The 57,671-nt window shown below is 54.1% G+C and carries 53 protein-coding genes and 1 tRNA gene (1 of these 54 running past the window's edge); 14 read left to right on the forward strand and 40 right to left on the reverse strand.

What is annotated here, in order from left to right:
• The 3 genes from moaC to lexA form a co-directional block, all read left to right on the forward strand.
• Window positions 1–321, forward strand: a 321-nt coding sequence (moaC, locus tag ACK4S7_RS03615) for a cyclic pyranopterin monophosphate synthase MoaC (protein ID WP_409644601.1), incomplete at its 5' end; no start/stop codon positions are given.
• Window positions 318–1,499 (forward strand): molybdopterin molybdotransferase MoeA, encoded by a 1,182-nt coding sequence (locus ACK4S7_RS03620; protein ID WP_409644602.1) that lies wholly within the window; start codon window positions 318–320, stop codon window positions 1,497–1,499. The genes moaC and ACK4S7_RS03620, both read left to right, overlap by 4 nt.
• Window positions 1,500–1,590: 91 nt before the next feature.
• Complete coding sequence (gene lexA / locus ACK4S7_RS03625; RefSeq protein ID WP_409644603.1) at window positions 1,591–2,277, forward strand: transcriptional repressor LexA; 687 nt, start codon at window positions 1,591–1,593, stop codon at window positions 2,275–2,277.
• Here lexA and ACK4S7_RS03630 read toward each other — a convergent pair.
• Window positions 2,274–4,421 (reverse strand): ComEC/Rec2 family competence protein, encoded by a 2,148-nt coding sequence (locus tag ACK4S7_RS03630; protein ID WP_409644604.1) that lies wholly within the window; start codon window positions 4,419–4,421, stop codon window positions 2,274–2,276. The genes lexA and ACK4S7_RS03630 overlap by 4 nt on opposite strands.
• Before the next feature lie 255 nt (window positions 4,422–4,676).
• Between ACK4S7_RS03630 and ACK4S7_RS03635 the strand changes: the two genes are divergently transcribed.
• On the forward strand, window positions 4,677–5,963 hold the full coding sequence (locus tag ACK4S7_RS03635) for a citrate synthase (protein ID WP_409644605.1): 1,287 nt from the start codon (window positions 4,677–4,679) through the stop codon (window positions 5,961–5,963).
• Here ACK4S7_RS03635 and ACK4S7_RS03640 read toward each other — a convergent pair whose 3' ends face one another.
• The 4 genes from ACK4S7_RS03640 to ACK4S7_RS03655 all read right to left on the reverse strand — a co-directional run bounded on the left by ACK4S7_RS03640 (window position 5,964) and on the right by ACK4S7_RS03655 (window position 9,911).
• Complete coding sequence (locus ACK4S7_RS03640) at window positions 5,964–7,352, reverse strand: sensor histidine kinase (RefSeq protein ID WP_409644606.1); 1,389 nt, start codon at window positions 7,350–7,352, stop codon at window positions 5,964–5,966. It abuts the gene before it with no gap.
• Window positions 7,307–8,257 carry a hypothetical protein gene (locus ACK4S7_RS03645; protein WP_409644607.1) on the reverse strand — a complete coding sequence of 317 codons (951 nt, stop codon included), beginning with the start codon at window positions 8,255–8,257 and terminating at the stop codon, window positions 7,307–7,309. Before ACK4S7_RS03645 ends, ACK4S7_RS03640 begins: the two co-directional genes overlap by 46 nt.
• A 56-nt stretch (window positions 8,258–8,313) precedes the next feature.
• Window positions 8,314–9,519: a hypothetical protein gene (locus ACK4S7_RS03650; RefSeq protein WP_409644608.1), complete on the reverse strand. Its 1,206-nt coding sequence runs from the start codon at window positions 9,517–9,519 to the stop codon at window positions 8,314–8,316.
• An 80-nt stretch (window positions 9,520–9,599) separates the two neighbouring features.
• Complete coding sequence (locus ACK4S7_RS03655; protein ID WP_409644609.1) at window positions 9,600–9,911, reverse strand: Hpt domain-containing protein; 312 nt, start codon at window positions 9,909–9,911, stop codon at window positions 9,600–9,602.
• 70 nt (window positions 9,912–9,981) lie between these two features.
• Between ACK4S7_RS03655 and ACK4S7_RS03660 the strand changes: the two genes are divergently transcribed.
• On the forward strand, window positions 9,982–12,267 hold the full coding sequence (locus tag ACK4S7_RS03660) for a hypothetical protein (protein ID WP_409644611.1): 2,286 nt from the start codon (window positions 9,982–9,984) through the stop codon (window positions 12,265–12,267).
• A 3-nt stretch (window positions 12,268–12,270) separates the two neighbouring features.
• On the opposite strand, the gene ACK4S7_RS03665 is transcribed toward ACK4S7_RS03660, so the two are convergent.
• The 27 genes from ACK4S7_RS03665 to tkt all read right to left on the reverse strand — a co-directional run bounded on the left by ACK4S7_RS03665 (window position 12,271) and on the right by tkt (window position 37,962).
• Window positions 12,271–12,543: a DUF1467 family protein gene (locus ACK4S7_RS03665; protein WP_409644612.1), complete on the reverse strand. Its 273-nt coding sequence runs from the start codon at window positions 12,541–12,543 to the stop codon at window positions 12,271–12,273.
• Window positions 12,540–14,183, reverse strand: coding sequence for a ribonuclease J (locus ACK4S7_RS03670; protein WP_409644613.1), 1,644 nt, complete (start codon window positions 14,181–14,183; stop codon window positions 12,540–12,542). Before ACK4S7_RS03670 ends, ACK4S7_RS03665 begins: the two co-directional genes overlap by 4 nt.
• Window positions 14,183–14,965 (reverse strand): type III pantothenate kinase, encoded by a 783-nt coding sequence (locus ACK4S7_RS03675; protein WP_409644615.1) that lies wholly within the window; start codon window positions 14,963–14,965, stop codon window positions 14,183–14,185. The genes ACK4S7_RS03670 and ACK4S7_RS03675 overlap by 1 nt, the downstream gene beginning before the upstream one ends.
• Window positions 14,966–14,977: 12 nt before the next feature.
• On the reverse strand, window positions 14,978–15,724 hold the full coding sequence (locus ACK4S7_RS03680) for a biotin--[acetyl-CoA-carboxylase] ligase (RefSeq protein ID WP_409644617.1): 747 nt from the start codon (window positions 15,722–15,724) through the stop codon (window positions 14,978–14,980).
• Window positions 15,691–17,133 carry an NADH-quinone oxidoreductase subunit NuoN gene (gene nuoN / locus ACK4S7_RS03685; RefSeq protein ID WP_409644618.1) on the reverse strand — a complete coding sequence of 481 codons (1,443 nt, stop codon included), beginning with the start codon at window positions 17,131–17,133 and terminating at the stop codon, window positions 15,691–15,693. The genes ACK4S7_RS03680 and nuoN overlap by 34 nt, the downstream gene beginning before the upstream one ends.
• Window positions 17,134–17,135: 2 nt before the next feature.
• A complete protein-coding gene (locus tag ACK4S7_RS03690) occupies window positions 17,136–18,695 on the reverse strand; it encodes an NADH-quinone oxidoreductase subunit M (RefSeq protein WP_409644619.1) in 1,560 nt (519 codons plus the stop codon).
• A complete protein-coding gene (nuoL, locus tag ACK4S7_RS03695) occupies window positions 18,695–20,755 on the reverse strand; it encodes an NADH-quinone oxidoreductase subunit L (protein WP_409644620.1) in 2,061 nt (686 codons plus the stop codon). Before nuoL ends, ACK4S7_RS03690 begins: the two co-directional genes overlap by 1 nt.
• Window positions 20,756–20,761: 6 nt before the next feature.
• A complete protein-coding gene (gene nuoK / locus ACK4S7_RS03700) occupies window positions 20,762–21,067 on the reverse strand; it encodes an NADH-quinone oxidoreductase subunit NuoK (RefSeq protein ID WP_409644621.1) in 306 nt (101 codons plus the stop codon).
• The gene (locus ACK4S7_RS03705; RefSeq protein WP_409644623.1) at window positions 21,064–21,684 is read right to left on the reverse strand and encodes an NADH-quinone oxidoreductase subunit J; all 621 of its coding nucleotides are present in this window, start codon (window positions 21,682–21,684) and stop codon (window positions 21,064–21,066) included. Before ACK4S7_RS03705 ends, nuoK begins: the two co-directional genes overlap by 4 nt.
• Window positions 21,685–21,696: 12 nt before the next feature.
• A complete protein-coding gene (gene nuoI / locus ACK4S7_RS03710; RefSeq protein WP_409644624.1) occupies window positions 21,697–22,185 on the reverse strand; it encodes an NADH-quinone oxidoreductase subunit NuoI in 489 nt (162 codons plus the stop codon).
• Window positions 22,182–23,228 carry an NADH-quinone oxidoreductase subunit NuoH gene (nuoH, locus tag ACK4S7_RS03715; protein ID WP_409644625.1) on the reverse strand — a complete coding sequence of 349 codons (1,047 nt, stop codon included), beginning with the start codon at window positions 23,226–23,228 and terminating at the stop codon, window positions 22,182–22,184. Before nuoH ends, nuoI begins: the two co-directional genes overlap by 4 nt.
• Window positions 23,225–25,225, reverse strand: coding sequence for an NADH-quinone oxidoreductase subunit NuoG (gene nuoG, locus ACK4S7_RS03720; RefSeq protein WP_409644626.1), 2,001 nt, complete (start codon window positions 25,223–25,225; stop codon window positions 23,225–23,227). The genes nuoH and nuoG overlap by 4 nt, the downstream gene beginning before the upstream one ends.
• 2 nt (window positions 25,226–25,227) lie before the next feature.
• Window positions 25,228–26,523 carry an NADH-quinone oxidoreductase subunit NuoF gene (gene nuoF / locus ACK4S7_RS03725; protein ID WP_409644627.1) on the reverse strand — a complete coding sequence of 432 codons (1,296 nt, stop codon included), beginning with the start codon at window positions 26,521–26,523 and terminating at the stop codon, window positions 25,228–25,230.
• Window positions 26,523–26,660 (reverse strand): hypothetical protein, encoded by a 138-nt coding sequence (locus ACK4S7_RS03730; protein ID WP_409644628.1) that lies wholly within the window; start codon window positions 26,658–26,660, stop codon window positions 26,523–26,525. Before ACK4S7_RS03730 ends, nuoF begins: the two co-directional genes overlap by 1 nt.
• A 136-nt stretch (window positions 26,661–26,796) precedes the next feature.
• Complete coding sequence (locus ACK4S7_RS03735) at window positions 26,797–27,468, reverse strand: complex I 24 kDa subunit family protein (protein WP_409644629.1); 672 nt, start codon at window positions 27,466–27,468, stop codon at window positions 26,797–26,799.
• Complete coding sequence (locus tag ACK4S7_RS03740; RefSeq protein WP_409644630.1) at window positions 27,461–27,640, reverse strand: hypothetical protein; 180 nt, start codon at window positions 27,638–27,640, stop codon at window positions 27,461–27,463. Before ACK4S7_RS03740 ends, ACK4S7_RS03735 begins: the two co-directional genes overlap by 8 nt.
• Entirely contained in the window at window positions 27,640–28,845 is a 1,206-nt protein-coding gene (locus ACK4S7_RS03745; RefSeq protein ID WP_409644655.1) for an NADH-quinone oxidoreductase subunit D, read from the reverse strand. Before ACK4S7_RS03745 ends, ACK4S7_RS03740 begins: the two co-directional genes overlap by 1 nt.
• 2 nt (window positions 28,846–28,847) lie before the next feature.
• The gene (locus ACK4S7_RS03750; RefSeq protein WP_409644631.1) at window positions 28,848–29,654 is read right to left on the reverse strand and encodes an NADH-quinone oxidoreductase subunit C; all 807 of its coding nucleotides are present in this window, start codon (window positions 29,652–29,654) and stop codon (window positions 28,848–28,850) included.
• The gene (locus ACK4S7_RS03755) at window positions 29,651–30,187 is read right to left on the reverse strand and encodes a NuoB/complex I 20 kDa subunit family protein (protein WP_409644632.1); all 537 of its coding nucleotides are present in this window, start codon (window positions 30,185–30,187) and stop codon (window positions 29,651–29,653) included. Before ACK4S7_RS03755 ends, ACK4S7_RS03750 begins: the two co-directional genes overlap by 4 nt.
• Entirely contained in the window at window positions 30,178–30,552 is a 375-nt protein-coding gene (ndhC, locus tag ACK4S7_RS03760) for an NADH-quinone oxidoreductase subunit A (protein WP_409644633.1), read from the reverse strand. The genes ACK4S7_RS03755 and ndhC overlap by 10 nt, the downstream gene beginning before the upstream one ends.
• A 101-nt stretch (window positions 30,553–30,653) precedes the next feature.
• On the reverse strand, window positions 30,654–31,472 hold the full coding sequence (locus ACK4S7_RS03765; RefSeq protein ID WP_409644634.1) for an inositol monophosphatase family protein: 819 nt from the start codon (window positions 31,470–31,472) through the stop codon (window positions 30,654–30,656).
• On the reverse strand, window positions 31,472–32,035 hold the full coding sequence (efp, locus tag ACK4S7_RS03770) for an elongation factor P (RefSeq protein WP_409644635.1): 564 nt from the start codon (window positions 32,033–32,035) through the stop codon (window positions 31,472–31,474). Before efp ends, ACK4S7_RS03765 begins: the two co-directional genes overlap by 1 nt.
• A gap of 81 nt (window positions 32,036–32,116) precedes the next feature.
• Window positions 32,117–32,740, reverse strand: a complete 624-nt coding sequence (gene thiE / locus ACK4S7_RS03775) for a thiamine phosphate synthase (RefSeq protein WP_409644636.1) — start codon at window positions 32,738–32,740, stop codon at window positions 32,117–32,119.
• A 72-nt stretch (window positions 32,741–32,812) separates the two neighbouring features.
• Window positions 32,813–33,700 (reverse strand): fructose bisphosphate aldolase, encoded by an 888-nt coding sequence (locus ACK4S7_RS03780; RefSeq protein ID WP_409644637.1) that lies wholly within the window; start codon window positions 33,698–33,700, stop codon window positions 32,813–32,815.
• Between the two features lie 77 nt (window positions 33,701–33,777).
• On the reverse strand, window positions 33,778–34,977 hold the full coding sequence (locus tag ACK4S7_RS03785; RefSeq protein WP_409644638.1) for a phosphoglycerate kinase: 1,200 nt from the start codon (window positions 34,975–34,977) through the stop codon (window positions 33,778–33,780).
• 7 nt (window positions 34,978–34,984) lie between these two features.
• Window positions 34,985–35,992: a type I glyceraldehyde-3-phosphate dehydrogenase gene (gene gap / locus ACK4S7_RS03790; RefSeq protein ID WP_409644639.1), complete on the reverse strand. Its 1,008-nt coding sequence runs from the start codon at window positions 35,990–35,992 to the stop codon at window positions 34,985–34,987.
• Window positions 35,993–36,003: 11 nt separating this feature from the next.
• Complete coding sequence (tkt, locus tag ACK4S7_RS03795; RefSeq protein ID WP_409644640.1) at window positions 36,004–37,962, reverse strand: transketolase; 1,959 nt, start codon at window positions 37,960–37,962, stop codon at window positions 36,004–36,006.
• 219 nt (window positions 37,963–38,181) lie between these two features.
• Between tkt and ACK4S7_RS03800 the strand changes: the two genes are divergently transcribed.
• The 4 genes from ACK4S7_RS03800 (at window position 38,182) to ACK4S7_RS03815 (ending at window position 39,705) form a co-directional block, all read left to right on the forward strand.
• A complete protein-coding gene (locus ACK4S7_RS03800) occupies window positions 38,182–38,373 on the forward strand; it encodes a hypothetical protein (protein WP_409644641.1) in 192 nt (63 codons plus the stop codon).
• Window positions 38,366–38,686 (forward strand): cell division protein ZapA, encoded by a 321-nt coding sequence (locus tag ACK4S7_RS03805; RefSeq protein ID WP_409644642.1) that lies wholly within the window; start codon window positions 38,366–38,368, stop codon window positions 38,684–38,686. Before ACK4S7_RS03800 ends, ACK4S7_RS03805 begins: the two co-directional genes overlap by 8 nt.
• 216 nt (window positions 38,687–38,902) lie before the next feature.
• On the forward strand, window positions 38,903–39,472 hold the full coding sequence (locus ACK4S7_RS03810) for a 5-formyltetrahydrofolate cyclo-ligase (protein ID WP_409644643.1): 570 nt from the start codon (window positions 38,903–38,905) through the stop codon (window positions 39,470–39,472).
• A complete protein-coding gene (locus ACK4S7_RS03815) occupies window positions 39,469–39,705 on the forward strand; it encodes a DUF2842 domain-containing protein (protein WP_409644644.1) in 237 nt (78 codons plus the stop codon). The genes ACK4S7_RS03810 and ACK4S7_RS03815 overlap by 4 nt, the downstream gene beginning before the upstream one ends.
• Before the next feature lie 10 nt (window positions 39,706–39,715).
• On the opposite strand, the gene ACK4S7_RS03820 is transcribed toward ACK4S7_RS03815, so the two are convergent.
• Window positions 39,716–39,792: transfer RNA gene (locus tag ACK4S7_RS03820), tRNA-Asp, on the reverse strand.
• A 256-nt stretch (window positions 39,793–40,048) separates the two neighbouring features.
• Between ACK4S7_RS03820 and ACK4S7_RS03825 the strand changes: the two genes are divergently transcribed.
• The 4 genes from ACK4S7_RS03825 to ACK4S7_RS03840 all read left to right on the forward strand — a co-directional run bounded on the left by ACK4S7_RS03825 (window position 40,049) and on the right by ACK4S7_RS03840 (window position 48,627).
• Window positions 40,049–41,080 carry a hypothetical protein gene (locus ACK4S7_RS03825; RefSeq protein WP_409644645.1) on the forward strand — a complete coding sequence of 344 codons (1,032 nt, stop codon included), beginning with the start codon at window positions 40,049–40,051 and terminating at the stop codon, window positions 41,078–41,080.
• Window positions 41,081–41,214: 134 nt separating this feature from the next.
• A complete protein-coding gene (locus tag ACK4S7_RS03830; protein ID WP_409644646.1) occupies window positions 41,215–42,318 on the forward strand; it encodes a hypothetical protein in 1,104 nt (367 codons plus the stop codon).
• Between the two features lie 91 nt (window positions 42,319–42,409).
• Window positions 42,410–43,525, forward strand: coding sequence for a hypothetical protein (locus ACK4S7_RS03835; protein ID WP_409644647.1), 1,116 nt, complete (start codon window positions 42,410–42,412; stop codon window positions 43,523–43,525).
• Window positions 43,526–43,593: 68 nt separating this feature from the next.
• A complete protein-coding gene (locus ACK4S7_RS03840; RefSeq protein ID WP_409644648.1) occupies window positions 43,594–48,627 on the forward strand; it encodes a hypothetical protein in 5,034 nt (1,677 codons plus the stop codon).
• Here the strand turns inward: ACK4S7_RS03840 and ACK4S7_RS03845 are convergent.
• From ACK4S7_RS03845 to thyA, 4 genes are all read right to left on the reverse strand, one after another.
• Window positions 48,624–49,913, reverse strand: coding sequence for a dihydrolipoamide acetyltransferase family protein (locus ACK4S7_RS03845; protein ID WP_409644649.1), 1,290 nt, complete (start codon window positions 49,911–49,913; stop codon window positions 48,624–48,626). The genes ACK4S7_RS03840 and ACK4S7_RS03845 overlap by 4 nt on opposite strands.
• Window positions 49,914–49,917: 4 nt before the next feature.
• Entirely contained in the window at window positions 49,918–50,946 is a 1,029-nt protein-coding gene (locus ACK4S7_RS03850) for an alpha-ketoacid dehydrogenase subunit beta (RefSeq protein WP_409644650.1), read from the reverse strand.
• Window positions 50,946–52,238, reverse strand: a complete 1,293-nt coding sequence (locus ACK4S7_RS03855) for a thiamine pyrophosphate-dependent enzyme (protein WP_409644656.1) — start codon at window positions 52,236–52,238, stop codon at window positions 50,946–50,948. The genes ACK4S7_RS03850 and ACK4S7_RS03855 overlap by 1 nt, the downstream gene beginning before the upstream one ends.
• Before the next feature lie 102 nt (window positions 52,239–52,340).
• Entirely contained in the window at window positions 52,341–53,273 is a 933-nt protein-coding gene (gene thyA / locus ACK4S7_RS03860) for a thymidylate synthase (RefSeq protein WP_409644651.1), read from the reverse strand.
• Between the two features lie 263 nt (window positions 53,274–53,536).
• Between thyA and ACK4S7_RS03865 the strand changes: the two genes are divergently transcribed.
• Complete coding sequence (locus ACK4S7_RS03865) at window positions 53,537–54,589, forward strand: transglutaminase-like cysteine peptidase (protein ID WP_409644652.1); 1,053 nt, start codon at window positions 53,537–53,539, stop codon at window positions 54,587–54,589.
• Here the strand turns inward: ACK4S7_RS03865 and ACK4S7_RS03870 are convergent.
• The 3 genes in view from ACK4S7_RS03870 to ACK4S7_RS03880 are tightly spaced (each overlapping or abutting the next) and all read right to left on the reverse strand, a layout consistent with a single transcriptional unit that may run on beyond the window.
• Entirely contained in the window at window positions 54,555–55,814 is a 1,260-nt protein-coding gene (locus ACK4S7_RS03870; protein ID WP_409644653.1) for an HlyD family type I secretion periplasmic adaptor subunit, read from the reverse strand. The two genes, ACK4S7_RS03865 and ACK4S7_RS03870, sit on opposite strands and share 35 nt — an antisense overlap.
• Window positions 55,811–56,881 carry a cell wall hydrolase gene (locus tag ACK4S7_RS03875; protein ID WP_409644654.1) on the reverse strand — a complete coding sequence of 357 codons (1,071 nt, stop codon included), beginning with the start codon at window positions 56,879–56,881 and terminating at the stop codon, window positions 55,811–55,813. The genes ACK4S7_RS03870 and ACK4S7_RS03875 overlap by 4 nt, the downstream gene beginning before the upstream one ends.
• On the reverse strand, window positions 56,878–57,671 hold the final stretch of the coding sequence (locus ACK4S7_RS03880; protein WP_409644657.1) for a type I secretion system permease/ATPase. It continues 1,459 nt past the right edge of the window; the window shows 794 of its 2,253 coding nt (coding positions 1,460–2,253); its start codon lies off the right edge, out of view; its stop codon occupies window positions 56,878–56,880. The genes ACK4S7_RS03875 and ACK4S7_RS03880 overlap by 4 nt, the downstream gene beginning before the upstream one ends.

Consider the following 57,671-nt stretch of genomic DNA (forward strand, 5'->3'; position numbering starts at 1 on the left):
AAAAAGGGCGATGTTCTGGGCACCGCTCGAATTGCCGGTATCATGGCGGCTAAAAAGACGAGCGACCTTATTCCCTTGTGCCATCCGCTTATGTTGTCGAAGATCAGCGTAGAATTCGAATATGAGCCCACCGCTATCCGTGTCGAAGCGCGCGTGCGACTGAACGGGCCCACAGGGGTAGAAATGGAAGCCCTGACTGCTGTCTCCGTCACTTTGCTGACCTTGTACGATATGGCCAAAGCACTCGACAAATCTATGGTTCTTGCGGACATACGCCTGCTGTCCAAGACCGGCGGCAAGACCGGCGACTGGCACGCATGATTTCGGTCGACGAAGCTCAGGCGAGGTTGCTCGCGCTGGCTTCGCCGCTACCAACGGTAGCACTGCCACTTGCGCAAGCCGTGCGCCATTTCTTAGGCACAGCCGTCGTCGCCACCCGCACCCAACCTGCGGCCGACCTGTCTGCGATGGACGGATATGCAATCTTGAGCACTGACTTTCCCGGGCCATGGCGTGTGACAGGCGAAAGCGCGGCGGGACGCCCGTTTTGCGGAACGTTAAATAAGGACGAAGCAGTTCGCATTTTTACGGGCGCACATGTCCCCGACCACGCTGACAGCATCTTAATTCAGGAGGATGCCGAGCGCGAAGGCGACTCATTGAGTGCAACCCATAAGGTGGTTCCGTTGGCTGGCGCTCATATCCGGCGAAAAGGAAGTGATTTCGCGACAGGCGATATCGTCTTGCCAAAAGGAATTGTGTTAGACGCAGGCGCCGTTGCAGTGGCTGCAATGGCTGGATACGGTGAGCTTGTCGTGGGAGGTCGGCCGCAGGTCGCTACCGTTGCAACGGGCGACGAGTTAGTCGCTCCAGGTTCAGTGTGCAATTCGGCGCAAATCCCATCGGCCAACAGCCCGATGTTGGCCGCTATGCTGTCAAACCTTCCTTGTGACGTGGAAGATGCGGGCATCATTCGCGACAATTTGGCAGAGCTGGAAGCAAGTCTGGCCGCACTGGCAAAGCAGGCAAACATCATCGTCACGACAGGCGGTGCCTCTGTTGGCGACCATGATTTGGTCCAAAGGGCGCTACTGAATATTGGGGCTGAAATGGATTTCTGGAAAGTTGCCATGCGTCCCGGAAAACCACTTATGGCAGGAAAAATTGGCGATTGTGTGGTGTTGGGTCTCCCAGGCAACCCTTCATCGGCTTTCGTAACGTCGTTTTTATTCCTGTTGCCTTTGGTAAGGTACATGGCGGGGTGCGATTCACCCTTCCCGTTACTGTATGAAGCAATAACCACGGTCGATTTACCCGCAGGTGGAACAAGGGCGGAATTTCTCCGCGCCAAGGTCAACGGATCGGCCATTACGCCACTTTCCCCTCAGGACAGCGGCTTGACCTCGACTTTGGCGAGAGCAAACGCCTTGTTGCCTCGTTCAACAGGCGCGCCGCCACGACCAAAGGGCTCAATTGTCGAATATCTGCGGTTGCCCTGATATTTTGGACCAAATTCGTTGATTTTACTTGACCTAACCTCTTTTGTTCTCTAATCGTTCCATTCATGTTCAACAGGATGGAACCCTGAATATGCTCACGGCAAAACAGCACGAACTGCTCGTGTTTATCAACCAGCGACTTGATGAAAGCGGCATTTCCCCGTCGTTTGAGGAGATGAAGGAAGCGCTGGACCTTAAAAGCAAATCGGGGGTGCATCGCCTTATTGGAGCATTGGAGGAACGGGGTTTTATTCGCCGTCTTGCTAACCGCGCACGCGCGCTTGAAGTTATGAAATTGCCAGAGGGCGGAAATGTGCGGGGCGATAATGTGACCAAGCTTCCTTCGGCAGCCAGGGAAAGCAAACCACAAATTCAGATTCCGATTGCCGCCAATGACGTCATGGAAATTCCATTTCACGGAAAAATTGCTGCGGGTGTTCCAATTGAGGCGCTTGAGGGCCAGAATTCTTTATCTGTTCCAATGGCATTGTTGGGTGCGGGTGAACATTATGCGCTTGAGGTGTCTGGCGATTCGATGATCGAAGCGGGAATCTTGGATGGTGATTATGCCTTGATCCGTAAGGCAAACACTGCACGCGACGGCGAGATTGTGGTGGCTTTAGTTCGTGGTGAAGAGGCGACTTTGAAATATCTTCGTCGCGAAGGACAGCAGATTCGCCTTGATCCCGCCAACGGCAGTTACGAACCGCAATATTATGCCCCACACGAGGTTGAGGTGCAGGGCAAATTAGCGGGATTATTGCGCAGATATCATTAATCTGCTGTGGTCGCACTCCGCGCTGCAATAGCGGCCTGCATCCAGGGCATATGACGGCTGTTGCCGTTTGCGGTTTCCACGCGTTGATCGGACAGATAAAAGGCCAGGCCGCCGCTTTGATCCAGCAATCGGCGGTCGGCCTTTACCCATTTTGGTTGGCACGTTTTTGGTAGCCATCGGTCACTAACGACAATATCGACCCGCTTGCAGGCGGCAGCCATTTCCATGGAAGGTACATGGTTCGCCGTTCTGGTCGCCAATACAGCCCAAACACGGCCTTCAACCATCAGGCTTATTACGCAGTTGTCCTGCGTGCATCGAGCACCAGGCCATGCTTCAATGGGTGTCGCCTGTGCATTGCTTCCCGCTTTTTCGGAGATCATGCCGCGCACAAAATCGCCAGCCCGTCCGCGCAACAAGGCCACGTTCCCATTCTGGCTGACCAAAGCCAAATGTTTACCATCGCCGGTGACGAGGATATCGGGTCGCGGCGCCATCACCATCGCCATTGTCCCGATAAGGCATAAAGGAATGCCAGCATATCGAGCGGGCGTCGTGAGCAATCCAAATATGAGCGCACCGGATACGAAAGCGCCGAAGGCCCAGACAGGCATAGCGGGCATCATGGTGACCGCGCCGGGTAGGCTACTGACCAAATGCGCCAATCCGAGCATGGAAGCGATGCCCTGCCCTGCAATCCACCAAAAGGGCCATCCAAGACCCAATACATCGAAAATCAGCGCCAATGCTTCCATCGGCATGATGACAAATGTCGTCATGGGAATGGCAACCACATTGGCAATCGCACCATACAGCCCGGCCTTGTGAAAATGGAACAGGGCAATGGGCGTAAGTACAAGTTCAATAGCCAGTCCAGTTAGGATCAGCGAACACAAAGCGCGCAACGTCCGGCGAACGAGGGGTTCGTCGCGCTTTTCAGTCAGGCGTTTCACCGCTGGAATTTCATGTATGACAACGATCGTTGCCACGGCAGCAAAGCTCAACTGGAAACTCGGCCCCGCCATTGCTTCGGGCCAAAATATCAGCACAACCAGTGCTCCGAATGCCACCAGTCGCAGGGTTAACGCATCCCGCCCCATGGCCAGTGCAGCCAGGACAAGGAGCGCAGCAATGCATGAACGCACTGTTGGCACCTCCGCCCCAGCCAACAATGTATATGCAATTGCGCCGAATGCAGCCGCAGTCGCTGCGCAAATTGGAATGGGTATACGTAACGCCAGCCATGGCGACAGAGCCAGCAGGCGGCCTACAGCAATAAAGATAAATCCGACGACAGCAGTAACATGCAATCCACTGATAGACAGTAAGTGGGCCAACCCGCTGTCGCGCATGGCTTGCGCATCTGCTTCGCTGATATGCCCTTGGTCCCCGGTGACAAGGGCGGCGCCGATAGCGCCTGTTCCATCCGGCATTGATTGCAGGATGTGGGTGGTTAACGCCGCGCGCTTTGCCGCGAACAACGGGCCACCGTTCGCCCGTTGGTATAGCTGCACCTGCCCCAATGCAGTTCCCGTTGCGCCGATTTGTTGAAACCATGCACGTCGAGCGAAATCATATCCACCCGGCAAGGCAGGGCCAGCCGGCGGCAACAGGCGGGCTCTTATTCGAATAATCGCACCCGGTTGGAACGTATCTCGATATTGTTCGGGTGAGAGGTTGACCCGAACATAAGGCGGCAATTCTGAATCGCCGCGGGTGGCAAGCCGAAGTCTAAAAACCTTCCGAGCCGAGATATTCTCAACCGCTTCAATTCTTCCATAGAATTCGCCGATCCATATTTTTCCTAAAACCGGCTGGGCAACTGTCGTTGACCGCAATGCAATCAGGGAAAACCCGACCAATATCGTGATGGCAACCATTTTAATGATTTGCCTTAACCGGCTACTGGGCGGAGCCAACATCCCGAACAGAATTAAGGAAGCGCATGACAGTGCAAGTGCATTTATTCCAGATAGGCCAAAAAATTGCCAGATCGCGACCCCGAATCCGATACCAACCGGCAACCAAAGCGGTAATTGGTCACGTTCCCGGTCGAGCCAGTTTTCAACAACCTGCAATTGCGCCTGCAGTGCGTCCGATTGGACCGTCCCGTTCCCGCCTGAGCTTCCACATTCCGCTTTCATAACAGGTGTTTAACATTCACGCAGCAATGCGCAAATTGTTGGTAGGAGCAGAGCTATTGTTTGCCTTGACGCCCGTGGAATTTCCTACCATTGGGCTAGGCAACGACATAGCCATTTTCTCCCCACGAAATATTGGCACTTGAAGGGCCTCAACTTGTCGTCACGGGCGTTTTCCGCGTCCCGTATCTAATAGAAAAAACATGCCTTACTAAAGGGCAGCCCGTTTAACTGACTAGCAGGATATGGAGTTTGAAAATGGCCGATAAGAACGCAACGCTCACAGTGGGCGAAACCAGCTATGATTTGCCCATCATGACGGGTTCGGAAGGCCCCGACGTGATCGACATCCGCAAGCTGTATGCCGCGTCCGACCATTTCACATTTGACCCAGGCTTCACGTCGACGGCTAGCTGCGAGTCCGCACTTACATTCATTGATGGTGACAAAGGTGTTTTATTGCACCGTGGATACTCGATAGAAGAACTGTCAGAACAATCCAGCTTTATGGAAGTATCCTATCTATTGCTGAACGGCGAACTGCCTACCAAGGCACAACTCGACCACTTCAGCCACACAATTTCGCGGCACACGATGCTGCATGAGCAGTTGGCTACTTTTTACCGTGGTTTCCGGCGCGATGCGCATCCAATGGCCATCATGTGCGGGGTCGTAGGGGCACTTTCCGCATTCTACCATGACTCGACCGACATTAGCGATCCAACACACCGGATGATATCAAGCCATCGCTTGATCGCCAAAATGCCAACCATTGCAGCTATGGCGTATAAATATTCGGTCGGACAACCCTTTGTCTATCCAGACAATCGCCTGTCCTACACAGGCAACTTCCTGCGCATGACCTTTGGCGTGCCTGCTGAAGAATATGTTGTAAACCCTGTCATCGAACGTGCCTTGGACCGGATTTTCATCCTGCATGCTGACCACGAACAAAACGCCTCGACGTCGACCGTTCGCTTGGCTGGATCATCTGGGGCAAATCCGTTTGCCTGCATCGCCGCCGGTATTGCATGCCTTTGGGGCCCGGCACATGGCGGTGCCAACGAAGCCGCGCTGAACATGCTGCGCGAAATCGGCACGCCTGACCGCATTCCGCATTATATTGAGCGGGCAAAGGACAAGAATGACCCGTTCCGTTTGATGGGTTTTGGTCACCGAGTTTACAAAAACTACGATCCGCGCGCTTCGGTCATGCAAAAGACCGTTCGGGAAGTTCTCGCTGAGCTAAACATCAGCGATCCGATTTTCGATGTGGCAATGCAGCTTGAAGAAATGGCCCTGAACGATCCGTATTTCATCGAGAAAAAGCTTTTCCCCAATGTCGATTTCTATTCGGGTATTATCCTGTCTGCTATTGGCTTCCCGACCGAAATGTTCACGGTATTGTTCGCTCTGTCGCGCACAGTTGGGTGGGTGGCTCAATGGAATGAAATGATTTCTGATCCAGCGCAGAAGATCGGTCGCCCGCGCCAGCTGTATACTGGTCCAAATTTCCGGTCTTATCCCGGGCTGGACGCTCGCTGATTATCGTGGAAGGCGGAGCGTAAATATTGCGCCTCCGCCTTCGGCGTCTCCAATTGTAAGCTCACCGCCCATAGCTCTGGCCAGACGGCGGGAAATATAGAGACCAAGGCCACTTCCACCGTCACCCGAGCGGCCCAACCGTTCGAATTTCAGGAATATCCGTTCGCGATCTGCCGCACGCACGCCGCCCCCCTGGTCAGATACCGATATGAAGGACCAGTTTTGCTCGGCAGATATATCGATCGTCACCTCTGTTCCGTCGGGTGAATAGCGAATGGCGTTTGTAACCAGGTTCAGCATAATCTGCAGGACCCGCCTGAATTCTGCAGTCGCGTTTACCTTCATGTTTTCGTCTGGAACTTTCAGGTTTATGCTGTGATCAGCGGCTTTCAGCGCCAGAAGTCCAGCCACACGCCGCGCCATGTCACCCAGTTCTATTTTATCAGGGGCCGTAGTAAACCCGGGCCGTTCTACGGCCTCCAAGTCACCTAAATCTTCGACCAAAGCGGTCAGGTGGCGCGCCGCGTTGGCAATGTCGCGAGCATAGGTTGCGTAATTATGCCGGACGGGCCCGAGAAGTTCGCTGCCAATTGTCTCGGCGTTTGCAATAATTCGACTTAAAGGCCGCTGCAGGACCGGAGCAAGATTTTTTCCGAAGACCGAACTTGGATCTAATTCCTGCGTTTTTTTGTATCCGATTGATGATCCCGACGGTGCCTTGGTAAACCTAAGTGTGTACCCGGTAATCGTCCCCGTCTCATCCGCTACTGGTTCGCCCCAAAGCAGGACATCATTCTTGTCAGCCAAACGCGTCCGCAAGCGGCCAGTGGCGGCAAAACTCTCGATCGACTCAAGATAGCTCGCGGCATCGGTACCGAGCAGACGCAACATTAGTTCACGCGCTGTCGTACCGAAATCCTCCTGATGAATCACATCGTCCACTGGACCGGCAGCGCGCACAAGCCTGAGGTATCGATCGAATTGGAGTGTGATCGTTTCGCCAGCGGCGCCCGCCCAATCTACCTTGGCCGTGACCATCACATCGCGTATGGCCTTGTTTCGCCAGCTCAATATAGCGATGCGAACAGTCTCTCCCGCCGGCTCGGCCTCTACCCATAATTCAATGTTATCAGAACCATCCGATACTGTCACAGCGCGGGCAAGGCGCATCTGTAGCCGCGAGACGATTTGGACGAGCCCGAACAAGGCCGGGCAAGCAATAATACCGCCATTCAAGCCACCTGCACGAGAATGAAGGCGTGCCAACGCTTCGTCGGCGCGTAACAGATGGCCTTCTCGCGACAATTCCCCTGTAACGGGGCGCGTCAAAGCTGCCGTTCCCGTCATCTTAAACCGAACGTAAGCAGTGACAAACGGGATGCGGACCATGAGGCAACCGTATCAAGTGCCAATTGACGGGTTATGCCCGCATAGCTTGTCTCAAATACATGTGCCTCGCGCTGGGTTAGCGTGTGACTTCTCAGATCCAATAGGATCCGCAAAGCATCGGCCTTTGATATCCCCATTGCCGCGAGTATGATCATGAACGCAAAAGCAGATTCAAAGTCCATTATCCGCAATATGTGATCGTGTTCCAAATTGAGCGTTGCGCTCAACTGTGCAACGAACAGATGTACGCCGCATCTTTTGGGATCCAGCAATTCACCCCGCATATCGTCGTTCAGGAAGTGAACAATTTTGCGGGCAGCGGCAGGCGCTGTTCTTGCTTCGTCATATAAGGCGATCAGAATGTCGGCAGCTTTTATAATGTCTTCGGACCTTTCGCCTTGAGACACTTCGAGCGCTGCCACAACGCGCCAACAGCTTTTATGAAGTAATTCCGGTGGCAAGTTCAAATAAGTTCGACCTTGGGCGCGCAGGTGTAGACTGTCCGCCGCCAGCAATATCTGTGCGGCGTCAGCGACATTCGATTCAGGGTGATCCAAAAGTCCGGTTACAAAGGCTGGCTGGCCAGTTCCAAGCTGTGCATCCAGCCTGTCCTCCGCAACCCGGGCCATTGCGAAATCGACCAAGGCCGTTTCCCGCAGAAAGCCCGAACGCACCAGAAGCGGCCAAGTTTTCGGCTCGCGCGCCTCACCTGCCAGTCTCACTTCAATGTCACGGACAATTTGGAGCAGCTTGACCGATACCGCACTAATCGTAGCTTCCGATGGCGAGTGCGTAGCGGAAGGAAAGATGATGGCCGCCACATCAAGGCACAAAGCGTCAACGTCGCGCGCATGGGCAGTCGCGACAGAAAGCAGGTCTTCATTATGGCCAAGCGATAGATTCAACGCTAATCCCGTGTGGTTAACAGCCACCCCTATACGGATTTTCGGTTAACGCGGCTTTAAGCTTGCTTTGCCTTTTTGGCGCTGACGTCGTTCCGAAAATGTACGATCAGCAAGACCCCTAGCTGTAACACCGCAATCCACTGTAATGCGGGGATAATCCCGAAAAATGCAGACCCAATCGCCGCAAACGCCGCCAACGCCGCCGGTGAGTGAAGCATTTGTTTGGCCCAACCCGTCAATGACAGTTTCTGAGTTACAAGCGTAAGCGCCGAAACTGCGAATGCTGCGAAAAGGCCGTCGTCGCGGTATGTTGACAGCATGTACGCCGCAACAAACATGGCAAATATGATTAACGCCCATGTTATCAGAGACAGACCCTGAATTTGGTTACCGCCGTCGGCATCATCCGTAACTGCAAGGCGCAGGGAATTGGCTGCTATCGTCATAAACGCCGCCACGCTTGCCGCTGTAGCAAAGCCGCCAAATGCCAACGCAACGGCAATCATAGCCAATACCAAACTGGCGTATCTGGTAACAGTGACGGCCACTGGACTCTGCCAAATGACAGGAACAAGACGCGCCAGTATCGGCCCGAACACCTGTGCCTCGACAAATCCAGACCGGCTCGCAACTCGTCGCCGGAGTATTTGGCGGTTGAGCTCAGAAAAATCATGTGGACCAGTCAGTACAGTGACCGTCCCGTTATGGACATGTTGTTGAGACAAAGGTCGAAAAGGAATTTTGGCCAAAATCGCCTGACGCAATAACGAGGATATAATACTCCAATCGTCAGGCAAATCTTTCAGCAAGGCTATAGTGTCCGCCGCGACGACCGACACGCCAGCCCACCGCGTGTTCAAATCAATACGTTCAAACGCCGCGTTTTCATCACGGCCATCCAGCGTTGCGACAAAGTTATCGTTTGTCCTCAACAGTGTCTCTACCAATCCCAATTGCACATATAGCAGCCCGGACTGAACCCATATGCGGTCTCCCGGTTCCAGATACCTCTGGATATCCGAGCCTGACCGGATGAAGTCGACCGTCAGGCGCTTGACGCGACACCGATCCGCCAAGGCAATTAACGAACCATCGACATTTTCAACCTCAATAAGAAACCTGGCTATTCCGGCACGGGCCAGCGTCGTTATTTGATATTCAATCAATGATCCTCCGGCCAGATCCTGACGCCCAGCGCCTGCTGACAAGTCATGTCCAGCGCCGCCATCCGTCGACACCGAGAGAAGAGCAATATTAGGCATATTCTGATTACGAGCGGACAGCATGTGTCCGATATGAATGATGGACCTATTTTGCCAACAGAAATATTGCGACTGGCACGTTATTGCGTGGCAAAGCTCTCAATAGCTTGAATCGCATTATTGAGTTTCCGAACCACAACCGGGTCACCAGGGGCGCCGTCGCTCGCCTCGTCGGCTAACGCCATCAACTGAGTCGCGCCAAAACTTGCGGCCAATCCACGTAGTCGCCAGCTTGAATATTGCCAATTGGCGTCGCACCGCGACCTTGATAGCAAACTGATTTGCCGCTTTGCGCTATCGATGAAGGAAAGGCGCAGTTCTGCCATTAAAGCCGTGTCGTCGCCGACGGCGGCCTTCAATGCTGTGTCAAATGAGCCATAATCTACGGACATTTCATTACCGTACCCGCGACATCGTTAAGTTTGCGTTTCTCTACACAAATAATGTGTTAAATAGCACTTCATGACCATCCGCTCCAAAATCGTCGGCTTGAACCGCGAAGTGACTGAAACCGAAGATGAAACTGCTGCTCTGGCCGTGGACGAGACCGGGGATTCAGCAGCAGACGATGACTATGTCCCGGAATATCCGGATTATGCGGATGAGAACTCGCCCCGAGTCGGTGCGGTACGATTTGTTGCTCCGGTCCTGCTCCTGATGGCGTTTGTTGGGTGGTCGGCATTTTTTGGCCTGACCTTTTGGCCAGAGGCCCAAGCCGGTATCGCTAATGACCGGATCGTTACTTTATTGGCAACATGGGCTGGCCCCACGTTGCTGATTGCAGTTCTATGGCTATTATTAATGCGGAACAGCAGCCGGGAAGCAACGCGTTTCGGCAAGGTCGCGGTATTACTTCGCACCGAAAGTGATGCACTGGCATCGCGCATGCGTACCGTGAACGAAGAGATTGCGCTCGCACGGGAATTTTTATCTCAAAATGCCCGTGAGCTTGAAACCGTTGGTCGGCAATCCTCGCAAAAGCTCGTCGAGTCTGCACAGTTGCTTTCGGCGGCCCTGGCAGACAGCGACGACAAGGCAAAGACACTTGAGGCAGTAAGCAACGCAGCAAATACAAACCTTGAACAGCTGCGTAAACATTTGCCGGTGGTGACCAGTGCGGCAAAAGACGTCACAAACCAGATAGGTGGCGCAGGCAATAGCGCACAACTTCAGATCAAGGCTTTAATTGCAACGCTTGAACGGGTGAGCGACGCGGGTAAATCGGTTAGCGAGTATATCGATAATGTCGAAACCCGAGCCCATGACCTGTCTGTAAGACTTGAACAGTCTTTGAACAGCAGCGCAAAGCTTCTCGACGATAAGAGTGCCGAGGCTTTGGACCGCAGCGCCGAAATGGCAACGCTCATGGACAGCGCATCTCAGGCTATCGCAAGTGGCATTGCGCAAGCGTCTGGAGATGTCGACAGGCTTTTGGCGGGCAGCAATGCAAATATCCAAGCGAGCCTTGCTGACCTGCGGCAGGCGCTGGCTGACATCGAGGCGCAATCACAACAGGAAGACCAGCGCATTCGGGACATGATTGCTGCAATTAGCGCGCATATCCAGACCAGTGCCGCTCAAATATCCGAGGTTGACCGCGCGGCAACTGATCAGACGTCGAAACTGGCGTTTGCTGTATCGGCCCTTGACGAAAGCACGCGATCGGTCGGTTCGGCACTGTCCGAAAACCAGAACATTACCGCCGACCTTATTGCGCAGTCGGAAAGTTTGATTCATTCGCTTGGCGTTGCAAACCAAGAAATCAGCCAGAATATTCCGGCGGCCATGGACAGCCTCAACGTGCGCATGATTGACGGAATAGAGCAGGTCAAGTTGGCACTATCCAATGCTGAAACGCTTGAGGATATGAGCGACATAATCCTTGAAAAGCTTCAATCCCTTGAACAGCTTATCGCCACACAACATGACGCCGTTGGCACTCTCATGGCTGAAAGCGACGCCCATTTTGCCGCCCGTCATGAGCAGGTTGATGCCCTTGGGGCGTCACTGAAGCAGACGCAGGCATTGCTGGAAGAAATGTCCAACGATGCAAATGACAGGCTAGTCTCTTCGCTTTTGCGCGTTCGTGAAACAACACGCGCCGCTGCCGAAAGCAGCCGAAAAATACTTGATGACGAGCTTGCACATATTGCGGAGCAGTTGACCGAGCAGAACCGGGTGGCCCTCGCGAACGCCCTGGACGCACAGGTTGCGTCAATGAACGATGCTGTTCAAGAGGCTGTGGCCCGCAACATAGAACTTGCTGAAACTGCATCTTCCATGGTGGTGAAACATCTCGGCGAACTCGACGAGATGACAACGAGCCTCGAAAGCCGCATCGCAGATTCGAAGAACAGCTTTGAATCGGTCCACGACGACAGCTTTGCCCGTCGGATGGTCCTGCTGACCGAGTCATTGAACTCAACTGCCATAGATGTAGCGAAGATATTGTCGAACGATGTTACGGATACAGCCTGGGCCGCATATCTTAAGGGAGATCGGGGCATATTTACCCGCCGCGCTGTTCGTTTGCTCGATTCAGGTGAAGCTAAGATTATCGTCAAACATTATGGCGAAGACAATGAATTCCGGGAACATGTAAACCGCTACGTCCACGATTTCGAGGGCATTATGCGCCTGTTGCTCAGCACCAGGGACGGAAATGCTATTGGCGTCACCTTGCTATCATCGGACATCGGCAAGCTGTACGTAGCTCTGGCGCAAGCCATTGAGCGGTTGCGCAAGTGAGATTCAAGCGGGTGGATTGAACAGGCTGTCAAAACTGTCGCGGTTGATCCAGCCATAGGTGTAATTTGCATAGTATAGCGCAAATAATGCCGCAGACAGCATCGTCGTTCTCAGCAATATAGTGCCGGGCTGAAAATTGCCGGGGGCGCTGTCAGCTTGTCCCGGCACTTTGGGCAAACCCAATTCATCATGCGTACGTACGCCAATGGGCAGGACAACGAACGCTGTCATAACCCAAAACAACGCATATATGGCGATAATCGATGTCCAGGTCATGCGGTCTCCACAATTAAAACATCAACGATAGGTTTCTTGCCGGTCCAGCTCACCGCCACACGGCGCACGGCCAAACGCACCGTTTCGCGCAACTTATCATAATCGCCGCGATGATCCTTCACCGCTTTCACCGCAGCGGCGGTAGCTTCCTCGAGAAAATCGTCCAGATCTTCTTCGATTGGCACGCCGTGCAACCGGATTTCAGGGTTGCCAAGCATCCGGTCCTTGCCATCAAGCGCGAAGGCGACTGAAATCAGGCCATACCAGGACAGGCGGCGGCGTTCGTTCAATGTCGCGCCGTCGGCGGCGATGATGGTATCACCATCCAGGATTAAACGACCTGTGCGTTCCTTGCCGATAATCGCAGGTTGGCCCGGCGCCAAGCGGACGACGTCGCCATTTGACTGCACGATAGCTTTAGGTACGCCATGGGCACGCGCAAACCGCGCCTGTTCGGCCATATGACGACGTTCGCCATGGACAGGGATAAGGACGTCGGGACGGACCCAATCATATAGTGCGGCCAACTCGGGCTGGCCGGGGTGGCCAGACACATGCACATGTGCCTGCTTTTCGGTGACCGTCAATATGTTACGTTCGGCAAGCTTGTTCATGATGATGCCGATTGCGATTTCATTCCCGGGGATCTGCTTTGAGGAGAAAATGACTGTGTCGCCTTCCTCCAGCTTCACTGGGTGATTCCCTTCTGCAATACGTGCCAGCGCCGCACGTGCTTCGCCCTGCCCGCCAGTGGCGACCACGATAACCTCATGACGCGGCAGGCTGTCGACGCTCTCCATTTCGACGGTTTTTGGCATATCTTTCAGATAACCGTTGGCCTGCGCCGCTTCAATAATCCGGTGTAGCGAACGACCCGCAAAGCACAAAGTGCGCCCGCTTTCGCGCGCCACTTCACCCAGAGTTTGTAAACGAGCGGCGTTGGATGCGAAGGTGGTGACGACCACCCTACCCTTGGCTGCCTTGACCGACTTTAGCAGGTCATCCTTTACGCTGCCTTCGCTGCCGCTGGTTTCCGGATTAAAGACGTTGGTTGAATCGCATACCATCGCTAGCACTTTGCTGTCACCGATTGCAGTCAGCGCCTCTTGAGTCGATGGTGTGCCCAGTACCGGGCGGGGGTCCAGTTTCCAGTCACCAGTGTGGAATATCTTGCCATACGGCGTGTTGATCAGACACGCGCTCATCTCAAGAATGGAGTGCGCCAGCGTGACTAATTTAAAATCAAACGGCCCCAACGAAAATGCGCCTTCCATCGGGATGACATTCAGCTCGATGATGTCAGCGATGCCTTCTTCTTCCAGCTTGCCTCTGATCAAAGTGGCCGTAAAAGGTGTCGCGTAGAGAGGTACGCCAAGGTCTGCCGCGAAATAAGCGACTGCCCCAATATGATCTTCATGACCGTGGGTTAGCACTATACCAAGCAAGTCATCCTTGCGCTTTTCGATAAATTCCAAATCTGGCAGGACAAGGTCAACACCGGGATATTCGGAATTCGCAAATGTCAGGCCAAGGTCAACCATCACCCATTTACCCTGACACCCATACAAATTGACGTTCATGCCAATTTCATTTGATCCACCAAGGGCAAGGAAAAGAAGTTCATTTTTTGGGGTCGTCATTAGGTAAGTTCTCTATTTCTGTACAAAAGCGCCAGCCCCCGCAGCGTCAAATCGGGTTCTACCCGGTCGAATAAATGGCCATGTTGCTGAAACAGGATGGCCAAACCGCCGGTCGCAATAACCGATACAGGTTCGCCAATTTCAGCCTTCATCCGTGCGAGGATCCCCTCGATCATCGCCACATAGCCCCAATAGATGCCAATCTGCATTTGTCCAACAGTCGTTGTACCAATCACGCTTTCATTTGGCGGCGGTTCGATTGCAATTCGCGGCAACATGGCGGCAGCGGCGTATAAGGCATCAAGCGACAGATTAACCCCCGGAGCAATGCTCCCGCCACGATAGGAGCCATCCGGGCCGATATAGTCAAAGGTCGTTGCCGTTCCAAAACTGATCAGTATCTTGTGGCCTTCGGCAAGCGATTGTGCCGCGATTGCGTTGACGGCGCGATCAGCACCCACGGCATGCGGTTCTGCGACCTGCAACTGAATTCCCCAACCAACAGGTCCCCGCCCTGCGACTAATGCCTCACATCCGAAATAGCGCGTGGCCAGCAACTGCAGATTATGCAAAGCGCGGGGAACAACAGTCGCAATGATAACTGCATTGATGTCTGTACGACGATAACCGGCCATTTGGATCAACTGATCCAGCCAGACGGCATATTCATCTGACGTGCGGCGCGCATCAGTCGCGATACGCCACCGTTGCAATATTGTTCCCGCATCATCCACCAACGCAAATTTTACATTGGTATTACCCGTATCAATCGCGAGCAGCATAGCTCACCCCTGTTAAATGAGAAAAACGTCGGCGGCGTGAATGGCACGAATTGAGCCATCCGCCAAGCGAAGCTGCAAGGCGCCTGAGTCATCCAAGCCGGCATACAAGCCTTGCAGATATTCCCCGTCAGGCAACGCAACAGACAGGCCGGTTCCGCGAGCGTGGGCATGTGCTTCCCATTGACGAACAATTGCTATCATCCCCGATCGCCGCCAAGTGCCGAGATGGCGGTCAAATGACTCTGCAACGATCTCTACTGCCGATTGTGCATCAGGTGGTGTCGCACCGAGCGTCAAAAGGTCAGATACTTTGCGATCCAAATTTTGCGGGTGCCAGACGAGGTTAAGGCCAATGCCCACCACTACCGCGTCGCCTGTGCGTTCCAACAATATGCCGCACAATTTTGCGCCATCGATTGTCAGAACATCATTGGGCCATTTGAGGGCAATCCCGACTTCCGGCGCCATATGTCGTACCGCATCGAATACCGCAACTGCAGCGACAAAGGCGAGACTGGCAGGCGACGGATCGTTCTCGCGAAGTCGGACAATCGTGCTGGCGAACAAATTGCCTTTAGGGCTTTCCCAGTCGCGCCCAAGTCGGCCGCGTCCGCCATCCTGTGCGTCCGCACGAAGCCATAATCCCTCAGGTGCGCCATGCACCGCGCGCGACAGGAGATCTGCGTTCGTTGATCCTGTGAGCGCAACTTCTTCGAATGTCGGCTTCAGAACAGCGCCCTTGCCGCATAAGCTGTCCAAACCCCTAGAGCAGGTATCGCGAAGTAGCCCAAAGGCGAGTTCACCGCGGCGAGCACGCTGCCGGTCCAGACAAGTACCTTGTCGTCACTTTCGACTATGACATCGGCAGCGTCATCAAAATACATGACCTTAACGACCTTCAGATAATAGAAAGCGCCAATTACAGAAGCTGTGATGCCGATCACGGCGAGCGGCAGCAGGTCAGCGGCAACGGCGGCGTTAAAGACCACCAGCTTGCCCCAGAAGCCGAACAATGGTGGAATACCCGCAAGGCTGAACATGAAAATCGCCAAAGCCGCCGCAAGTGCAGGGCGTGTCTTTGATAGACCTGCGATGTCGGCAAATTCCTCACGATATGCACCGTCGCGGTCTTTAAACTGCATCAGGCAGACAAAACTGCCTAGGGTCATCGCGACGTAGATGACCAAATACACCAGCATTGCTGCAATGCCCTGTTCAGTGCCCGTAGCAAGACCGATCAAGATGAAGCCCACATTGTTGATCGAGCTGTAAGCCATTAGTCGCTTCAAATTTTGTTGGCCGATGGCACCGACTGCGCCGATGATGATTGACATCAATGCGACCGCAATAATGATCTGCTGCCAGACCAATATTTGCGATCCAAAAGCCTCAAGCACCACACGGATGGTCAATGCGATGGCGGCGACCTTTGGTGCGCTCGCGAAAAAGGCGGTCACAGGCGTTGGCGCACCTTCATATACGTCGGGCGTCCACATGTGGAAGGGCGCGGCGCTGATCTTGAAGGCGAGACCTGATAAAATAAACACTATCCCGAAGATCAGGCCAAGGCCAACTTCAGTTTCCATGGCGGCACCGACGGCCGCGAAGCTTGTCGAACCTGCAAACCCGTAAACCAAAGACGCTCCGAACAAAAGCATGCCGCTGGCAAGTGCGCCAAGAACGAAATATTTCAGGCCGGCCTCGGCGGAACGACCATCCGAACGCACGAAACTTGCCAGAACATAAGCTGAAAGGCTTTGAAGTTCGAGGCCGATATACAAGGAAATTAGGTCGGTCGCTGAAACCATGACGCCCATGCCGACGCAGGAGAGCAGGATAAGAACTGGATATTCGGCCCGCATGGCGCCGGCTTTTTCCAGGAAACGCGGCGCGATCATCAACGAAATAGCAGCTGCGATGAAGATCAGTATTTTGGAGAAGTTGCCAAACGCATCATTGACCAAAAGGCCATCAAAAACGGATGCATCTGTACGGTTTATCATAAAATTTATAACGAACGCCGCAGCAGCGGCCAGCGCTGCGACTGACAATATGCTAATTAACCGTCCCGCCTGTTCACGCCACGCGGCGAGTAGCAGCAACGCAAGCGCCGAGAAGCTCAGGACGATCTCTGGACGGACCAAAGCGAGAGAAGCATTCAGTTCCATTATCAATGGCTCCCCTCAGCCACATTTTTTTCGGGACTATGCACCACGCGGTAACGCGCAGTTGTCGGGTCCACTAATTTCAGCTTGCTGTCACCGGCGGGTGCAGCGCGTTCGACGCGTTCCACAATCGTTGCAACGTCGCGGCGTATGGGTGCGAGGAATGTTTCGGGGTATACGCCCATCCACAAGACGACCACGGCAATCGGCGCGAGCAGCCAAAGTTCGCGGCTATTTACGTCCGACATTGCGGCCGCATCGGCGTTAGCCTGCGGACCAAAAGCAATGCGGCGGTAGAGATACAACATATAACCAGCCCCCAGGATGATCCCGGTGGTTGCGATAAACGTGGCCCAGGTCGACACCTTGTAAGCGCCGGCAAGGCTTAAAAACTCCCCAACGAAGCCACTGGTGCCAGGCAGGCCGACACTTGCCATTGTAAACAGCATGAACAGCAGGGCATATTTGGGCATGTTGACGCTCAGTCCGCCATAACGGCTAATCTCGCGGGTATGGAGGCGGTCGTAGATGACGCCAACGCATAAGAAGAGGGCACCCGATACCAGTCCGTGGCTCAACATAACGATGATCGCCCCTTCGATACCTTGTTGGTTGAAGGTGAACAGACCAACCGTCACAATTGCCATGTGCGCGACCGACGAATAAGCGATCAGCTTTTTCATATCCTGCTGCACAAGTGCAACAAGGGATGTGTAAACCACGGCAACCATCGAAAGTCCAAAGACAAGCGGGATGAAGTCGGCGCTTGCCTCCGGAAACATCGGCATTGAGAAACGCAGGAAGCCATAGCCACCCATTTTGAGCAACACGCCTGCAAGTATGACCGAACCAGCGGTCGGTGCCTGAACGTGCGCATCCGGCAGCCATGTGTGAACTGGCCACATCGGCATCTTCACTGCGAAGGATGCGAAAAAGGCAAACCAAAGCCACTTTTGGGCCTCTGCGGGGAAATCGGTGTTCAGCAATGTCGGGATATCTGCAGTGCCAGCAAACTGTATCATCCACAGCATTGCGATCAGCATCACTAGCGAACCAAGCAATGTGTAGAGGAAGAATTTGTAAGAGGCGTAAATGCGGTCCTGCCCACCCCAGATACCGATGATGAGATACATCGGGATCAAGCCAGCTTCAAAGAAGATGTAGAACAGCAACAAATCCTGCGCCGCGAAGACGCCAATCATCAGCGTTTCCATAAGCAAAAACGCCGCCATATATTCGCCGACCCGTTTCTGAATCGAGGTCCAGCTTGCGCCAATGCAGATCGGCATCAGAAAGACAGACAGCATGATAAGCGTCAGCGAAATACCGTCAATTCCAAGCCGCCAACCAATAGGGCCAAACCAGGTGGCGCTTTCTGTAAATTGCCACTGCGCGCCTGCTGGATCGTAACTAAGCCAGAGACCAACACCCAGGACCAGGTTCAACAATGTCGCCGCCAGCGCAAGAATGCGCGCAAGCTCAGCGCGCACGAACAGGCACAGCGCTGCCGCGACCACCGGAATGGCCAGCATAATCGAAAGTACAGGGATATCCGCGGCGTTCATTACACTCTCACCATCATCCAGCTAACCGCGATGACCAGTCCAAGAAGCATCACAAGCGCATATGTATAAAGATAACCCGACTGCATCCGCACAGCCATTTTGCTGCCAAAGGAAACCAAGGCTGCGGAACCGTTTGGCCCAAAACGGTCGATGATTCCGATGTCACCCTGTTTCCAGAACAGGCGTCCGAACCAGAACGCAGGACGCACAAACAGGAAGTTATAGAGCTCGTCAAAATACCATTTATTGAGGAAGAAACGATAGATAGGTGCGAAGGTCGTGGCCAAACGCTGTGGCGCGTCCTCAGAGCGTTGATACATAAAGTAGGCCGTGGTCAGACCAATAAGCATCGCGATTGTCGATGAAAGTTTTACCCACAACGGCACCTCGTGCATTTCATGCATTAGATGCTCGTTAAAATAGAGCGTACTATTGGCCCAGAATGCGCTTCCAGCCGCTGCATCAATGAACTGGTTGTGGAACACGAACCCCGCAAATACAGCCCCTACTGTAAGCAGAGCCAGCGGAACAAGCATGGACCAGGGGCTTTCATGCGGATGATATCCGCCGGTTTCATCGCCATGGGCAGTATGCGCATGCCCGCCGTGGTCGCTTCCGGAATCTTCCTGCGCAGGGGGATTATGCTCGATATGATCGTGCACGGCATGTTGAATATGTTCCGATTGCATCCAGCGCGGTTTGCCGAAAAAGGTCAGGAACATCAGACGCCAGCTATAAAAGCTCGTCAAAAGTGCAGCGATCACACCAATGGCAAAGCCATACATATGATAAGTGGATTCACTGGCGAACGCGGCTTCAATGATCGCATCCTTGGAATAGAAACCAGCAAATCCGCCAAGCCCGACAATACCAACTCCCGTAATAGCGAGTGTCCCGGCCATCATTGCCCAAAAGGTCAGCGGGATATGTTTCCGCAAACCGCCATAATAACGCATGTCCTGTTCATGATGCATCGCGTGTATCACCGAGCCAGCGCCGAGGAACAGCAACGCTTTGAAGAACGCGTGAGTGAACAGATGGAACATCGCCGCGCCATATGCGCCGGTTCCTGCGGCAAAGAACATATATCCGAGTTGCGAACAGGTTGAATAAGCAATGACGCGCTTAATGTCTGTTTGAACCAGGCCAACGGTCGCGGCGAAAATGGCTGTCGTCGCTCCAACAATTGTCACCACATTGAGCGCAAACTGGCTCGTTTCGAACAATGGTGAAAGGCGACACACCATAAACACGCCGGCAGTCACCATGGTTGCTGCGTGGATGAGGGCCGATACTGGCGTTGGCCCTTCCATAGCATCAGGCAACCAAGTGTGGAGGCCAAGCTGCGCAGATTTCCCCATGGCACCAATGAACAGCAAGATGCACAGCAAGCTCATGGTATCAACGCGCAGACCAAGGAAGCCAATGCTTGACCCTACCATATCGGGCGCTGCGGCGAGAATTTCGGGAATGGAAACAGTGCCGAATAACCAGAATATGCCGAAGATACCGAGCATGAAGCCCAAGTCGCCAACGCGGTTGACTACAAATGCCTTGATGGCCGCTGCATTCGCGCTTGGCTTCTTATACCAGAAACCAATCAGCAAATAGGACGCGAGGCCAACGCCCTCCCAACCGAAGAACATTTGCACAAGATTGTTGGCCGTAACCAGCATCAACATTGCAAAGGTAAACAGCGACAGATACGCAAAAAAGCGCGGCTGATCGGGGTCTTCCTCCATATAGCCCCAGCTATACAGATGGACGAGCGCAGATACGCTGGTGATCACCACGAGCATGACAGCGGTCAGTGCATCGACGCGCAATTCCCAGTCAAAAGTCAAATCCCCCGACTGCACCCATGTCATCACGGGTTGCACATAAGCAGTCTCGCTGCCGTTCAGGAACCCGATGAATATTGGCCAGCTCAGGAAAGACGCAATGAACAAGCCAGCAGTTGTGATCGTCTTTGCCGCCAACGCGCCAATGAACCGCTGCCCTAAGCCTGCGACCAGCGCAGCCAGAAGTGGCAGAAATACGATAATATGTATTGCAGTCACTGGATGTTACCCCTTCATCCGGTTGACGTCATCAACGGCAATTGTGCCACGGCCGCGGAAATAAATCACCAATATGGCAAGCCCAATCGCGGCCTCACCGGCAGCGACAGTCAAAACGAACATCGCGAAGACTTGCCCGGTCAGGTCACCTAAAAACACGCTGAATGCGACCAGATTGATGTTCACTGCGAGCAAGATCAGTTCAATCGCCATCAATATGATGATCACATTCTTACGGTTCAGAAATATGCCAAGCACGCCCAACACAAACAGGATGCTGCTGACCACGAGATAATGTTCAATACCAATCACAGCTCAATCCCCTGCCCGACGGGCTGATTAACATTACGCGTAGCGTCTTCAGGACGGCGCTGCACTTGGCTGCTGATATTCTGGCCCCGCGTGCCGTGGCTGCGGCGGTGGGTCAGAACAATAGCGCCGACCATGGCTACTAATAGGATCAACCCCGCGGTTTCGAACAGGAACACATATTTGCTGTAAAGCAGGCGGCCGATCGCCTCGATGTTGGGCACTGTGGCTGATGTTGTCGCAACGCCTGTCTCAGGTGTACCCAACTGAACAGCGCCAGCCTGAAACGCGCCAATTCCAAGCACCAGTTCAGCAACCAACACCACCGCCAGTAACAACCCAAGTGGTACGTTTTTCACGAAGCCCGCTCGCAATTCGGCGAAGTCGATGTCGAGCATCATGACCACGAAAAGAAACAGCACTGCAACCGCACCGACATATACTATAACCAATAGCATCGCGATGAACTCAGCACCGATCAGGACCATGAGGCCTGCTGCGTTAAAGAATGCAACAATCAACCAGAGCACGCTGTGCACTGGGTTACGCGCGAAGATGACCATCGCAGCAGACGCAATGACGATGCTTGCGAAAATATAGAATGCGACGAGCTGAATCATGATGCGTCGCCCTTAACGATAGGGTGCATCGGCGGCAAGGTTCGCGGCAATTGCCCGCTCCCATTTGGCACCGTTGTCGAGGAGCTTGGCTTTATCATAGAGCAATTCCTCACGCGTTTCAGTTGCGAATTCGAGGTTCGGACCTTCGACGATGGCGTCAACGGGGCATGCCTCTTGGCAAAAGCCGCAATAAATGCACTTGGTCATGTCGATGTCGTAACGCGTTGTGCGGCGGCTGCCATCTTCGCGTGGTTCGGATTCAATCGTAATGGCCAGCGCCGGGCACACTGCTTCACATAATTTGCACGCGATGCAGCGTTCCTCACCATTTGGATAACGGCGCAGCGCATGTTCGCCGCGAAAGCGTGGGCTCAAAGGATTCTTCTCGTAAGGATAGTTGATCGTAGCCTTCGGTTTGAAGAAATATTTCAAGGTCAGCATGTGCGCCTTGACGAATTCCCACAATGTGAAGCTTTTGATGAGATGCGTAATTGTGGTCATGCGAAATGCCCTGTGAACATAAGATAGCCGCTCACCAAAAAGACCCACAACAGCGAGATCGGCAAGAATACTTTCCAGCCCAATCGCATCAATTGGTCATAACGGTAACGCGGCACTGTCGCCTTCACCCATGCGAAGATGAAAAACATGAGCAGAATTTTAAGGAAGAACCAGATGATACCTGGAACGGCATAAAGCGGAGCCCAATCAAAGGGTGGCAAATATCCGCCCCAGAAAAGGATCGCATTTAGCGCGCACATTAACAGGACGTTCGCATATTCACCCAGCCAGAACAATGCAAAGGCCATCGACGAATATTCCGTCTGATAACCCGCAACCAGCTCAGCCTCGGCCTCTGTCAAATCGAACGGGGCTCGCGATGTCTCGGCCATCGAACTGATAAGGAACATGATGGCAATCGGGAACAGCAGCGGGTTGAATGCATAAGCGTTGATGAAGCCCAAGATGTGCCCGCGCTGCCCTTCGACGATGCCACCAACGTTGAATGTGCCTGCCCAAAGAACGACGCTGATCAAAATAAAGCCAATGGAAACTTCATATGAAATCATTTGCGCAGCAGCGCGCATAGCCGAGTAAAATGGATATTTGGAATTGGAAGCCCAACCCGCAATGACGACGCCGTAAACGCCAAGGCTGCTGATCGCGAGAATGTACAGCAGGCCAACATTTATATCCGACAACACGACGCCGCTGGCGAAAGGAATAACTGCCCAAGCCATCAACGCGACAGTGAAGGTGATGATGGGCGCAATCAGGAACAATCCACGGTTCGACGCGCTTGGTATGATGGTCTCCTGCAAGAATACCTTGAGGCCATCGGCGAAGGACTGCATGATACCGAAGGGGCCGACCACGTTTGGTCCCTTACGCAAGGCGAATGCTGCCCACAATTTGCGTTCCGAATAAATAATAAGCGCTACGGCCAGCATCAACGGGAACGCAATGAGCAATATGCCTGCAATGGTCGCAATGAACCATGCCGCTTCGTAGCTCATGCCAAGGCTTTGGAAGAAGGAAGTCATTCGGCCGCCTCCAGATAATGCGTGCCGTGCACCAATTCTGCCGAGCATTTTTGCATCGTTTCCGACGCGCGGCAGATGGCGTTGGTGAGGTAGAAATCTTTGATAGGATAATCCGCAATTTTGCCGCTAACCCCGGCCGGCAAGACAGGTTCAGACCAACCATAATCGGCCAAGCCCTCAACACCAAGCGCAGGTACAGCCGTCGCCATTTCTGCGCGTAAAGCGTCAAGACTGTCAAATGGCAGGCGTTTCCCCAAGACATCGGACAGCGCGCGGAAAATCGCCCAATCTTCCCGCGCATCACCAGGCGGGAAGACGGCACGTTCGCCACGCTGAACGCGCCCTTCAAGGTTTACATAAGTGCCCGATTTTTCGGAATAGGCAGCGCCCGGCAAAATAACGTCTGCATGATGCGCGCCATTGTCGCCGTGGTGGCCGACATAGACTTTGAAGCTGTTTCCAAACAGGCTGTAGTCAACCTCGTCCGCGCCAAGGAAGAACGCCAATTTTGGCGAAGACTCCGCCAACTTTTTAATGCCGCCCTCGTGCGCATAGCCAAGCATAAGACCGCCCATTCGCGCCGCAGCAAAATGCAGAACGTTGAAACCGTTCCAGCCATCACGAACGAACTTGAACTTTTTGGCTAAGGCCAACGCCGCACCATGCACGCCGTCATAGCGCAACGCACCGCCACCAACGATGATCGCTGGCCGTTCGGCCGTCTTCAGTGCCTCAGCAAGGGCCTTAGGTGCTTTTCCAAGCGCGCTCAGGTCATCGCCCAACCACTCAACCTTATAGGTCAGGTCAGTCACCGGGCCGATTGCAAAGACCCGGGCCCCTCGCTTCCGGATCGCCTTTTGAATTCGCGTATTCACCAATGGTGCTTCACGCCGAAGATCGCTGCCGACCAATAAGATCACATCAGCATTTTCGATGCCAGCAATCGTCGTGTTGAAGTTCACCGCTGAAAGCGAGGATGTGTCATAAGCCAGGCCGGTCTGACGCCCTTCAAGCATCTTGGTGCCAGCTAATTCACGCGCTGCGAACATGGTTTCGCAATCGACCTGATCGCCGGCCAATACGGCTGCTTCGCCGGTCCAATGTGCCTTTATGGCCTCAAAGGCCTCGCCCCAACTAGCGGCGACGAGCTTCCCGTCTTTACGGATATAAGGCTTGTCCAGTCTGCGATGCATTAGGCCATCAACGGCATGGCGCGTTTTATCCGACGCCCATTCTTCGTTCACATCGTCATTGATGCGGGGCAATGCACGTAAAACGGCCCTGCCCCGGCTGTCGAGACGGATGTTTGTGCCCACGGCGTCCATGACATCAATGCTTGGCGTTTTCTTCAACTCCCACGGACGGGCTTCAAATGCATAAGGCTTGGACGTCAGCGCACCCACTGGGCACAGGTCGACAACATTGCCTGAAAGCTCGCTTTGCATGGCATGCTCAAGATAAGTCGTGATCTGTATATTCTCGCCGCGACCAATCGCGCCGACTTCTTCAATGCCAGCCACTTCTTCGGCAAAGCGGACGCAGCGGGTGCACTGAATGCAACGGGTCATTGCTGTTTTGACAAGCGGCCCCATATATTTTTCAGTCACCGCGCGCTTGTTTTCCTCAAATCGCGAAGCACCACGGCCGTAAGCAACACTTTGATCCTGCAAGTCGCATTCGCCACCTTGGTCGCAAATCGGGCAATCGAGCGGGTGGTTGATGAGCAAAAACTCCATCACACCTTCGCGCGCTTTTTTTACCATTGGCGTGTCAGTGCGGATGATCTGGCCTTCAGTCGCAGGCAGCGCGCAAGACGCCTGAGGCTTTGGCGGCCCGGGGGCAACCTCAACCAGGCACATGCGGCAATTGCCCGCGATGGAAAGCCGCTCATGATAGCAAAAGCGCGGAATTTCCTTCCCAGCCATCTCACACGCCTGCAAAACGGTCGCGCCTGCAGGGACTTCGATGTCCAATCCGTCTACGGTGACTTTAGGCATTTTTACTCCGCCGCCTCCAACATATTGTCGCCCTTGGCTTCATGAATGCGCCGCTCCATCTCCGGACGGAAATGTTTGATAAGGCCTTGGATCGGCCAAGCCGCTGCATCGCCAAGCGCGCAGATAGTGTGGCCTTCGACCTGTTTGGTTACATCGTACAGAGTGTCGATATCGCCAATGTCGGCGTTACCGGTACGCATCTTTTCCATCACGCGCCACATCCAGCCCGTGCCTTCGCGGCACGGCGTACATTGGCCGCAGCTTTCATGTTTGTAGAAGTAGGATAACCGGGCGATGGCCCGCACAATGTCGGTGGACTTGTCCATCACGATAACAGCTGCTGTGCCAAGGCCGGATCCTACCTCTTTACAGCCATCAAAATCCATCGGTACGTCCATCATCATGGCCGCAGGGACCAATGGGACGGACGAACCGCCGGGTATGACTGCAAGCAGATTGTCCCATCCGCCGCGAATGCCGCCGCAATGCTTCTCGATCAGTTCTCGAAATGGAATGCCCATTTCTTCTTCGACAACACACGGCTTTTCAACATGACCGGATATCTGGAACAGCTTCGTGCCATGGTTATTTTCACGACCGAAGCTTTTGAACCAAGCCGCACCACGCCGCAGAATTGTTGGGACTACCGCGATACTCTCGACATTGTTCACTGTCGTGGGGCAACCATAAAGCCCTGCGCCTGCCGGAAATGGGGGCTTCAGACGCGGCTGACCCTTTTTGCCCTCAAGGCTTTCGATCATCGCGGTTTCTTCGCCGCAGATATATGCGCCGGCCCCGCGATGGACGAAGACGTCGAAGTCATAGCCTGATTTTGCAGCATTCTTGCCTAGCAAGCCTGCTGAATAGGCTTCGGCAACTGCCTTTTCGAGAATCTTGGCTTCAAAGATATATTCACCGCGAATGTAGATATAGGCGGCGCGCGCGCGCATGGCGAAACCGGCGATCAGTGCGCCTTCGATCAATTTATGCGGATCGTGGCGGATGATTTCCCGGTCTTTGCAAGAACCCGGTTCGGATTCATCGGCATTGATCACCAAGAAATTAGGACGTTCGGGCGTTGGCTCCTTCGGCATGAAACTCCACTTCATACCCGTAGGAAAACCAGCGCCGCCGCGACCGCGTAGGCCAGAGGCTTTCACTTCCTCAATGATCGCGTCTTGGCCAACCTTCATGAGGTCAGCAGTCTTGTCCCAATCACCACGCACCTGTGCAGCTTTCAGCCCAAAATCCTGATAGCCATACAGGTTGGTAAAAATGCGGTCTTTGTCAGCGAGCATCAGCCCAAACCTCCAAGCAGAAACCAAGCAGCACCAGCAATGAGCAAGCCAATGACGGCAAGTTTAATGATGCCAGTCAGCAATTTCCACGCAACGAACGCGGCGATGAGAACGCCGATTAGCGGGAGCAATTCCATTAGACCGCCCCCTCATTGAACAGCCCGTGATGATGGACTTGGGCCAGCATCCGTCGTGCCACACTGGCCGACGAGTAAGAAGGCGAACTGGACCCAGAAACAAGTTCACGGTGACGGCGAGGTGTAAAGTAATGGTTCACTTCCACTCCTCCCGATAATCATGGTTCCTGTCTACCATCGCCTGCAAAGTCGTCGCGCCGCCATAAGGTTCAACTGTGTGTCGCCCCGGCAGCTGCGTTCCGACCTTCGGTTGCTTGCCTTCGACCAAATCGGTGAGGATGGCCGTCATGCTGTCATAATCGAGATCTTCGTAATTATCGTCGTTGATCTGAACCATAGGCGCTGAAGCACAGTTGCCCATGCACTCTACCTCATTCAGCGTGAACATACCATCCGGTGTCGTGGCACCCTTGACCAAGCCGCGGTTCTTACAAGCCGCCATGATGTCGTCGCTCCCGCGCAACATGCATGGCGTGGTCCCGCACACTTGAACATGGTATCGGCCAACCGGCGCAAGATTGTACATCGTGTAAAAAGTAGCGACCTCATAAGTCCGCATATAAGGCATCCCGAGATAGCCCGCGACATATTCGATCACTGGGATGGGAAGCCAGCCCTGCGTTTGGGTTTCTTCGCCGACCTGACGCTGCGCAAGGTCAAGCAGCGCCATCACGGCCGATTGCTCACGTCCAGCAGGATAGCGGGCGATAAAGATATCAGCTTTCGCTTTATACTCCGGCGAAAAGGCAAAGCTGCCCCATTTAGCCCGGGTTTCAGCCTCATCAGGGATGTGTACCGCGTCAGCCATGTGCTTCTTTCCGTCCCCAAATCCGACCGATATATGCGCCGAACATCATGGCAGCAGCGGTCGAACCCACTTCCTTTGCCGACACCTCGGCATGAAATAAATAGAGATAGGCCGCGACCAACGCGACCGACCCAAAAGCCGCTGATGCCAAAAATATAAGTTCACGTGTCATCAGCGGTCACACTCCCCGAACACGATGTCGAGCGCACCCAATATTGCGGGTGTATCGGCCAGCATGTGTCCACGGCTCATAAAATCCATCGCCTGCAAATGCGAGAACGCCGTTGGACGGATTTTGCAGCGGTACGGCTTGTTTGTATCATCGGAGACAAGATAGACCCCGAACTCGCCTTTCGGGCTCTCAGTGGCCACGTAGACGCTCCCTGCGGGCACTTTGAAGCCTTCGGTATAAAGTTTGAAGTGATGGATCAATGCTTCCATCGACTGCTTCATCTCTGCCCGCTTTGGCGGGACGACCTTGCGATCATCGCTGCAGACCGGGCCTTCGGGCATTTGTTGCAAGCACTGCTTTATTATTCGGACTGATTGGCGCACTTCTTCAGCACGGACCATGAAACGGTCATAGCAATCCCCTCGCGTGCCAACAGGAATGTCGAACTCCATCTTGGCATAGACGTCGTAAGGCTGGCTCTTGCGGATGTCCCAGGGAATACCTGCGCCCCGGATCATTGGGCCGGAAAAGCCCCACTTGATCGCGTCCTCCTTGGACACGATCGCGATATCGACGTTGCGCTGCTTAAAAATGCGGTTGTCGACCACCAGCGACATAGCGTCTTCGAACAGGCGCGGCATGCGATCGTCCAACCATTCAGCAATGTCGGTTAGCAGCTTTAACGGCACATCCTGATGCACGCCGCCAGGGCGGAACCATGCCGCGTGCATACGTGCGCCGCTTGCCCGCTCGTAAAAGGTCATTATATCTTCGCGGATTTCATACAACCACAATGGCGGGGTCATTGCGCCAACATCGATAATGTGGTGCGCGATGTTCAACGTATGGTTCTTAATACGCGTCAGTTCAGCAAACAACACACGCAGATATTGCGCACGAATGGGCACTTCCAAATCCAACAACTTCTCGACCGCGAGCACATAGCTGTGCTCCATCGCCATCGGCGATGCATAATCCAAGCGATCGAAATAAGGTAACGCCTGCAAATAGGTCTTGTACTCGATCAGCTTTTCAGTGCCGCGATGCAAAAGGCCGATATGCGGATCAAGCCGTTCGACGATTTCACCGTCCAACTCCATCACCAGACGCAAAACGCCGTGCGCTGCGGGATGCTGAGGCCCAAAGTTGATGGTGTAGTTCTGGATAACTTCATCACCAGTGGTTGGGGCGAGATCCTGTTGCATGCTCATGCTTTGTCTCCCGTCGCCTTCGGCTTGCGGACGCTGCGCTTGACCGCTTCCTTGTTCGCGGCCTTGCCAGCACCCGTTTGCGTCGCGGTGTCAGTCGTTTTCGGGGTACCTGGCGGCGGCGAACTTGGCTTAACCGGGTCCTTTTTAACTTCTTCCGCTGTCATCCGCTGCGTTGCGCCCTTGCCCGCACCTTCACCATTTTTCTCGTCGCCCGGTAGGACATAATCCGCGCCTTCCCAGGGCGACAGAAAATCAAAATTTCGGAAATCCTGCGCCAATTGCACCGGCTCATACTTCACACGCTTTTCTTCTTCGGAATACCGCAGCTCGACATATCCCGACAGTGGAAAGTCCTTACGCTGCGGGTGGCCGGAAAAGCCGTAATCGGTCAAAATACGCCGCAAATCCGGGTTGCCGGAGAAAAGCACCCCGTACATATCGAACACTTCGCGCTCCAGCCAACCAGCCACAGGCCAGATACCCGTTACCGACGGAACTGGCTGATCTTCATTCGTCGTCAGATGCACGCGGATTCGGTGGTTCTTTGTCAGACTTAACAGGCAATAGACAACCTCAAACCGCGGATCACGATCGGGCCAGTCGACCCCGGCCATTTCCATCAATTGCTGATACCCGCATACATCGCGGAGTTGGACCATTGACTCCACCAACGCGTCGCGGTGAACATGCACGGCGACTTCACCATTGGCTTGTTCTATTGAAACCATATGCTTACCAAGCGATTTTGAGATCGCTTCTATCGTACCGTCAGGCGTGGTAATTAAAGGCGCGGAATGGCTCACCGTTCTATAGTCCCTGTCCGGCGGATTTTGCGCTGTAGTTGCATGATGCCGTACAAGAGCGCTTCTGCAGTTGGCGGACATCCGGGAACGTAAATATCTACTGGCACTACACGGTCGCAACCACGCACGACGCTATAGCTGTAGTGATAATAGCCGCCGCCATTTGCACAACTGCCCATAGAGATAACGTATTTTGGTTCTGACATCTGGTCATAAACCTTTCGCAGGGCGGGTGCCATTTTGTTGCACAGGGTGCCCGCAACGATCATTACATCGGACTGACGCGGTGATGCGCGCGGCGCAATACCAAAGCGTTCAAAATCATAGCGCGGCATATAGCCATGGATCATCTCGACCGCGCAGCAGGCAAGTCCAAAAGTCATTGGCCACAAGGAACCCGTCCGGGCCCAATTGAACAGGTCTTCCGCCGAAGAAACGACAAAACCTTTGTCATTAACTTCGCTTTCAATATCCTTGAAGAACGCCGCATCCGGCGCTTGCACGTCAGAGTGTGCCGGGGTGATTACTCCCATTCGAGTGCTCCCACTTTCCAAGCATAAATAAACCCGATGACCAGTTCGAACAGGAACAGCATCATTGTGCCCCAACCGATCCAACCCGTTTCCCCCAAGCTAACCGCCCAAGGGAACAAAAAGGCTGCTTCGAGGTCAAAAATGATAAACAAGATCGCAACAAGGTAAAAGCGAACATCAAATTGGCTTCGTGAGTCTTCAAAGGCGGGAAACCCGCATTCATACTCGGACAGCTTTGCCTCATTTGGTTTATGCGTGCCCGTCAGGCGCGATACACCCATCGGCAAAAACACGAATGCCGACGACAGGACAAGTGCAACCACCAGAAACAGCAGTATGGGCAAATATTGCGACAAATCGGTCATATCAGACTCACTTCCGAAACCTCGTAAGTTGCGGCGCTTTTAGGCAGAAGAATCCGCCCCTGCAAGGCCAAGACTCGGCATTTTTCCACCATTTTCGTGGTTTATTTTATGGCCCCTACCAGCAACTTATGCAGCTTGCTGTGCAATATGTCATTTGCTGCCAAAACCTGAGCGTCTGCAATATGCGGACTTCGTCCGCGATAGTCAGTTACAAAGCCGCCAGCTTCCCGAACCAAAAGACATCCAGCGGCCGTATCCCATGGTGACAAGCCACTTTCCCAAAAACCGTCATAGCGACCTGCAGCTAGCCATGCCAGGTCAAGGCTTGCTGCTCCAAAGCGGCGGATGCCCGAAACCGAAGGACCAATTGCGCCAAAAATCTTGCCCCATTCGTCAAAGTCGCCATGCCCCTTATACGGCGTGCCTGTCGCGATCAGCGCTTCGTTCAATTGTCGACGTGCGGACACGCGTAACCTGCGGTTACCGAGCCACGCACCTTTGCCGCGTTCGGCCCAGAAGCTTTCATCCGTAATTGGATTGTACACGAGGCCCGCAAAAATATCGCCCCAACCCGACCCGTCGGGTTTGGGATCTTGCACCGCGATCGAAATGGCAAAATGCGGTATGCCATGGAGAAAATTGCTGGTGCCATCGAGCGGATCGACAATGAACCGGGGCTTCCCCTCTGCCCCGGCAATCTCGCCACCTTCTTCCATGAGGAAACCCCAATCGGGCCGAGCAATTTCGAGTTCACGGAAAATCGTATCTTCGGCGCGTTCATCGGCCTTCGAAACAAAGTCTGCTGGTCCCTTTTGCGACACCTGTAGATGTTCGATTTCGCCAAAGTCGCGGCGAAGCTTGCCACCTGCTTTACGCGCAGCTTTCTCCATGATGGTCAACAGACCTGTCAACGCTGGCATTAGTCGGCCTTCCGGACATATTCCCGTTCATAAACATCGACCACAATACGCGTTCCTGCGCTGATAAACGGCGGCACCATGACGCGCACACCATTATCGAGGATTGCAGGCTTGTAGCTTGAAGACGCTGTTTGCCCTTTGACCACAGCGTCAGCCTCAACCACCGTCGCTTCGATCTGGTCCGGTAAAGCGACGGAAAGCGCTTCGTCGTCGTACATTTCCATAACCACATCCATGCCGTCCTGAAGGAAAGCGGCGGCATCGCCCAAGAGATCACTTGGCAAAGTCACCTGATCATAGGTTTCCTTGTCCATGAACACGAGATTGTCGCCTTCGGCGTAGAGAAATTGAAAGTCTTTCTGGTCAAGGCGCACCTTTTCGACGCTTTCCGCTGAACGAAAGCGGATGTTGTTCTTGCGACCGTCGCGGAGATTCTTGAGTTCCACCTGCATATATGCGCCGCCCTTACCCGGTTGGGTATGCGCAGTCTTTACGACGCGCCACAGGCCGTTTTCATATTCCAGAATGTTACCCGGCTTGATTTCAACCGCGTTGATTTTCATGAGTGCACTCGCTTGACAGATTGAAAGAGCAGGCACGCGAAAACGTGCCGTTGGACGGGGCCTTTAGCGATGGTGACGCAATTAGGCAAGCAGTGCGTTGAACGCCTTTACCGCTTCGGCAGGGCCTTGCGGGTGATTCCACACTGCACCACTAACCGCCAAGAAATCAGCTCCTGAATCAATAAGCGGCTTTGCGTTTTCCGGCGTAATGCCCCCGATTGCCACACAGGGGACTTCAGTTATGAACGACCATTTCTGCAGAGTGTCGAGTTCGGCAACATGTTCAACTTGCTTCGTCGGCGTTGGATAAAATGCGCCAAAAGCCACATAGTCGGCGCCGGCTTCGGCAGCTTCCATCGCAAGATGTCGACTATTGTGGCAGGTAACACCGATTTGCGCGTCGCGCCCTAGTAATTCGCGCGCTTCGCGCACGTCGCCGTCACCTTGCCCCAGATGCACGCCGTCGGCCTTTAAACGTTTTGCCAGGGCAACGCTGTCGTTTACGATGAACGCGACTTCATGTGCTGCGCAAATGGCCTGCAGCGGCTCTGCCAATGCCGCTGCCTCGTGCTGGTCGATATTTTTCACGCGGAACTGAAACGCGGCTACCGGGCCAGCGGACAACGCAGCCTCAAGCTGGGACGGGAAATCTCCACCGACTTCGAGCGGCGAAATGAGATATAACTGGCAGGGAAATTCTTTCATGCCGCGCTCATTAGCGACGCTTTAGGCCGGCGGCAAACATCTTGCGCATTTGCCGCCGGCCCCTCTCCAAACTTAGGTCACCGACGCGGAATGGATTTCGTCGATGGCGCTCGAAAGCGCGGCGTCGAATTCCTCGTCTGTCATCTCGTGGCGCAAATCTTCCAACAAGGCGCGTGAGAAACTCGCGATCATGCCCTTGTTCTTGGCAAGTTCAGTACAGGCTTCAGGACGGGCATAGCCGCCGGACAGCGCAACCACGCGCAACACGCGCGGGTGCGTGATTAACGCATCAAACGTGCAAGGTTCCGCGGGTATTGAAAGCTTCAACATAACCTGATGATCAACTGAGACATTGTCGAGCGCCTTCAAGATTTCGTCGCGCAAAATGACATCGCTCCGCGCGCGATCCGCGCTTTTAATGTTTACCTCAGGTTCGATTATGGGCATCAACCCGGCGGCAAGTATTTCCTCCGCCACTTCAAATTGTTGTTTCACAATAGCGGAAATGCCTGATGACGATGCTGCGTTGATAACCGAACGCATTTTTGTACCAAAAACACCATTGGCCCTTGCGCGCTGTAGCAGTTCATTGAGACCAGGTATTGGCTTCATCAGTTGAACGCCCTCAGCCTCGTCCTCAAGACCCTTGTCGACTTTCAGAAAGGGGACAACGCCCCGGTCCTGCAACGTTGCAGGCACAGGTTTGCCGCCCGCTTCCCCATCCATCGTCCGTTCAAACAAAATGGCACCCAAAACCTTTTCACCGGAAAAGCTTGGTGAAGTCATGATCCGCACGCGCATGTCGTGAATCAATGCAAACATTTCTTCGTCGCTACCGTACGCGTCTTCTTCTATTCCATAGCCACGTAAAGCTTTTGGAGTTGAACCGCCGCTTTGATCAAGCGCAGCAATAAAGCCAGAACCGTTCGCAACTTTTTCAATCATGTCCTTGTAATTCATTAATTAATTCCTGTTTTGCAGGGTCGGGCATACGTATGCATCGACAGTCGAAAAAAACGGGGCGTTGCCCCGCATGTCTAATAGATATTTAAGGCATCTACCCCGGGCAGCGGCTTGCCTTCCATCCATTCGAGGAACGCGCCTCCCGCGGTTGAAACAAACGTGAAATCCTCCGTAACTCCAGCATGAGCTAAGGCAGCGACAGTATCACCACCACCCGCAACCGACACCAACGAACCTTCACGCGTCAGAGCAGCCGCGGTCCGCGCAAGTGAAACCGTCGCAGCGTCAAAAGGTTCAATTTCGAAAGCGCCCAACGGACCGTTCCAAACCAATGTCCGGCAATTTTTCAAAACATCGGCCAAAGCTTCAACAGCTGCTGGTCCAACGTCGAGGATCATCTCATCAGCAGCAATTTCATGAACGTTCACTATCCGGACCGGAGGATTCGCGCGGAATTCGACTGACGTCACGACGTCATACGGCAAATGCACCGTGCAACCGGCAGCGTCCGCTGCATCCATAATAGCATTGGCCTGATCAGCGAGTTCATGTTCGCACAAGGATTTGCCTACGTTCACACCGCGCGCCGCCAGAAAGGTGTTCGCCATGCCACCACCAATAATCAGGTGATCGACTTGCTTCACAAGATTATTGAGGACATCAAGCTTTGTAGAAACTTTGGCGCCGCCAACGACTGCCGCGACCGGATGTTCCGGTGAGCCTAAGGCCGCCCGAAGGGCTTTCAACTCGGCTTCCATCGAACGACCAGAATAAGCCGGCAGGATATGCGCCAGCCCTTCCGTTGACATATGTGCGCGGTGCGCCGCAGAAAATGCGTCATTTACATAGAAATCGCCATTTGCGGCGACAGCGCGCGCAAGATCCGGATCATTCTTCTCCTCGCCGGGCCAGAACCGCGTGTTTTCGAGGAGCGCGATGTCGCCATCGGCTAAAATCCCGACCGATTGCGTTACAACATCACCCGCAATTTCCGGTACAAACATGATCTCGCGGCCAAGCACTTCTTGCAGGGCATCCAAGACCATTGAAACAGACATTTCGCTGTGCTTGGCACCCTTGGGACGACCGAAATGCGCGAGCAGAAGGACTTTGGCACCTTTATTCGCCAGTTCAAGGACTGTCGGCAAGAGCGCGCGCATCCGCGTCTCGTCGGTAACGCGCCCGTCGGCCATTGGGACATTCAGGTCAACGCGGACAAGCGCGCGCTTTCCCCTAATGTCTCCCAGATCGTCGAGCGTGCGAAATGCCATCAATATATCCTTAGAGCAATTTGCCAATGACACCGGCAGTGTCCACCATACGGTTAGAGAAACCCCATTCATTGTCGTACCAGCTCAGTACACGCACCAGTTTGCCGTCGATAACCGCTGTTTCCAGGCTGTCGACAGTCGAGCTTGCAGGGCAATGGTTATAATCGATTGAGACCAAGGGTTCGTCCGAATAGGCCAGCACGCCCTTCAATGTGCCTTCCGAAGCTGCTTTCAGCAATGCATTTACTTCGTCAACGCTTGTATCACGTTTTGGCGTGAAGGTCAGGTCAACAATACTGACATTCGGTGTCGGCACGCGAATGGCCGAGCCGTCCAACTTGCCCTTCAACTCCGGCATAACTTCGCCAACAGCGCGCGCTGCGCCGGTTGTTGTCGGAATCATCGACATTCCCGCTGCACGGGCACGACGCATGTCGTCATGGATCTGGTCGAGAATTTTTTGATCGTTGGTGTAGCTGTGGATCGTGGTCATCAATCCGCGCTCAATCCCGATGGCGTCGTTCAGCACCTTCGCCAATGGGGCTAAGCAATTGGTGGTGCAGCTCGCGTTTGAAACAATGACGTCATCCGCAGTCAACACGTCATGATTGACGCCAAAAACCACCGTTTTGTCTACGTTTTTGCCCGGGGCGGAGATGAGAACGCGCTTGGCACCTGCGGCCAAATGCTTTTCGGCGCTTGCACGGTCAGTGAAGAAACCGGTGCATTCCAGAGCGATGTCGATACCATTTGCCGCATGTGGCAAATTGGCTGGGTCTCGCTCGGCGGTGACGTGGATCCGTTTGCCATTAACGATGATGTCATTGCCATCGGCCTCTACCGTGCCCGGAAATGCTCCGTGGATGCTGTCACGCTTGAACAACAGTGCGTTTGCCTTGGCAGGCGCAAGATCATTAATCGCAACCAGCTCCAGATCATGGTCATCGCGCTCCAATATCGCACGTGCGACGAGGCGACCGATCCGGCCAAATCCGTTAATTGCTACTTTGACAGTCATGCTTGCTCCTATCAGCCCAATCGGGCGATTATTTCCGGGACGATTTTATCGGCCGTCAGGCCGAAATGTTCGTAAAGTGCGTCAACTGGACCAGATGCGCCGAAGCTATCAATACCGATCCGAAGGCCGTCGCCGACATAACGCTCCCAACCCATAGTTGTGCCCGCTTCAATCGAAACGCGCAGGGTGCCTGTGGGTAAAAGCTCTGATTTATAGGCTGCAGGCTGCGCGTCGAAGCGCTCCCAGCTTGGCATGGAGACCACGTCTGCGCCAATCCCCTGCGCTTCCAACTTCTCGGCAACCGACGCAGCGATTTCGACTTCGGAGCCCGTCGCTATCAAAATGACCTTCCGGTCAGCATTGGCTGCAAAAAGCCTATAAGCGCCTCTGGCGGAGAAGTTTTCGCTTATATCCGTGCGCAATTGAGGCAGGTTCTGGCGTGACAGCGCCAAGACTGAAGGGGTTGAGGCACTATCAATTGCCAAGGCCCAGCATTCAGCCGTCTCAATCGTGTCACAGGGCCTATACACGTTCAGATTTGGAATCAGCCGCATCGACAAAATTTGTTCAATCGGCTGATGCGTCGGGCCGTCTTCGCCAACGCCAATGGAGTCGTGGGTCATCACGTATATGACCCGCGTCTCTTGCAAAGCGGACAGGCGAATGGCGGCCCGGCAATAGTCCGAGAAAATCAGGAATGTGCCCCCATAGGGAATTATGCCGCCATGCAACGCCATACCGTTCATCGCCGCTGCCATACCGAATTCGCGGATCCCGTAATTGACATAACGCCCAGAATAATCGTTTTTGTCTAAAATGTTAGTGGATATAGTTCGGGTAAAATTTGAACCGGTCAAATCGGCTGATCCACCGAGTAACTCGGGTATCGCCGCGGTTGCAGCAGTCAAGGCAATTTCGGAAGCCTTGCGCGAAGCGATTTTTTGCGGCGTAGCGATCAGACTTTCCAGATGCGGCTTAAGCCATGCGTTGCTGGGCTCACCTGCCATGGTCGCCTTGAATTCAGCCGCTTTCCCGGAAGCGGCAAGCCGTGACTGCCACTCATCATGGGCATGCGCACCGGCCTCACCCGTTGCACGCCAAGCAGACAATATGTCCTGCGGAATCTCAAATGCCGGATAGGGCCAGTTAATTGCTGCGCGGGTAGCAACGATTTCGTCCTCCCCAAGCGGGCTGCCATGTGGTGCCTTTGTGCCCTCTTTATTGGGCGATCCCTTGCCGATAAGGGTACGGCAAGCAATCAGCGACGGACGGGCATCCGCCAGCGACGCCTGAATTGCGCGTTCTATATCATTGAAATCATGGCCATCGCATGCCTCAACATGCCAGCCAGTCGCTTTATACCGGGCTGCAATATCTTCGCTGGTCGAAAGGTCGGTTGCACCATCAATGGTGATGCGATTGTCGTCCCAGAAAACGATCAAACGGCCAAGGCCAAGATGCCCGGCGAGACCAATCGCTTCATGGTTGATGCCTTCCATTAGGCAACCGTCGCCTGCCACTACCCACGTGCGGTGATCGACAAGCTCGTCGCCAAAACGCGCGTTAAGATGACGCTCGGCAATGGCCATGCCGACGGCCATCGCGAGCCCCTGCCCGAGCGGCCCCGTTGTGCATTCTATGCCGTCGATAAGGAAATTTTCCGGATGGCCAGCACACGGGCTGCCCAATTGGCGGAAATTACGGATATCATCAATCGTCGGGCTTGCGTAACCAGTAAGGTACAAGGTCGCATACGCAAACATCGAACCATGCCCCGCTGACAGGACGAAACGGTCACGATCAGCCCAATCGGGCGATTTGGGATCAAATTTGAGGAATTTCGAATACAAGACTGTTGCGACGTCAGCCATGCCCATGGGCATCCCGGGATGGCCGCTATTTGCGGCCTGCACAGCATCCATGGCCAGTGCCCGAATTGCATTGGCCATTTGCTGGTCACTAACAGTCATGTTCTTTCCCCACTGGTTACTCCCGAACGGAAGCGGGAGACGGGGCAATTTAAAATTTGCTGCACCGTCGAGTCGTTGGTGCGAACCCTTTGCGGATGCAGGCGGCTACCGTCAAGTGAGCCACGTACTTTTTCCAGGGAAACAGTGCTTAAATACGCCTTCATACATTTGCATTGCACAGATACTCTGTTACGGTTCCTGAGTAGAGGAACGTAACCCATGGCAGACGAACGGTTTATTGTTGCAATCGGCCGAATTGAGCGTGCCCTGTCTCGGGTCGAACAACTAGCAACCCCTCGGGCGACGACGGGTGATGGAGAACTTGTCGAAAGGCATGAACGCCTGAAAGCTGAGGCTTTGGCCGCTATCCAGGAAATTGATAAGATTTTAGCGGTGCAGACGGATGCCTGACGTTAAACTAACTATTGCTGGCCGTGACTATGTTGTTGCCTGCAACCCGGGCGAAGAGCAGCGGTTACAGACTCTCGGTGCTATGGTAGATGCTAGCGCCCGTGAAGCCGGCGGAGGGTCCAATGGTCTCAACGAAACCCGGGTTTTGTTATTTTCTGCGTTGTTGCTTGCCGATAAATTGCATGATGCGAACAGTGATGCAGGCGTAACAACACATAATGCCCAAACAATCGAAACGATGGCACAATCGGCCGATGCTTTGGAGGGTCTTGCGACCCGGTTGGAAAATCTCGCACTAAGACTTGAGAATTAACGTAACGCGCTTATATTGATAGCTGGCGGTACTGTCCGGCACGAACTGATGAGAACATCCCTGAGGCGATTATCTATCTAAGGGAGCTGTCCCTGCCTGGGCCGTTTGGGAAACCTTAAGGTCCGGATCACACGGTGCCCACCTGACGTCCTGGCGTCAGAGGATATTCCGGGAAACGACCCATGATGGTTCCGCCAACAATTTTCAGGAAAAATCGTGTCCTCAGAGAATGAAAAACAGGCGCAGCGATTGGAATATCGCTGCATCCGTGACAGGTTTGTGGATGCATTGTCACCGCAAGATCGTGCGCTGGCGTTTTCTAAAATCCCTTCGCCCCTCAAAAAATATCTTGGGCTTGGAAAAATTGTCGCTGGCTATGTCGCCGTGGGCTCAGAGGTCGACCCAGCGGCATATCTGACTGAAGCGTACGGGCTTGGGTGCGAGATCGCTTTGCCTCATGTAACAAGTAAAGTAGCCCCGATGCGTTTCCTGCGCTGGAGACCAGGCGAGGTTTTGGTGCGCGGGCCATTCGGGTTACAACAGCCTGCCGACGATTCCAAGGAATGCGCGCCTGACATTGTGCTGGTGCCTTTGGTCGCTTTTGACGATCGGCTTATGCGGCTTGGACAGGGTGCAGGGCATTATGACAGGGCACTGAGCCTGCTTGACCAATCCGTTGCCATTGGCCTTGCCTGGTCCGTGCAGCACGCTCCTGCCCTTGAAACGGACATATGGGACGTGCCTCTTGACGCCATTCTCACTGAAAAATCTTGGATAACGTTATGACAGCACCACTTAAGCAACCAACCTGGCGCAAACCTGCTGGTATGCTGGCGATATTGCTGATCATTTTGGTGTGGTCAATTATCGTAGTGAGCGCATCCGATTTTATCGGCGCACAGCACATTGCCGTTCAAAGTGTAATCTACCTGGTTGCTGGCGTCATCTGGATTGCACCAATGCGACCATTGATGATCTGGATGGAGACGGGATCCTTTCGCGCACCACCCAAGACTTAGACCTGAGAAGTGGCGCGAGTGACGGGGCTCGAACCCGCGACCTCCGGCGTGACAGGCCGGCGCTCTAACCAACTGAGCTACACCCGCTAACTTGCGGTGGGGGCGCACTATAAGCGGCGCAAGATTCTGTCAACGTCATTTGTGGGAAAAGGATGATTTCAGGGAAATCGACGTTAACCAAAAATTGCACCGCCTCGTTGCAAACGTTGTATATTTTTCACCAGTTTACATTTTGAAATGCATCTGGTCTTAATATAGTTATTTATTCTCAATGACTTATAATGGTTAATACCCGCGACTGGTATTAATATTTTCTTGATACTGTTCCGGCATATATCCGCCCATGTCCAGTATCCCACTTTCAAACAGAAAAAGCCCGACCCTTTCGTCCATTCGGCGGAAACGGTTCCCCTATTGCGCGCTTATGCTGCTTTCAACGAGCACACCTGTATTTGCTGCGGGCACTATCGCCGGCACCGATATCGAAAATGTTGCTTCAGCAACGTTCGACACAGCGGGTGGACCGGTAACAATCACAACCAACACGGTGACAATCAAAGTTGACGAGCTACTCGATGTTGCCGTCGTCAATACCGATCCGGGCGACGTCATAACGAACCCCGGGAAAACTGGCAGTGTCCAGTCGTTTCGGATTACAAACACCGGCAATGGCGATGAAGCTTTTGCGTTAAACGTTGATGTTGCGTCTGGCGGAGACGATTTTGATCCAACACTCCAGCACATCGTCATCGATGGTAACAATAACGGCCTATATGATGCCGGTGTAGATGTGGTTTACGTTGCCGGCGCAAATGACCCAGTCATCGCACCGGACCAGAGCCAGACAGTATTTGTCGTGACTTCCACACCGCTGAGCACCGCAAATGGTGCAAGAGCGAGCGTTGGCATGACCGCTACCGCCGTCACAGGCGCGGGCATAGCCGGCACGTCTTTCGCCGGGCAAGGACAAGGCGGTGGAAATGCCGTCATTGGGTCAAGCACAGCACAAGCTGCGGCAAACGGCTTTCTGGTCGTTCAATCTGCGTCATTGGCGCTCGTCAAATCGGCCTCCATCGCAGACCCGTTTGGCGGACAGCGCGCTGTACCAGGAGCATTGGTGACGTATAGATTGGTAGCGACAGTTTCCGGCGATGGCGCCCTCAATAATCTTGTCATTACCGATCCAATTCCCTCGGGGTCTGCCTATCAAGCCGGATCGCTCACGCTTCAAAAATCTGCATCAGCGGCAGTTGCATTGACTGATGCAGCCGACGCCGACCCCGGAACATTTAACGGCACACGTGTAGCTGTAGCGGCAGGCAATGTTCCTGCAGGTGAAACCCGGACAGTTACTTTCAAGGTCGTCATCCAATGACGTGCCATCGCTCCAAAGGCACACAATGCACCTTGGCTAAAACTAACTCTTTCGTGGTCGTTTAATAGACCGCGAAACCGTTTCGATTGCAGCGGCGTGGACGCAATCAGTGAATACAACAGGAGTATTAAGCAATGACCAGTACGCTTAAACTGCTCGCTGCCTGTTCGTCGGTATCAATAGCCATGCTGTGCTCTGCACCTGCATTTGCTGGGGGAACCGCACCAGGCACGGACATATTGAATACCGTAAATGTGAACTATCAAACCGGAGGGGTCGCCCAAACGACGATATCCGCATCAGATACGTTCAAGGTCGACCGAAAAATTATCTTCAGCCTAATTGAAGCGGCAACGACGGGCACCACGACGGTAAACCCGGGCCAGGCCGGACAGGTTACACGTTTTCAATTAACGAACACGTCGAATGACACGTTGGATTTCAACCTATCCGCAATCCAGCAAGCAACGTCAACCAATGCGGCCCATGGCGGACAAGATGCATTTGATCTGACGTCATTTTCATTCTTTGTCGACGCAAACGGCAACGGAACTTATGAGCCTGCAACTGATACGGCAACAACGGTCGATAATCTCGGCCTTGATGAGTCGCGCTTTATCTTTGTTGTAGGTGACGTCCCGCTTTCAGCCACAAACGGCCAGATTGCAGGAGTCCAGCTAACCGCGACCGCTTTGGAAAGCGATGGTAGCGCCATTGTCGCGGTTACCGATTCAACCGCAAACGGTGCAATGACAGTCGAAACGATATTCGCTGACACCGCCAAAAGCGGCGTTGCAGGTACATCATCCGCTCGTGATGGTATCGACGTTGCAACCGACAGCTATACCGTGTCGGCTGCTGTCTTGAGCGTGTTTAAAAGCAGCCGAATTATAAGCGATGGCGTAAGCACCAGTAACTTCAAGTCGATCCCCGGCGCCGTAGTGGAATATTGTATCTCCGTCGCAAATGCGGCTGGGGGTGCTACGGCCACAAATATCAGCATATCCGACCTTGTGCCGACAAACACGACTTATGTTGCGGCCTCAATCCGCATTAACGGGACGGTTACTTCACCGGGTGCAAGCCAAAGCTGTAGTGGCGGAACGGCAGCAACGGATAGTTCTGGCGACGCTGATGGCGGAAGTTTTGGTTCGCCCGCAAACACCGTTGCCGGTTCGCTGACGAACATTTCCGGGGGCACCTCAAGCGCTCTCATTTTCCAAGCAACCATTAATTAAGCAATCAGCGGGCGGTGTGCAGTTGATACTGCCATCGCCCACCTTTGTAATGGGCTCGGTAACTAAATCTCTCAATAGGCTGATCTGCCAGATGATCAGACTGTTCAAACTGGCCGCTATTTCAGCGTCAGTGGCACTGGCAATGCTGTGCGCCGCACCGGCACTTGCTGGCGGTACCGCGCCGGGCACGGACGTTTTGAACAACATCACAGCGAGCTTTGACGTGGGCGGCGTCACCCAAACATCGGTGAGTGCCTCGGACACATTCAAGATCGACCGAAAGGTTATATTCAGTCTGGTCGAGGCGGCACCAACCGGAACAACGACGGTAGGCCCGGGACAGACCGCCCAGGTTACCCGTTTTCAGTTGACCAACACGTCCAACGACACTCTGGATTTCAGCCTTGGAGCCTTCAACCTTCCTACTGGTACAAACTCGCCCCATGGCGGGCAGGATTCGTTCGATGTCACGCCCTTTGCTTGGGTCGATGTAAACGGCAATGGCACTTACGAGTCCGCCACAGACAATGCGTGGTATGTCGACAATCTCGCTCCAGATACATCACGCTTCATTTTTGTCGTCACGAACATTCCATCGTCCGTTACGGTCGGTCAAACAGCGACAGTACACCTTTTCGCCACCGCGCGGGACCCTAGCGGAAGCCCTGCAAATGTTGTTTCGTTCAACGTTGCAACGGATTCTACGGCAAATGGCGCCAACACTGTGGAAACGGTATTTGCCGATGTAGCGAAAACTGGACTTGGCGGCGCATCCATCGCTCGCGACGGTGTTGATAAAGCGATCGACAGTTATACGGTCGTCGCACCAACACTAAGCGTCTTCAAAAGCAGTCGGGTGGTCAGCGACGGCGTAAGCAGCAACAATTCAAAAGCCGTTCCCAGTGCTGTTGTCGAATATTGCATTTCGGTCGAGAATGCTTCTGGCGGTTCGCCAGCATCGAATATTACCATCTCGGATATGTTGCCGCCGAACATTACATATGTTCCCACCTCTATCCGTATCAACGGCACTGTGACGACGCCAGGTGTCAGCCAGATATGTTCAGGCGGCACTGCCATCTCGGACAGCGCAAGCGACGCCGACGGCGGCAGCTTCGGCTCGCTTGCCAACACGGTGGAAGGATCACTGGCGAATCTCAACGGCGGAAACGCCAGCGCGCTGATCTTCCGCGCGACGGTTAACTAGAGCTCCGCTGCATCATGGTAAAATTCACGAAATTTCTCAAGCGAGCCACGCTGGTACTAGCGACCGGCATGCTTCTCCCTGCCGCCACGACAACCGCGCATGGGCAAAATGCGCCCAGAAGCATCGTGAATACGGCCTCGGCTGAGTGGGACGCGGGCAACGGCCGATTATCTGCAAGTTCGAATACCGTGGAATTTACCGTTGACCTTGATCCAAGTCCCGTAGGTATTTCGCTATACCGCCTTTCGCGCGGCGCCGGATCAATAACGCAACCGCTGCCCCTCACAATGTGTGCAGGAAGCGCAGGCCGGACACCAATGACATTCGCCGGCGCTTATGCCGATACCCAGCTGGCGGCAGCGAGCCTGTTGCCAGCCACGACCATCCGAGCGGGCGAGCCACTCGTTATCCGGGTCAACGCGCCAACGAAGAACCTTAATATGGCAGTGATAGATTTGTTCGATGCCATGATCGTGACTTCCAAGGGCGACAGGGAGAGCATTTCGTTCACCGAAGATGCCCAAAACGCAGGCACATTCACGGGCTATATCAACACCAAAGCGATTCCGCCCACACCAATCGAGGGTGATTGCGCTTTATCAGTAAACCCTGGCGATACGATAGATGTAGAACTGGACGATGCTTCGAGCGGATCGGCTGTAGGCCATGCCGGTGTAGAAATCTTGGTCGATCCCTTTGGTGTAACGTTTGACAGCGGTGACGGTGCGCCCGTGAACGGCACCCGCATCACAATAGTGGATGCCGCTACCGGACAGCCCGCAGATGTGTTCGGCGATGACGGCATTTCTGCTTACCCCAACAGTGTCATAACAGGGTCCACTGTCACAGATGCCAGCGGCACTGTGTATGCATTTACATCCGGTTTCTACCGATTCCCGTTTCTGCGCCGCGGTACATATCGACTGGTTGTCACACCACCTGCCCCCTTCACATTCCCATCCACCGCCACGCCAGACGAACTTTCTGCGTTTTCGCGGCCTGATGGCGGCGCTTTTGCTATTTTGCCAGGATCTTATGGTGGGACGATCACCTTGTTCGATCCAGCGCCGGTCAGGGTCGATATTCCCTTGGACCGCCCCGGCGGTGCGCTGACTTTGCGAAAAGAGACATCGACGGTCACTGCAATGCCCGGCGACTTGATCCAATATCGCATTACGGTCGAGAACCCGGACCGTACACGTAATTCGGGGCAAGTGAGGATAACCGACCAGCTTCCAAGCGCACTACGTCTCCGCGAAAACAGCGTGAGGTATCAGGGCGCCCCCCTTATTGCCGACGTTGCGCCAAATGGCAGTGGCTTTACTATTTCGTTACCGCAACTTGCACCGGGGGCGAATGGACTGCTGACCTACATAGCAGAGGTCAGGCAAGACGCACGGCCTGGTAATGCCGTCAACTTGGCCAGCGCTGTTGACAATCGCGGCGCACAAAGCGGACCGGTCGATGCCGCAATCCGCATCGTAAGAGACGGCATTTCTGAAAGATTTACACTCATCGGACAGGTTACAAATGGCGGCTGCGCTGTCAATCCGCGTCAGGCCAGGGGTATACCAGGTGTCCGCGTGATGCTTCAGGACGGCACCTACACAATCACCGACCAAGATGGTCGCTACCATTTTGAAGGGCTCGTTCCCGGGCTCCATGTGGTTCAGATTGACCCGGCCAGTCTGCCGCTTGACCAAACACCCGTTGATTGCACTGACAACACGCGCAGCGCAGGAAGTGCCATTTCACGCTTTGTCGACGGTAAGGGCGGCGACCTGAAACGGGGTGACTTCCGCACAAAAACCACGGCCACTCGGGCTGACACACGGAAAGCCGTTGCGGCATTGCCAACTGTCCTCACTGACCCGCAAGCTGCAGGTGCCGAGCGTGACTGGTTTACCGGACAGGAACCGGGAACTGGCTTTGTCTATCCGGACGCAGACCAAAACCCTCGTGTAAAATCGATCCGCGTCGCCGTGAAGCATCGCGCCGGGCAAACCGTTGAGCTCTTGGCCAATGGCACCCCGGTAAGCGCCCTTAACTTTGACGGCGTGAAGAAAAATGCCGATGGACAGATATTGGTCGCTATCTGGCGCGGCGTTGATATCGACGACGGTGAAAACAGACTTGTCGCGCGGATTAAGGATTCAAACGCGGTGTTAATCGAGACACTGGAGCGCACAGTCTATTTCGCTCGCCCACCGATGTTGGCGCAGTTTATGAAGGACCAGTCTGTTCTGATAGCTGACGGCGTAACACGACCGCGCATTGTTGTACGCCTGACCGACCGGTCAGGGAAACCGGTGCAGCATGGTTCCGTGGGGAATTACCAAGTCTCCGATCCCTACCACGCAGCTTCTGAGGTCGATGCCGAACAAGCTAACCAATTGTCGGGACTGGAGCGTGCGGCACCAGTATGGCGCGTCCACGGCGACAACGGCCTTGCCTATATCGAACTCGAACCGACCACTGCGTCGGGTACGGTTGCCATCAGTTTCAATTTTACCGATGGCGAGGTTCGCAGGGAACAGCGCGTTGAAACATGGCTCGATCCTGGTGACCGGCCTTGGACCATCGTGGGTTTCGCTGCAGGAACCGTAGGCTTCAACAAGCTTGAAGAAGGACTTCAAGACCTCGCGGACGACGGCGACCCCATAAATGTGGATGGCCGCATTGCATTATACGCAAAGGGTCGAGTGACGGGCAACTGGTTGATGACCATGGCCTATGATACTGACAAGAAAGACGACGAAACCCGCTTTGCAGGCATCATCGATCCGCGCCGCTATTACACAATCTACGCAGACGGCACCGACCAGCGTTACGACGCAGCATCGGTACGCCGCTTGTATCTCAAGCTTGAACGTCCGCAATTTTATGCGTTATTTGGTGATTACCAGACCGGCATCGATGAACCGGGGCTTGCCCGCTATCAGCGGTCTTTCAACGGCATCAAGGCCGAATTTCGTAATGATGCCATTCAGGCCAGCGCCTTTGGTTCGGATACGCCCTATCGCTATCGCCGTGAGGAAATTCAGGGCAACGGCCTGTCTGGCCCCTACAATCTTGGCGCGCGCGATATTATCGCCAACACCGAACGCGTGCGCGTTGAGACCCGCGACCGGCTTAGGTCGGATCGCATTATCGAAACCAAAAGCATGTTTCGGCATATCGACTATGACATCGATTATTTGTCAGGCACCCTTCGCTTCCGTGAACCAATATTGTCGCGTTCCACTGGCCTCAATTCACAATTCATCATCGCAGAATATGAAGTTGACGGCATCGGCAAGCGCGTGGGGAATGCAGGCGCACGTGTCCGCTGGACAAGCGACGACGAAAAATTGCAAATCGCAGCGACTGGAATCCATGACGAAAGCGACATCAGTAGGACCGATCTGCTGGGCGCCGATCTCACTTACCGTGTTGGCGTCGGCACTGAAGTGCGTGCGGAATTTGCAGGTTCCACCTCGCAATCGCAATCTTCCGCAGTTACTCCAAATAGTGGGAATGGTACAGCGTGGCTACTTGAAGCCGAGCATCATGACGAACGATTTGACATACTCGCCTATATTCGGGAGCAGCAGGCAGGCTTTGGTGTCGGCCAGCAAAATCTTTCAGAGATCGGTACACGCAAATTTGGTGTTGATGGCCGGGTCCGTCTGACTGAAAAACTTTCAACATCGCTGATCGCCTATCAGGAAGAATTTTTCGGCAATGACGCGCGCCGCCGAGCTGCCATCGGCGAAATCGAATATCGCGCCGACGAAACAACCTTTCGCATTGGGCTTACACACGCCAGCGATGCACTTTCGGATGGGACAACGAACGAATCCACACTGGCGCGCCTCGGTGCATCGCAGCAGTTCTTTGACGGAAAGCTCGATATATCAGGGCAAACGGAATTTGCACTTAATAGCAATGACGAAAGCATCGATTTTCCGGCACGCCACAATATTTTTGCTCGCTATCATATCAGAACAGGTGTTGCTCTGGTTGCGGGTTACGAGATAGCCCGGGGCCAGAACATTGACGCACGGACCGCCCGGCTTGGTTTTGACGTTACGCCTTGGACTGGCGGGCGTGTTCTTGCCAGCGCCAACCAACAGCAGATGACAGAATTCGGACCACGGACCTTTGCCGCCTACGGCCTCGCACAATCGGTCCGGATCAATGAACAATGGTCAGCTGATGTCACGCTTGACGGCAACAAAACTATTGGCGGGGTCAACCCTGCCGACGTGGTCAATCCAGACCAACCAGTAGCATCTGGAGGCTTCCTGGGAACGCGGGACGCACTTACAGAGGACTTTACAGCCGTGACCGCAGGTGCCAGCTTCCGCGGCACCTCATGGAGCTGGACGGGCCGTGCCGAGGCGCGAAAGGGCGATAACAATACGCGTTATGGTCTGACGACTGCGATATTACGACAAATCGGTGAAGGACGCGCAGTTGGAGGAGCACTTAGCTGGTTCCGTGCCCAACAGTCCGGTGGCGCCCGGACAACGACAGCTCGAGCCGAAATTAGTTGGGCTTATCGTCCGGGTACCAGCGCATGGTCGCTCCTGAACAAGACGGAGTTCCGCTATGATGCTGTTCGCGATGCCGTTGCCGGCAGGGCGGGGCCTATTGACGGCGCATTATTAAACATTGACGGCAAAGCCGAATCGCGACGGTTAATCAACAGTCTATCCGTTAATTTCACGCCCGTTGGTGAACGTTTGGGAAGTGTTGTCGAGCGCGGTGAATATTCTTTCTTCTGGGGTACACGTTACGCCACAGACCGTTTCGGCAGCGACGATATCGAAGGCTGGAGCAACGTGTTCGGCGGTGATCTACATTTGGATATCAGCAAATATGCCGACTTGGGTGCATCGGGCACAATCCGCATCGGCAACGACGGTGACAATGTTGCTTACGCCGCCGGCCCCATGCTGACGGTTACGCCGTTCACAAACGCGAACATCGTCATTGGCTATAACATCGTAGGTTTCGAAGATCGTGATTTTGAGGCGGCGCGTTATAGCCGCTCAGGTCCCTTTTTAACCTTCAAGCTGAAGTTCGATCAAACGACCCTGCCTGGCCATCCCTTTTAATCGGCAAAAAGCAGGACCGGTGTTTCAATCAGCTTCTTCAACGCCTGAACATAACTGGCTGCGTCCCACCCGTCCACGACGCGGTGGTCGCAGCTAATGGACAGGTTCATCAACTTGCGCGCTTCGATATTGTCGCCGACAAACATGGGCCGTTCGACAATTTTGTTGGGTCCAATGATTGCAACCTCAGGGCGGTTGATAACCGGGGTCGTCGCAATACCGCCAAGGGGGCCAAGCGAGGTGATCGTCAAGGTCGACCCAGACAGCTCTTCGCTTTTGGCTGAGCCACTGCGTGCTGCCTCGGCCAGACGGGAAATTTCGCTCGCCAGTTGCCATATGTTGCGGTCTTGCGCGTCGCGAATAACTGGAACCATCAACCCAGTATCGGTCTGCGTCGCCATGCCGAGATGAACTGCGCCGTGACGGGTGACAACGCCGGCCTCGTCATCAAAGCGCGCGTTGATCATCGGGAACTGCGGGATAGTTTTGCAAATCGCCACAATCAGCATTGGTAGCATGGTAAGCTTTGGCTTGGTCCCGCGGTTCGCGTTCAAATCGCCACGCATCGCTTCAATAGCTGTTACGTCGATTTCCTCTACATATGTAAAATGCGGGATGTGGCGTTTCGATGCGGCCATATTGTCGGCGATCCGACGGCGCATGCCTATGACCTTGACCGCCTCGTCCGCGCGCCGCGCATTAGTGTTAGCAGGCCGATACCCCATTTGCGTTCCGTAGCTCAGAAAAGCATCAAGGTCAGAATGGCGAACATGTCCGCCTGCCGCCTTGACGTCAGTCAAGTCAACGCCCAACTCCTTGGCGCGCTGGCGAACGGCTGGCGATGCGGTGACTTTTTCATGTCCTTGAGCAGATGGCGCAACAGGCTGAACTGGTGGCGAAGCAACGCTTTGAGATGTTTTGACGTCGGAAACGGCTTCAGCCTCGGGCTCTGGCGCGTGCGGATTTTCATCCTCAACAACCGCAGCCAACACTGGCTCCGCTGCTGCCGGCTTTGGTGCCGCGGCGGCCTCGTTGCTTGCGTAGCCTGCAACCTCAATCTCAACAAGCATCGCGCCAATGGCAATCACATCGCCAGCTTCCCCTGCGACCTTGGTAACCACACCCGAAACCGGGCTTTCCATCTCGACGGTTGCCTTGTCGGTCATCATGTCGGCCAAGGGCTGGTCTTCGGAAATAATATCACCAACCTTGACGTGCCAAGCGACGATTTCGGCCTCGGCGATGCCTTCACCAATGTCGGGCAGATTAAATGTAAATTTGGGCATCGCGTCAGTCCTTCATGATCTTGTCAAAGGCGCGGGCAAGGCGCACAGGTCCGGGGAAATAGGCCCATTCAAGGCTGTGTGGGTATGGCGTGTCAAATCCGGTGACGCGCTCTACGGGTGCTTCGAGATGGTAGAAGCAGCGTTCCTGCACCTGTGCCGCCAATTCCGCGCCAAAGCCGCTGGTCCGCGTTGCCTCGTGCACCACCATGCAGCGGCCTGTTTTTTTCACTGACGCTTCAATGGTCTCGATGTCGAGCGGTAACAAAGTCCGCAGGTCGATGATTTCTGCGTCTATTCCATGTTCCGCCACGACTGCTTTCACGACGTGAACCATGGTGCCATAGGTCAAAACGGTGACCGTTTCGCCTTCACGCACGACAGAGGCCTTGCCTAAGTCGATACGATAATAGCCTTCTGGAACATCGCTGCCTTCATGCTTTGACCATGGTTCAACGGGGCGGTCATAATAGCCGGTAAAAGGACCATTATAAATGCGTTTGGGCTCGAAAAAGACGACGGGGTCATTATCTTCAATCGCTGCAATCAAAAGGCCCTTGGCGTCATAGGGCGTCGCCGGAATGACAGTCTTGATTCCGCAAATATGCGTGAACATGCTCTCTGGGCTCTGGCTATGCGTCTGCCCACCGAAGATGCCGCCTCCAAATGGCGAGCGTACGGTCATAGGACAAATAAAGTCATTGGCCGAACGGTAACGCAAGCGCGCTGCCTCGCTCACCAACTGATCCAAGCCGGGATAGATATAATCGGCAAACTGGATCTCCGGCACCGGACGCAGACCATAAGCCGCCATGCCAACACCGACGCCAATGATGCCGCATTCGCTAATCGGTGTATCGAACACCCGGGTTTTGCCATGCTTTTTCTGCAAGCCAGCGGTCGCGCGGAACACACCGCCGAAATAGCCGACGTCTTCACCCATGATGACGACTTCGGGGTCTTTGGCGAGCATGACATCAAGCGCGCTGTTAATCGCCTCGATCATGTTCATCGTTTTTGTGGCAGGCTCTGACATTAACGTGCCTCCCAATCAGGACCAAATTTGTCCTCTTGCTCTTCGAGCATTTGCGCGCATTGCTCTTTCAAATGCCAAGGCATCTCTTCGAAGACATCTTCGAACATCGTTTCGAACGGATGGTGGAGCCCATGACCCAAGATACCATTTTGTTCGGCCTCTTTTTGAACGACCTTCACATAGTCGGACAATTCAACAATGAGCGCATCCTGCTGCGCATCGCTCCACGCGCCAATGGCAATCAGGTGATCTTTCAAACGCGTCACCGGGTCGCCCAGCGGCCACAATGCATATTCCTCTGCCGCACGATAAGCGCCGGGGTCATCTGACGTAGAATGTCCCTCGCCGCGATAGGTGAAATATTCGATTAGCGTCGGCCCGCCATTTGTCCGCGCACGGTTTGCTGCCCATTGCATCGCCGCGTAAACGGCTAGCGCATCATTTCCGTCAACGCGAAGGCCAGCGATGCCATAGCCGATAGCACGCGCCGCAAATGTCGTTCGTTCGCTGCCCGCAAAACCGGAGAATGACGAGATTGCCCATTGGTTATTCACAACCTGAAAAATGACGGGTGCGTTGTAAACAGCGGCAAAGGTCAAGGCGCTGTGAAAATCACCTTCGGCCGTTGAACCGTCACCACACCAAACTGCTGAAATACGCGTGTCCGCACGCGATGCCGATGCCATAGCCCAGCCAACAGCTTGCGGATATTGCGTCGTGAGATTCCCAGAAACGCTGAAAAACCCATATTCTTTGGCCGAATACATGACTGGCAATTGGCGGCCCTTCAAATGGTCGCCGCGGTTCGAATAAATCTGGTTCATCATATCAACCAGCGGATAGTCGCGTGTAATCAATATCCCCTGCTGTCGATAGCTTGGGAAACACATGTCATCCGAATGCAGCGCCATCGTTGTCGCGACCGACGTTGCCTCTTCGCCAAAGGATTTCATGTAGAAGCTTGTCTTGCCCTGACGCTGGGCACGGAACATACGGTCATCGAAAGCACGCAATAACAGCATTTTGCGCAACATTACCCGCAGAGTATCAGCATCAAGGCCTGGGTTCCAGCTACCCGATGCGTGACTGTCATCGCCGAGAACGCGGACAAGGCCATAAGCTAACGGGTGAATGTCTGCTGGCATTACATGCTCGTCTGGGCGCGGATAGGCGTCAACCTCAGGCACAATGATGTCGCTAAAATCGGCGACATCACCCGGACGAAATTTCGGTTCGGGAATATGCAGATGCAGCGGCGCGAGATTATCCTTCTTAGCTTGCACCATCTCCATCTCCGCTCTGAACCGCCTGAACGACTCAGGCAGTTTGTTATCCATGCTTGTTATAATATTTCAAACATGATTTTAGGTCAATATCACTGACCTAAAAAGAGCTTATATCGCGACAGGCGCAGAAATGTGGGCTTGCGGGTGATAATCGGTCACTTCGAAATCTTCGATGCCGAAGTCAAATATGCTGTCGGGCGTCCGCAAAAGCTTTAGCTTAGGATTACCAGAGGGAGCGCGGGACAATTGCTCCTCAACCAAAGGCGCATGGTTGAGATACAAATGCACATCGCCACCCTGCCAGATCAACTCACCTGCTTGGTATCCACATACCGCCGCCAACATCCGCGTCAGCAAGGCCGCAGAAAATGCGTTGAATGCAAAGCCAAGCCCAAGATCACAAGAGCGTTGAAACAAGATGCAGCTCAAAACATTACCGGCGACATGGAACTGATAAGTTTTATGGCATGGCGGCAGTGCCATCTGGTCCAACTCGGCGACGTTCCAGCCCTCAATGATGTGACGTCGCGATCCGGGATTGTTCTTCAGGCTATCGACAAGCAAGCTGACCTGATCAATGCCCTTCTCTGCGCGGTGGAACAAACCGTTCCCAGCGGGCTCGTAACGCGGCCAATTTACCCACTGCGCGCCATAAACCGGCCCAAGATCACCCCATTTTTCTGCGAATGTCGCATCGTCGACAATCCGCTGTTCAAAATCTTCTTGCGAGATTGTGTCACCCGTTTCGCGACGATAGCGATCCAACGGCCAGTCAGTCCAGATCCTGACTTTCTGTTCAAGCAATGGACGGATATTGGTGTTGCCAGTGAGGAACCAAAGCATTTCGCGCGCCGCTGTTTTCCAGTATACGCGCTTGGTCGTCAACAGCGGTATTGCGTCATCGGCCAGCGAAAAACGCATGCTTGCTCCAAAAAGCGCTTTCGTTCCAACACCTGTCCGGTCGCGCTGGACCGTCCCCCGTTCCCATATCTGCCGCATCAAGGACAGATACTGCTCTTCATAATGTTGCGTGTTGTGCATGCCCTTCGCTAAGCGCAGCGACGCAGTTTTGCAACCGTGCGGATGTCCGGACGTTGGTAAACATTTGCGAAAATGCTGCTCGCTGCCTCTTCACAATTTCTGCGCTACGCGTTCATTAATCTTAAATTTGTCAGCCTTCGTGTTAACCAATGTCGGAAACGGGATGGCTGTATGTATGGGCGCAAAGAGAGCAGATGGATGCGGCTCCTCTCTCCAAGCGCCCCAAGGCGCGCCAAAACGTTCTTCGTATTGCGATGCTTCCGATGGCATTTGCAACTGCTGCAGCATCGATCGTGCTGCCGACAGGTGCCATCGCTCAGACTCAGAATGCGACTATTGGATCGGAAGCTTGCGTATCGTTGCCTGATAATCGGGCTTTTTCGTTGGCGCTTGCTATCAATACACGTGTCGAGCCGGGTGCAGGTCCGCTCACGACGACAAAGGCCAGCGCAATTTTAGGCGGGGCAACAAGCAAGCTGGATCAGATGCGCTCGATTCAAGCGCCTGGGCAGGCTATCGCGTCCAGCATGAACAGCGGGGCCGCCGCGACGCAGATGTTTCCCTCCACGTCGGATTGTACGCGTGCTGGCGAAAATTTCGCCGGATCAGCCTTTATTCAACCCGCGACATTTAAAGAGGCCGTTTTAGGCACTCAGTCCGTCGCCGTCACGCGCACACCGTTTGATCGCGATTGGGCATCAATCCAGATGCGTCCGAACAACAGCCGCATCAAACGTGCGGTGACGTCATCGGGCGCGCGTGGTTCCGTTGACAAACTCCAGCAACTGGAAATGGTCAACCGGTGGGTAAACCGAAATATCGCATTCGGTGAAGATCAGGCTGTTTACAGCCAAGCCGATTATTGGGCGCCAGCGAGTGAAACACTGCGCCGGGGCATTGGCGATTGCGAGGATTTCGCCATTGCCAAGATGGAAATGTTGTCAGCACTTGGCATCGCACGCGCGGACATGCGTTTAATCATCGCGCGTGATTTGGTGCGTAACGCAGACCATGCGGTCCTAGTCGTGAAGCTGGATAACGGTTCGGTGATGCTAGACAATGTTACGGATCGCTTGCTGGACGGCCGTATCCCCAATGACTATCGGCCTATCATGTCATTTAGCCAGAACGCCAAATGGGTGCATGGCTATAGCGTGCCTCAGCCAGCCACTGTGCGTCTTGCATCTTTGCCGCCTACGGTCGTACCCGCATTCGGGCAATTGCCTGAGGTGGCCACTGTTACTGCAGAACTTCAGCTACCCGAGATTTCGGTCGCATGGCTCAGCGCTCCGTTAGTGCTTCCGACCTTGCTTTAATCACAGGTTTTAACAAATAGCTCAGCACGCTTTTGCGTCCGGTCATAATCTCGACGTCGCAAATCATGCCTGGCGTTATCGGCAGGCGTTTGCCGGCTTTCAGCAAAAATGCACGGTCAGTTTCGACGATGACAGTAAAGTAGGCCTGCCGTTCAACCTCGTCATAAATGCTGTCGGCGGATACCTGCGCAACTTTTCCTGACAATCCGCCATAGATAGAAAAGTCATACGCGGTGACTTTGACATTTGCACGGTCACCAACCTTGATGAAAGCAATGTCGCCAGGGGTCACACGCGCTTCAATCAACAATTTATCGCCCATTGGGACGATCTGCATGATCTTTTGGCCCGCGTTCAAAAATCCGCCGACAGTTGTCACCTGAACGTCATTAATCACGCCCGCAACGGGAGAGCGGATTTCGGTGCGGCTAAGTCGTCCTTGGGCACCGCGCATCGTCTGCTCGTTAACGGCAATTTTGGTATTGATTTGCGATCGTTCATTGAGCGCATCCTGACGATACTGGAATTGCGATTCCGACATCTGCGCCTGCGCCTCTCGGATGGCTGCAGTGGCTCGCGACGCCCCCTGCCGGGCCGCGTCCAATCGACCGCGAATATCGACGAGCTCGCGCTGCGCAGACAATAACTCAGTTTGCGGAACAATGTTCTTTTCCGCCAACGGGCGGATCATATTTACCTGGTCTTGTGCCAGTTTCAGGCTCGATTCCAGCGACGCAATTGTTGCCTGCGCCTCTCCCAGGTCACGCCGACGTTGTTCTACCGCCGCAGACAAAGCGCCCACGCGGCTCCGCTGCGCAGCTTGCCGGGCCGCCTGCAACCGTGCCTCATCCATGCAGCTTTCGCCGACGCAACCGTCCGCACCGCCTGTTTCCCGGTTCAGACGCGCAGCGCTAGCTGCCAGACGCTCCGTTTCAGCCTGCAATTGCCCCAGTTCCGAGGATGACGATGTGTCATCAAAACGGACCAGCAACTGCCCCTTTTTCACGGTCTGACCCGACCGAACTAGAATAGCTTCTATAGTTGAAGGTTCGGCGGCCTGAACTAACTGCACCTTCGATGACGGAATAACGCGTCCCTGCCCGCGCGTTATTTCGTCTACTTGCGCCAGACTGGCCCAAAGAATGAAAAGCGACAGTCCGACTGCACTAAAGAATATAATCCGTTCGCTCGCATTTAATCGCGCGAACCATGTCCGTAATTTCATTGGGTCGCCTCCAGGGCGGATATTTGCATATTGGCAGGCACGTCAGCCTTTGCACGGGTTTCAGGGCCCATTGGTATTGTCAGTCGCCATGTTTTTGTCGTGTCTATTCTACCGCCCACGTCATTGTCGGCCCTGCGGTCCGAAACATGTTTGACGACAGGGGCAGCACTATCAACGCCAAGTTCTGCCTCGGTAACGAAATCGGTGCTCGCATTAATATTGGCGAGACTTGACGTTGCTGGAATATATTCACCCCCGCGATACACGCCGTTAAATGCTACCCGCCTGCCCCAGTTGCCCGGCCATCTGTAGAAGATATGCGCGCCCATCTGCGTTATTTTGTGGAGCTTGGGTGCCCAATAAGGCGAGACATAATTGGCATGGTAATGTGTCGCCATGCCCACTGCAGACGTCACGGTCCCGGCAAGTACTTGTTCCGCCACTTGCCGCGCTTCTGCCCAAGCCTTTGGGCTGGGCGCGCGGAGTAAGGAACCATCGCATGCAAAGCTGAATTGGCAACCCGGCTTACTGCTTCCCTGATAAATGACACCGCACACTGATTTTGGAAACGCTGGATGACGCATACGGTTAAGAATGACCTGCGCCACGGCATAGCGCCCCGCCATGGGCTCGAAGCCTGCTTCATAATATACCGCTTGAGTCATGCAGCGCAGCGCTTTTTCGGCGTTGGTCATATTATTTTCTGTCAGATAGAATGGCTGCGCGGCTTCAATGGGTCCGTTGCCGACCGGCATTGCGGCGTTCAGTGCTGCTGCGGCCTCGCCTTTTGCTGCAACCTGAGTCTGATCCTGCTGCGTTGCTTCAGTCAGTGCAATCTGCTCTGGTGTAAGTACCGGCGTTGACACTGCAACAGCTTTATTGGGTGAAAGACTTTCAATAACCGATTGCCAATCCAACGCCGTGACCAATGCCGCGACCGTCAGACTTATACCGATTAGAGCGATCACGACCTTGCCGAGGCCGCTCTTGCCCGGTTGGTTATGCAGGGGTGGCATTTCGTCGCCGATAACAACCGCTGCGGTACTGGAGGGGTGATCATGCATCATGCAGCAACCCCTTTAGCCATGGCCTGCGCCATGATCTTTTCGCGCGGGCCATCAGCGACTATTTTGCCGCGATCCATGACTATAAGCCGGTCGCATAAAGATAACACGGCATGACGATGCGTCGAAACTATTAACGTCTGCCCCGGATAGGTTGCGGTTTTCAGCCGCTCGACAAAGCTGGTCTCGGTTCGCATGTCCATCGCGCCAGTAGGTTCATCAAGGAACAATAGTTTGGACGGCGATGCCAGCGCGCGGGCAAGCACCAAAAATCCGCGCTGACCGCCGGAAAGATTTCGGCCCCGTTCACCTGTCCCACGGTCAAAGCCGCCATCGTCGCGACCAAGAAACTCGTCTGCGCCTACCCTGCGCAGCGCTTCAATCAATGCCTCATCATCGGCATTGGGAGCGCCCATTAACAAATTGTCCTTGATAGATCCGCTGAATAATTCGGCGTCCTGCCCGACAAAGCGAAGCTGGGAACGCAGATTGATGGGGCGGTACTGGCGGTTATCCAGTCCATCAATCAGTACGGAACCCGCATCAGGATAATATAGTCCACAAAGTAGCCGTCCCAAGGTTGACTTGCCCGACGCCACACGGCCAATAATCGCAATTTTCTCGCCCGGCCTGATTTCAAGGTTCAGCCCGGAAAGTGCCTCACGATTGCTATCGGGATAGGCAAAATTCACGTCTTCAAGCTTGATATGGCCTTCACGCACAGTCGGAACAACGCTTCGGCTGCCAAATGAACGCTCGTCTTCTTTGTCCATTAACCCGCCCAAGCTGTCCA

Source organism: Sphingorhabdus sp., assembly GCF_046292425.1.
GTDB lineage: Bacteria > Pseudomonadota > Alphaproteobacteria > Sphingomonadales > Sphingomonadaceae > Sphingorhabdus_B.

Bases quoted from the DNA above. Each gene is read 5' to 3' on its own strand.
- nuoG (WP_409644626.1), bottom strand. From the start codon at position 25,225: ATGCCTAAAGTCACCGTAGACGGATTGGACATCGAAGTCCCTGCAGGC.
- ACK4S7_RS03870 (WP_409644653.1), bottom strand. From the start codon at position 55,814: ATGAAATTACGGACATGGTTCGCGCGATTAAATGCGAGCGAACGGATT.
- nuoN (WP_409644618.1), bottom strand. From the start codon at position 17,133: ATGGAACTGAATGCTTCTCTCGCTTTGGTCCGTCCAGAGATCGTCCTG.
- ACK4S7_RS03815 (WP_409644644.1), top strand. From the start codon at position 39,469: ATGACAGCACCACTTAAGCAACCAACCTGGCGCAAACCTGCTGGTATG.
- ACK4S7_RS03845 (WP_409644649.1), bottom strand. From the start codon at position 49,913: ATGCCCAAATTTACATTTAATCTGCCCGACATTGGTGAAGGCATCGCC.
- ACK4S7_RS03780 (WP_409644637.1), bottom strand. From the start codon at position 33,700: ATGAATTACAAGGACATGATTGAAAAAGTTGCGAACGGTTCTGGCTTT.
- ACK4S7_RS03730 (WP_409644628.1), bottom strand. From the start codon at position 26,660: ATGGAATTGCTCCCGCTAATCGGCGTTCTCATCGCCGCGTTCGTTGCG.
- gap (WP_409644639.1), bottom strand. From the start codon at position 35,992: ATGACTGTCAAAGTAGCAATTAACGGATTTGGCCGGATCGGTCGCCTC.
- nuoF (WP_409644627.1), bottom strand. From the start codon at position 26,523: ATGCTCGCTGACAAAGACCGCATTTTTACCAACCTGTATGGCTATCAG.
- ACK4S7_RS03875 (WP_409644654.1), bottom strand. From the start codon at position 56,881: ATGATGCATGATCACCCCTCCAGTACCGCAGCGGTTGTTATCGGCGAC.
- ACK4S7_RS03830 (WP_409644646.1), top strand. From the start codon at position 41,215: ATGACCAGTACGCTTAAACTGCTCGCTGCCTGTTCGTCGGTATCAATA.
- ACK4S7_RS03855 (WP_409644656.1), bottom strand. From the start codon at position 52,238: ATGGAGATGGTGCAAGCTAAGAAGGATAATCTCGCGCCGCTGCATCTG.
- nuoH (WP_409644625.1), bottom strand. From the start codon at position 23,228: ATGACTTCCTTCTTCCAAAGCCTTGGCATGAGCTACGAAGCGGCATGG.
- ACK4S7_RS03800 (WP_409644641.1), top strand. From the start codon at position 38,182: ATGGCAGACGAACGGTTTATTGTTGCAATCGGCCGAATTGAGCGTGCC.
- efp (WP_409644635.1), bottom strand. From the start codon at position 32,035: ATGAAAATCAACGCGGTTGAAATCAAGCCGGGTAACATTCTGGAATAT.
- lexA (WP_409644603.1), top strand. From the start codon at position 1,591: ATGCTCACGGCAAAACAGCACGAACTGCTCGTGTTTATCAACCAGCGA.
- ACK4S7_RS03675 (WP_409644615.1), bottom strand. From the start codon at position 14,965: ATGCTGCTCGCGATTGATACGGGTAATACCAATGTAAAATTTGCGTTG.
- tkt (WP_409644640.1), bottom strand. From the start codon at position 37,962: ATGACTGTTAGTGACCAGCAAATGGCCAATGCAATTCGGGCACTGGCC.
- ACK4S7_RS03665 (WP_409644612.1), bottom strand. From the start codon at position 12,543: ATGACCTGGACATCGATTATCGCCATATATGCGTTGTTTTGGGTTATG.
- ACK4S7_RS03705 (WP_409644623.1), bottom strand. From the start codon at position 21,684: ATGATTCAGCTCGTCGCATTCTATATTTTCGCAAGCATCGTCATTGCG.
- ACK4S7_RS03865 (WP_409644652.1), top strand. From the start codon at position 53,537: ATGGCATTTGCAACTGCTGCAGCATCGATCGTGCTGCCGACAGGTGCC.
- ACK4S7_RS03765 (WP_409644634.1), bottom strand. From the start codon at position 31,472: ATGCCAGCGTTGACAGGTCTGTTGACCATCATGGAGAAAGCTGCGCGT.
- ACK4S7_RS03735 (WP_409644629.1), bottom strand. From the start codon at position 27,468: ATGGCTGACGCGGTACACATCCCTGATGAGGCTGAAACCCGGGCTAAA.
- thyA (WP_409644651.1), bottom strand. From the start codon at position 53,273: ATGCACAACACGCAACATTATGAAGAGCAGTATCTGTCCTTGATGCGG.
- ACK4S7_RS03835 (WP_409644647.1), top strand. From the start codon at position 42,410: ATGATCAGACTGTTCAAACTGGCCGCTATTTCAGCGTCAGTGGCACTG.
- thiE (WP_409644636.1), bottom strand. From the start codon at position 32,740: ATGAAAGAATTTCCCTGCCAGTTATATCTCATTTCGCCGCTCGAAGTC.
- ACK4S7_RS03825 (WP_409644645.1), top strand. From the start codon at position 40,049: ATGTCCAGTATCCCACTTTCAAACAGAAAAAGCCCGACCCTTTCGTCC.
- ACK4S7_RS03630 (WP_409644604.1), bottom strand. From the start codon at position 4,421: ATGAAAGCGGAATGTGGAAGCTCAGGCGGGAACGGGACGGTCCAATCG.
- ACK4S7_RS03670 (WP_409644613.1), bottom strand. From the start codon at position 14,183: ATGACGACCCCAAAAAATGAACTTCTTTTCCTTGCCCTTGGTGGATCA.
- ACK4S7_RS03745 (WP_409644655.1), bottom strand. From the start codon at position 28,845: ATGCAACAGGATCTCGCCCCAACCACTGGTGATGAAGTTATCCAGAAC.
- ACK4S7_RS03805 (WP_409644642.1), top strand. From the start codon at position 38,366: ATGCCTGACGTTAAACTAACTATTGCTGGCCGTGACTATGTTGTTGCC.
- ACK4S7_RS03655 (WP_409644609.1), bottom strand. From the start codon at position 9,911: ATGTCCGTAGATTATGGCTCATTTGACACAGCATTGAAGGCCGCCGTC.
- ACK4S7_RS03620 (WP_409644602.1), top strand. From the start codon at position 318: ATGATTTCGGTCGACGAAGCTCAGGCGAGGTTGCTCGCGCTGGCTTCG.
- ndhC (WP_409644633.1), bottom strand. From the start codon at position 30,552: ATGACCGATTTGTCGCAATATTTGCCCATACTGCTGTTTCTGGTGGTT.
- ACK4S7_RS03640 (WP_409644606.1), bottom strand. From the start codon at position 7,352: ATGGTCCGCATCCCGTTTGTCACTGCTTACGTTCGGTTTAAGATGACG.
- ACK4S7_RS03635 (WP_409644605.1), top strand. From the start codon at position 4,677: ATGGCCGATAAGAACGCAACGCTCACAGTGGGCGAAACCAGCTATGAT.
- nuoI (WP_409644624.1), bottom strand. From the start codon at position 22,185: ATGACCACAATTACGCATCTCATCAAAAGCTTCACATTGTGGGAATTC.
- ACK4S7_RS03850 (WP_409644650.1), bottom strand. From the start codon at position 50,946: ATGTCAGAGCCTGCCACAAAAACGATGAACATGATCGAGGCGATTAAC.
- ACK4S7_RS03690 (WP_409644619.1), bottom strand. From the start codon at position 18,695: ATGAACGCCGCGGATATCCCTGTACTTTCGATTATGCTGGCCATTCCG.
- ACK4S7_RS03755 (WP_409644632.1), bottom strand. From the start codon at position 30,187: ATGGGAGTAATCACCCCGGCACACTCTGACGTGCAAGCGCCGGATGCG.
- ACK4S7_RS03740 (WP_409644630.1), bottom strand. From the start codon at position 27,640: ATGACACGTGAACTTATATTTTTGGCATCAGCGGCTTTTGGGTCGGTC.
- ACK4S7_RS03840 (WP_409644648.1), top strand. From the start codon at position 43,594: ATGCTTCTCCCTGCCGCCACGACAACCGCGCATGGGCAAAATGCGCCC.
- ACK4S7_RS03650 (WP_409644608.1), bottom strand. From the start codon at position 9,519: ATGCCTAATATTGCTCTTCTCTCGGTGTCGACGGATGGCGGCGCTGGA.
- ACK4S7_RS03660 (WP_409644611.1), top strand. From the start codon at position 9,982: ATGACCATCCGCTCCAAAATCGTCGGCTTGAACCGCGAAGTGACTGAA.